This window comes from Pseudomonas sp. PGPPP4, from assembly GCF_002256045.1.
Classification (GTDB): domain Bacteria; phylum Pseudomonadota; class Gammaproteobacteria; order Pseudomonadales; family Pseudomonadaceae; genus Chryseomonas; species Chryseomonas oryzihabitans.
The window spans coordinates 568123-623732 of sequence record NZ_NKID01000001.1 but is presented as its reverse complement, the minus strand read 5'-3'; the positions used below and the strand labels follow the sequence as shown (position 1 = coordinate 623732).

Here is a 55610-nt window from a genome sequence, read left to right as displayed (position 1 = left end):
TCTGGTACGCCCAGCTCGAAGACATCTACCACCAGAAATTCATCAACCTGATCCACTACCAGCCGGTGGGCAGCTGGACCCTGGGCGCCAACCTCGGCTACTTCATCGGCGACGACGACGGCTCGGCCCGAGCCGGCGCCCTGGACAACCGCACCGCCTATGCGCTGCTCTCGGCCAAGCAGGGCGGCGGCACCTTCTATGTCGGCCTGCAGCGCGTCAGTGGCGACAGCGCCTGGATGAGGGTCAACGGCACCAGCGGCGGCACCCTGGCCAACGACAGCTACAACTCCAGCTACGACAACGCCCGGGAACGCTCCTGGCAGGTGCGCTACGACCACAACTTCGCCGCCTTCGGCCTCCCCGGCCTGACGCTGATGAACCGCTACCTCAGCGGTGACAACGTCCATACCGGTGCCATCACCGACGGCAAGGAATGGGGTCGCGAATCCGAGGTGCAATACGAGGTGCAGAGCGGGCCGCTGAAGAAACTGCTGATCCGCTGGCGCAACTCCAGCATGAGACGCGACTACAGCGCCAGCGGCTCCTTCGACGAAAACCGCATCATCCTCAACTACCCGATTTCGGTACTGTAGGACGCCGATTGGCGGCTGGGCGGGCGGCCGCTCCGCCCGCCCGCCCAGCCGACCGCCGCCGCTTGCCCGGATCGCCCAGGCCTTATACTGTACAAAGATACAGCAAGAGGCCCTGACATGACTCAGCCCCAGCGCCCGCCACGGGGTCGTGGCACCGCCAGCAATCCGCACAATCGCTTTGCCGCCACCCGCAGCGAGGTCGAGCACGATGGCTGGTACGAGGACGCCACCCCGCTGACCTTCACCACCGCCGTCCGCCAGGAAACGGCCAAGACGGTGATCAGCCGCAACCAGTCGCCGGACGTCGGCTTCGATCGCTCGGTGAATCCCTATCGCGGCTGCGAGCATGGCTGCATCTACTGTTTCGCCCGCCCCTCCCACGCCTACTGGGACCTCTCGCCCGGCATCGATTTCGAGACCCAGCTGATCGCCAAGACCAATCTGGCCGAGCGGCTGGAGGCGGAGCTGAGCAAGCCGGGCTACCAGCCGCAGCCCATCGCCCTGGGCATCAACACCGACGGCTACCAGCCCATCGAGCGGCAATACCAGCTGACGCGCCAGGCGCTGGAGATCCTGCTGCGCTATCGCCATCCGGTGACCCTCATCACCAAGAGCGCGCTGATCCTGCGCGACCTGGATCTGCTGGTGCAGCTGGCCGAGCGCAACCTGGTGCGCGTGGCCTTCAGTCTCACCACGCTGGATGATGACCTCAAGCGCATCCTCGAACCCCGCACCGCTGCGCCCCAGGCCCGGCTGCGGGCCATGCGCACCCTGGACGAGCACGGGGTGCCGGTGAGCGCCCTGCTGGCGCCGATGATTCCCATGATCAACGACCATGAGCTGGAAGCCCTACTGGAAGCGGCCCGCGATCATGGCGCCCGCTCGGCCGGCTATACGCTGCTGCGACTGCCGCTGGAGATCGTCGAGCTGTTCGAGGAATGGCTGCAGACGCACTTTCCCGAACGCGCCGCCCATGTGATGAGCCTGATCCGGCAGTCGCGCGGCGGGAAGAACTACGACAGTCGCTTCGGCATCCGCATGAAGGGCGAAGGTCAGTTCGCCGAGCTGCTGGCCCAGCGCTTTCGCCTGGCACGCCGCCGCTTCGGCCTGGAGCGCCGCGAGGGCGAAGGCCTGGACTGCAGCCAGTTCGCCCCGCCAGGGGAGCAGCTGGGGTTGTTTTAGCACGGGCGTCGAACGGGCTCCCCCTCACCCCAGCCCTCTCCCAGAGGGAGAGGGGGAAACGCGGCGCACGCCTCGTAGGTTGGGTTGAGCGCAGCGAAGCCCAACGGCCTGACACCCTCACCCCAGCCCTCTCCCAGAGGGAGAGGGGGAAAAGCGACGCAGCCTCGTAGGTTGGGTTGAGCGCAGCGAAGCCCAACGGCCTGACACCCTCACCCCAACCCTCTCCCAAGGGGAGAGGGGGAAAAGCGACGCAGCTTCGTAGGTTGGGTTGAGCGCAGCGAAGCCCAACAGCCTGACGCCCTCACCCAGCCCTCTCCCAGAGGGAGAGGGGGAATAGCGCCGCAGCCTCGTAGATTGGGTTGAGCGCAGCGAAGCCCAACGGCGTGGCCTCCCTCACCCAGCCCTCGCCACCCAGCTGCTAGGCTAAACGGCTGTGCCTATCTCTGGAGTCGCCATGACCGCCCCTACCCCGCTCACGCCGGCCCAGGCCGTTGCCGCCGGTATCGACTTCGCCGAACTCAAGGTCGATGCCAGCGGCCTCTACTGGAGCCAATACGATCCCACCGATGGCGCCACCCGCCTCTGGGTCCGCGAGGCCGGCGCCGGGCCGCGCTGCCTCACGCCGGCGGGGTTCAGCCTGCGCAGCAAGGTCTATGAATACGGCGGCGGCGCCCTCTGCCTGGGGGACCAGGGACCGCTGTTCGTCAATGAAGCCGACCAGGCGGTCTATCGCCAGCCGCGGGATGGCGGCGCGCCCGAATGGCTGGCCGGAGGCGAGGCCTGGCGCTACGGCGATCTGCACTGGGATGGTGTCCGGCAGCAGGTGCTGGCGGTCGAGGAGGATCGCCGCGAGCAGCCGCCGCGCCATCGCCTGGTCGCCCTGAGTGCCGGTGGCGCACGCCAGGTGCTGGCCGAGGGCGCGGATTTCTATGCCGCACCGCGCACCAGCGCCGACGGGAGCCGCCTGGCCTGGATCGAGTGGGACAGGCCCCACCAGCCCTGGACCCGCACCCGGCTGCTGACGGCGACGCTGGACGCCGAGGGATGTCCCGGTGCGCCCACCGTGGTGTCGGCCGATCCCGAGGAGTCGCTGCAACAGCCGCTGTTCGATAGCGAGCAGCGGCTCTGGGCGCTGAGCGATCGCCAGGGCTGGTGGCAGCCCTGGTGCGAGTCCGCGGCGGGCTTCGCGCCCCAGGAGGCGCCTGCGGCGGATCATGCCGCCGCGCCCTGGCAACTGGGTGGTGCCAGTTGGTTGCCGACGGCGGAAGGCTGGCTGGCGACCTGGCAGGAAGGCGGCTTCGGCGTGCTCGGCGAGCGCCGGGCAGCGGGAGAGACCCGCCGCCTGGCCGCGGACTTCAGCCGTTTCCGCGGGCTGGCCCTGGACGACAGCCATTGCTACTGCATCGCCGCGGCGCCCACGCGCCCCTCGGCGGTGCTGGCCATCGATCGCCAGAGCGGCGCGGTGGAGATCGTCACCGGCGGCGTCGCGCCCCTGGGCGACAGCGCCATCGTCGCCCCCCAGCCGCTGAGCTATCCCAGCGGCGACGGCCAAGCCCAGGGCTTTCTCTATCTGCCGGAGCGGCACGGCGAGGGCCCGCCGCCGCTGCTGGTCAGCATCCACGGCGGTCCCACCTCCTGCACCTATCCGGTGTTCGATGCGCGCATCCAGTTCTGGGTGCGCCAGGGCTTCGCCGTGGCCGATCTCAACTATCGCGGCAGCAGCGGCCACGGCCGGGCCTACCGCCAGGCGCTGCACCTGCGCTGGGGCGTGGTGGACGTCGAGGACGCCTGCGCGGTGGTCGACCACCTGGGTGTCCAAGGCCTGGTGGACCCGACGCGAGCCTTTATCCGTGGCGGCAGCGCCGGCGGCTACACAGTGCTCTGCGCCCTGGCCTTCCACGACGTCTTTCGCGCCGGCGCCAGCCTCTATGGCGTCAGCGATCCCCTGGCGCTGGCCAAGGTCACCCACAAGTTCGAGGCCGACTACCTGGACTGGCTGATCGGCGATCCCGAGGCCGATCGCGCGCGCTACGAGGCACGGACGCCGCTGCTGCATGCCGAGGGCATCCAGGCACCGGTGATCTTTCTGCAGGGCCTCAAGGACGCCGTGGTGGTCCCCGCCCAGACCGACGCCATGGCCGCGGCCCTGGAGGCGCGTGGCATACCGGTGGTGGTCAGGCGCTATCCCGACGAAGGCCATGGCTTTCGCCGAGCGGCCAACCAGGCGGATGCCCTGGAACAGGAAGCCGCCTTCTATCGCCGCTGGCTATAACGGCGGCGCACTGAGAAAGTCGGGCCAGGCCGACGCTGAGCGCGCCTGGCCCGTATAGAATGGCGCTTTAGCCGTCGAGTTCTTGCATGCCCTTCGTTCGCCGCGGTATCGAAAGCATCGTCTCCACCTGGCTGGCCGGCCTGCTGCTGCTCCTGCCACTGGTGCTGACCCTGGCGCTGATCGGCTGGATCGTCAGTTTCCTCAATGGCCTGATCGGCCCCAACACCACCCTGGGCCGGTTGTTCGTGGCGGTTGGTCATCCCTTCGTCGGCAATTCCATGGCGGCCTATGGCCTCGGCACCCTGCTGCTGCTGGTGCTGCTCTATCCGCTGGGGCTGGCGGTCAAGCTGGGCCTGCGTCGGCCGCTGGGCTGGTTCGCCGACATGACCTTTCGCCGCATTCCGGTGGTGGGCAAGCTCTATGGCCTGGCCGAGCGCTTCGTCGAGTTGCTCGATCGCAAGGAAGGCGGGGCGGACATCCGCGCCATGAGTCCGGTGTGGTGCTTCTTCGGGGGTCAGGGCGTGGCAGTGCTGGCGCTGCTGCCCAATCCAGCGGTGATCGACATCGAGGGTCGCCACTATCACGCCGTGCTGGTGCCTTCGGCGCCCGTCCCCGTGGGTGGCGGGCTGCTCTATGTGCCGGTGGACTGGGTGAAACCGGCGGACATGGGCATCGATATGTTCACCAGCATCTATGTCTCCATGGGCATCACCCTGCCGCCGGTGGTCAAGGATCGCCAGGTGGAATTCATTCCGCTGGAAGAAGCCGTGCGCCGCCAGCAGGAAAACGGGACGGCCGAAGAGCCGTCCCGCCAGCCTCGATAAGGATTTGCTAAAAAGTCGCCGAGCGAAGGTCAGGCAAGGCAAAAACCAGCGAGGAAGCGGAGTTTACAAATAGTAAATGAGCATTCCGAGCTGGTTTTTAACGCAGCATCACCGAGCGCAGGCACTTTTTAACCTTAGTTCTGCACCGCCTGGACCGAGCCACCATCGACGCGCAAGTTGCTGCCATTGATGAAGGAAGCGCGCTCGGACACCAGCAGAGCGATGGCCGCGGCCACCTCTTCCACCTTGCCGCGGCGCTTCTGCACGATGCCGGGCCGCTCTTCGTCGAGGAAGCTTTCGATGGCTTCCTCGAAGGAGACGCCCTTTTCCTCCGCGCGCTTTTCCATCATGCCATCGGTCATGCCGGTCTCGATGAAGGCGGGGGACACGGTGTTGCACAGCACGCCGTGGGCCGCTTCCTTGTACGACAGGTTCTTGATGAAGGCGGCCAGGGCGGCCTTGGCCACGTTGTAGACGGCTTCTTCCCAATAGGGCTGGACGGCGTTTTCCGAGGTGATGCAGACGAAGCGACCCCAGCCGCGCTTGCGCATGCGCGGAATGGCGGCGCGACCGACGCGCACGGCGGAAAAGAAGTCGGTGGCCCAGGCTTCCTCGTAGTCGGCATCGGCCAGTTCCAGGGGATCGCCCTTGGCGCCGGTGACGCCGGCGGTGTGCACCACGATGTCGATCTGGCCGAAGCGGGATTCACCCTGCTCCACCAGTTGGTCCACCGCAGCCTGGTCGGTCATGTCGGCGGCGATCAGCAGCGTATCGCCCGGCAGGCCCTTGGCCGCCTCTTCCAGCTTGCCCTGCTCCAGGTCGGAGAGCACCAGCTTGACGCCCTCTTCGGCCAGCAGCTTCGCCGTGGCCAGACCCATGCCACCGCTGGCCCCCGTGATAAGGGCGACGCGCCCCTTGATTCCCAGATCCATACCGACCTCGCTGATTAATTGCGTACAGTGCCGTCATCCGGCGTCTCTGATTCCGACTCGCCACGAGGCGCCGTTGCGCTTACCGTTCGGCGGAAAGCGCAACGGCAGCCCTGCCTGCCGGTCCAGATAGGCAAGACCCCTGGGAAGTTCACGATGCACGCACCCCGCCTGCCCCTGACCCTCTTTCACGACGGCGCCTGCCCGCTGTGCGCCCGCGAGATCGCCTGGCTGCGGCGCCATGCCGACCCCAGCCAACTGCAGCTGGTGGACCTGGCCGCGCCGGACTATCCGAGCCAGGCGCCGGTCGATGCGCCGCCGCGTCAGGCCATGCTCGATCTGCTGCACGCCCGGGATGCCGACGGCCGCTGGTTCAAGGGCCTGGAGGCCACCTACTGGAGCTGGCGCACCGCCGGCCTCGGCCACTGGGCGCGGCCGCTGGCCTGGCGACCGTTGCGGCCCCTGCTGGAGCTGGGCTATAGCCTGTTCCTCAAGCTGCGCCCGGGTCTGACCTGGCTACCCCATCCGGAGGGCAGTCGGCGCTGCCAGGATGATGTCTGCACCCTGGACGAATCGCGCGACCGCTCGCGCCGGGGCTGACGCCGCAACGCGCCCGCACCCGCTTCAGTCCCGCAGACGCGCGGGCCCACCCTGCTGGCATCCGGCCAGGGTTCGCCTGCAGGCGCGTCTCGGCTAAACTGCGCGGCTGCTCGCGTTACGGATCCTGACATGTCTGCTGCTCTACCCGCCCGCGCCCTGGGCCTCGACTTCGGTACCTCCAACTCCACCGCCGGCTGGTTCAGGCCCTCGGGCGAGGTCCTGCTGCCCCTCGAAGAGGGCAAGGCCACCCTGCCCTCGGTGATCTTCTTCAACGCCGAGGAGCGCCGTCCGGCCTATGGCCGCCAGGCGCTGCACGAATACCTGGAAGGCTACGAGGGGCGTCTGCTGCGCTCGCTCAAGAGTCTGCTCGGCTCCAACCTGCTCAAGGGCGAGACCAGCATCCTCGGCAGCGCCCTGCCCTTCACCGAGGTGCTCGGCCTGTTTCTCGGCACCCTCAAGCAGCGCGCCGAACAGCAGGCCGATCGCCCCTTCGACGCCGTAGTGCTGGGCCGTCCAGTGCACTTCGTCGATGACGATCCGGTCGCCGACCAGGAAGCCGAGGACACCCTGGCCGCCGTGGCGCGCCAGGTGGGCTTCAGCGACATCTCCTTCCAGTTCGAACCCCTCGCCGCCGCCTTCGACTACGAGCGCAGCATCGAGCGCGAGGAACTGGTGCTGATCGTCGACATCGGCGGCGGTACCTCGGACTTCTCCCTGGTGCGCCTGGCGCCGGAGCGTCGCGCCCTGGCCGACCGCGCCGGCGACATCCTCGCCACCGGCGGCGTGCACGTTGGCGGTACCGACTTCGACCGCCAGTTGAGCCTGGAAGGGGTGATGCCGTTGCTGGGCTACGGCAGCGCCATGAAGAGTGGTGCCACCATGCCCACCAGCCACTACATCAACCTGGCCACCTGGCACACCATCAACGCCGTCTACGCCAAGAAGAGCGTGCTGGGCCTGCGCGACATGAGATACGACGCCCAGGACACCCGCTGCATGGATCGCCTGTTCAAGCTCATCGAACAGCGTGCCGGCCACTGGCTGGCGATCCAGGTGGAAGACGCCAAGATCGCCCTGACCGACGACTGGCGCCGTACCCTGCGCCTGGATCGGATCGAGACCGGCCTGGCCGCGGATCTGGAACGGCCGCTGTTCGACGCCGCCATCGCCCTGCAACTGGAGCGCCTGAGCCGCGGCGTGGACGACCTGCTGGCCCGCGCCGATCTGGATCCGGCGCGGGTCGACAGCCTGTTCTTCACCGGCGGCTCCAGCGGCATCCCGGCGCTGCGCCAGGCCCTCGCCAAACGCTTCCCCGGCGCCCGCCTGGTGGACGGCGACCGCTTCGGCAACATCGGCAACGGCCTGGCCATCGAGGCGTTCAAGCGCTACGGCTAGGGTGGCCGCACTCGGCGCCGGTCGCGTGCTCGATCAGGCGCCGAAGGCGCCGTCGATGGTGTGCATGGCGCCGGTGACGAAGCCGGCTTCGGGGCCGGCCAGCCAGGCGACCATGCCGGCCACCTCGTCGGCGCTGCCGTGGCGCTTGATCGCCATGAAGCTGTGCATCAGCTCCTTCATGGGGCCATCGGCCGGATTCATCTCGGTATCGATGGGGCCCGGCTGCACCACGTTGACGGTGATGCCGCGTGGACCGAAGTCCCGCGCCAGACCGCGAGCGAGGCCCTGCAGGGCCGACTTGCTCACGGCATAGGCGGCCAGGCCGGGCACCGGCATGCGATCGCCATTCACCGAGCCGATGACGATGATCCGCCCGCCTGCCGGCATCTGCCGCGCCGCCTCGACCGCCGCGTGATAGGGCGCCTGGATGTTGATACTGAACAGGCGATCGATGGCGTCCGGGTCCTGTTCCAGGGCATCGCCGAACAGCGCCACGCCGGAATTCACCACCAGCACGTCCAGCGGACCACAGGCGCGCACTCGGGCGATCACCGCGTCGCGGTCGGCGCTGTCGGTCAGCTCGGCGATGCTACCGGTCTCCGCGGCCAACGCCTGGGCGGCGTCCCGGGAACTGGCATAGGTAAAGATCACCTGGGCGCCGGCGGCGGTGAAGCGTCGCACGATGGCGGCGCCTATGCCGCGACTGCCACCCAGCACCAACACCTTCTTGCCTGCGAAATCGCTCATGAGTCAGCCTCCTGATTAATGTAGTGGGTGCTACAATAAGCCTCTCGGATCCGCTGTCAAAGTATTTTTGTAATGATCACTACAAATAAAGCCGCACCTCGCGGGCGACCGCGCCGCTTCGATCCGGACGAGGCCATTGTCCAGGCGCAGCGTCTGTTCCATGAAAAGGGCTATGACGGGGTGAGCGTGGCCGATCTGACCCAGGCGCTCGGGATCAGGCCGCCAAGCTTCTATGCGGCCTTCGGCAGCAAGCTCGCGCTGTACCAACGGGTGCTGGAGCGCTACATCTCGAATGGCGCCCTGCTGCTAAGACAGATCCTGGAGGCCGAGCAGTCTCTGGCGGTGGCCCTGACGCAGGTGCTGGAAGAGGCGGCGCGCAGCTATGCGGTCGATCCCGGCGCGACCGGTTGCCTGGTGCTCGAGGGCACTCGTTCCGACGATCCCCAGGCCCGCGCGGCAGCCGACCGTTACCACCAGGCGGCCCAGGCGCTGATCAGGGCCCGGATCGCCGCCTGCCAGCCGCAGCGTGCTGAGGAGTTGGCCGACTTCGTCATCACCACCATGGCCGGACTCTCTGCCAGCGCGCGGCATGGCCAGAGCGTGAAGCGCTTGCTGGCAAGTGCACGCCTGGCGGGCCTGGCGCTGACCCAGGCGCTGTCGGCAGACATGTGAGCCGCCGCGATGGAACGCGGATCGCAACGGCCGGGCGTATAAGCCTTTCTCGCCAGGGCGAAGTGCAGCGCTAGGCTGGCGAGATCATCGCACCGCATCCAGCGCTGGTGCTTGGCCGAACACGGCTTTCACGGCCCTGAGTCAACATCTGGTGCGCGGGTCGCCCGTTCGCGCTCATCGAACAACACTTGGGTCACTGGCTAATAATCCAGGTGGAAGACATCAAGTAAATCCGCCACTTAGGAACGGCGTGGAAATCGGACACAGAACTTCAGGGAGTGAACTCGTTAGGCCAATCCTCCCCAGCCCCGGCTGTCGCCTTTCGATTTCGCCTACGCCTACCCCTGTAGCACATATCGTATACATATCTGATAGATAAAAATCTGCCGTTTGATCTGACTTAGGATTCGCCGATGCCGTATTGGATATCTTGCCCTGCCATACTGTACGGAAAAATAAAAGGTGCTAGACTCCAATTGGTGTCTAGCACCCTAATGCAGCACTACCACAGCCCTGACCAGTGGAGACTCGACCCTACGCTGGTTCAGGGCTTTTCGTTTTGAGGGCATCTAGATGGGTAGGCTTGCATCTGGATACCTATGACTCTTCTCCTCACGGCCCGCATGCGGCCTCCTTTCATAGTTCCTTACGTTAGCGTCGCACCATCACAGCTCTAATCAGACGAAAGCAAACATCAAATCTGTCTAAAGCTTTTAATTTCGAGGGCATCGAGGTGGATGGGCTAGCACTCGATGCCCCTTACTCTTCTCTTCGCGACATGCATATACAGCCTCCTTTCGAAATCTTTACTTCAGCATTGCAACAAAACAACATCGACCATAATAATATTCAAACCCAGCCAGTCTAAGACTGTCACCCTTAGGGAGCCTGGATATTTAACAACCTTCAACTCTCTATACGACCACCTTCGGCCTTATTATTCGTTTTTTCTTGGAAGCCGGAACTGAATTATTCGCTGTCTTTTTCATGTCTTCATCAGCCAATGTCGCAGCCTTCTCCTGCTCCTTGAGTTTCTTCAAATACTCTTGAAACGCCTCAATATCGCTATAGGCGCCAATCTCCGGCAAACGCTCGATGAAACGGCTATACAGACCACTTTGAACCTTGCCGTTCTCGTACATAAATTCAACCGCAGCGTTAGGATTAGTGAGCATCACATAGTGAAACTCACCGGATGCTCCTGGCTTTGAGATGATAAATTTCAATTCACGAAGCTTTTTCATCCTACGACGCCAAGTGTCTACAGCCCGCTCGCCGAGAAACCCTGCCTCAGCAGCAAAAGTACTAGGATTCTCTATTGTTATCACTGGATGATCGGGCATACGCGCCCATAAACAAAACAGCACGTGTCCAGCAGGCTGTCCCTTCGACTGAGCATCGATGATCTGCATCGCAATTGGCAGAGTTCGAGGAATCGTGCTAAAGCCATCGTGAGTTTTGCGCGTCCATATCCATGCTTCGGCAATATCGGGAAAGTGAACCAATATTAATTGCTGAGCACGCTCCGCCATTGTTAGACGTCGCTTTGCTGCTTGCTTTGCATTAGCCATTCTGCAAACCTCATTCGCTTTATCTTGAGCTCAGTTTCCCTTCATCCACTCAAGATGACAAACCGTCATTACGCGTTCATACCACGCATTTTCATGTGCGCTAATCAACGATACAGCCCTTCAAAATTCTCGTATCAAGCTATCTGAAACATTTGAATTGCGCCATATCGCGCGTAAAAAAATTATAAACCATTGATTTTATTAAATTTAATTAATAGATGCGGTGCTCGGCGTGCTCGAGTGTGCTCGGCGTGCTCAGTGTGCTCGCCGTGATCCAGGGTGTTGGGTGTGGGAAGAGGGGCGTGCCAGGGTTGGGTAGCCATCATTTTTTCTCATTTCCAAGCGCTCCCCATAGACGCTGAGTCGGTCCTAGTCCGATCTCTCGCAATGGAAAGAGATTGAAGCTGACGTCCTCTCTGCCAGAATGAAATCCATTTGCAGCCGCGAGGTCGTAGGCCAGGGCCTTGGTGTATAGGTAAAAAGCTCTTGTGCTGACTAGCTTCAACTAGACTTCTCGTAGGCGCGTCTTTTGTCGTCGCCCATGTCGTAGAAAAGACTGTTGTGCAAGCCATAGCCTTTTTAACAAAAGCAGCGAACGCTCTTCGCAGAATCAGAGATATGCCCTGGCAGCGGCTGCGACCTTTAGTCCGACGGCCGCCGTGGCTGACCGCGCGGCGCCGCTGGAGTAAGGTGGCGGCCTTCAAGCCATCTTCGAGAGAGTCTGTCCCATGTCGCTGGAAATCGTCGACCATCCCGCCCTGGAAGTGACCGGCCTGCTGTTCGAGCCCGGCCAGGGCGAAGACATCGCCGCCCTCTGGCGGCGCTTCGCCGACCGCGCCGGGGAAATCACCGGCCGCGAAGGCGAGGCCGAATGGTACGGCCTGAGCTGGCGCCAGGCCGGCACCATGCACTACCTGGCCGCGGTGGCCACCGCACCGGGCGCCCCGCTGCCCGCCGGCATGGTGCGCCAGGAACTGCCGGAAGGCCGCTACGCCCGCTACGTGCACCTGGGCACCGCGCCCAGCGTGGCCAAGAGCCTCGGCCGGCTGTTCGCCGAGCTGCTGCCGGCGCGCGGCCTGCAACCCCGTCCCGGCGCCTGCTTCGAGCACTACACCGAGGCCTTCACCGGGGTGGATGCCCAGGATTCGCAGATCTATATCTACGTGCCGGTCTTCTAAAGGCCACTCGCCGCAGCGCGGACAGGGCGTTCGTCAGCTGCGGCTTGCCTCGCGGCATAACCCTTTCCAAGCTGGGGATATCGCCCGCAATCCCAGGTGCACGATGTCCCTGCCCGAGCTCCAGTCCTTTATCGCCCGGCACGAGCGGATCTTCCTGCTCACCGGTGCCGGTTGCAGCACCGATTCCGGCATTCCCGACTACCGCGACCGCGACGGCGCCTGGAAGCGCCCGCAACCGGTCACCCTGCAGGCCTTCGTCGGCGACGAATTGTTGCGCCGCCGCTACTGGGCACGCAGCCTGATCGGCTGGCCGCGCTTCTGCCAGGCGCGGCCCAACACCACCCACCAGGCCCTGGCGGCCTTGGAGCGGCGCGGCCAGGTGGAGATGCTGCTGACCCAGAACGTCGATCGCCTGCACCAGGCCGCCGGCAGCGAGGCGGTGATCGACCTGCATGGGCGCCTCGACCAGATCCGCTGCCTGGGCTGCGAGCTGCGCCTGCCGCGCCAGGAATTCCAGCAGTGGCTAGGTGAACTCAATGGCGACTGGCTGCAACTGGACGCGGCTACCGCGCCGGATGGCGATGCCGATCTGGAAGGCGTGGATTTCATGAGTTTCCGCGTGCCCGACTGCCCGCGCTGCGGCGCCCTGCTCAAGCCGGACGTGGTGTTCTTTGGCGAACACGTGCCCGGTGCGCGGGTGGAGCGCGCCTTCGCCCACCTGAGCCGCGCCGATGCGCTGCTGGTGGTGGGCTCGTCGCTGATGGTCTATTCGGGCTTTCGCTTCGCCCAGGCCGCGGCCCACGCCAGCCTGCCCATCGCCGCCCTAGGCTATGGCCGCACCCGCGCGGACGACCTGCTGGCGCTCAAGGTGGAAGCCTCCTGCGCCCAGGGGCTGGCCTTTCTGCTGGAGTACCCCGGGGCGGCGCCGGCGCTTACGCCGGCACTTGCCGAGGCCGTGGCGCCCGGCCCAGGTGCATCAGCGGACGCTCGATCCAGCGGTAGCTGAGCATCGACAAGAGGCAGGCGAGCACCAGCACCGGTGGCAGCAGCGCCATGAAGCCGACCGTACCCAGGACCTCGACCGACCCCAGGTTGAGCAGGGTGAAGAGGCCATAGAGCAGCAGGCCGTGGGTGAGATAGAGGCTGTAGCTGATCTCGCCCAGCACCTTGAGGCCGCGACTGCGCAGGAGGCCGAAGAGGTCGTTGCCGGCGGCCATGGCGGCGAAGGGCAGCGCCAGCGCCAGCATCTGCCTGAGGTTGTAGTCCGGCTGGGTCATGGCATAGGCCACCAGCGCCAGCGACAGCGCCGCCACCAGGGGCGTGCGCAGCCAGGCCAGCAGCGCCGGCCGATGGACCTTGACGAACACCGGCAGGAAACCCAGCAGGAACAGCAGGCCGAAGCGCGCGCCCAGCACGTGATAGTGATAGCCGGCGGCGACCAGACCGCCCACCAGCAGCACCGAGATCAGCAGCGGCAGGCCGAAGCCGCGGCGATTGAACAGCGCGGCGATGAGCGGCAGGGCCAGATAGAACAGCGCCTCGTAGCGCAGCGTCCAGTGGGCGCCGGCGGTCATCCAGCCGCTCTCCTCCAGGCCATTGAGACTGAAGCCGGAAAACAGCTCCCAGCTGAACAGTTCGAGCATGAAGCGCTGGCCGTCGGCGATGACGAAGTGGGTGCGGATCAGGGTGAAGAGCACCACCACGGCCACCACGCAGAGATACAGCGGCATCACCCGCAGTACCCGCGACCTCAGCAGCTCGCCCCAGTCCGGCGTGCGCCGGTAGACCTTTCCGAAGAACAGGTAGCCAGTGATCATGAAGAACAGCGAGACCGGCACCACGCCCATGTTGTAGAGCAGGTCGCTGTCGGGTTCGCGCCACTGGCCCTCGGCCTTGAGGTGATAGGTCAGTACGAAATGCAGGCAGACCACGGCGGTGGCGAGGATGCCGCGCAGGGCATCCAGCGGCGAGGAGCGCACCAGGGTCTCCTCGGTCAGCAGCGGGCTGCGGCGCAGGGCGAAGGCCAGCAGCACCAGGGTGCCCAGGTAGAGGGCGATGGGGAGAGCGACGTCAGTCATATCCGTGACCTTTTCGACAGGAGCAGGCAAAGACCCGCCCCCAGACCGCCTGAGCGGTCGCCGGAGCGAGCGAGAGAAAAGCAAGACAGCCGGGCACGCTACCGCGCGGTACGCGACCGAGGGCAGAGAGACCGGAAAGAGAGGAGAACAACGGCGAACGGAAGGATCCGCCCGCCTCAGGAAAGCGCGAGAACGCCCATCAGACAAGTCTTGTTACAGGCGTTCCCTTGGGTTAGACGTTTCGTTGGCCTCCATCTGCGGCTCTGGCGCGCCGCTTCACGGCTGCATGCCGTTCGTCGGCGTCCGTGATCGAGAGCAGGCAATCCGATCTCGACGTCAGCCAATGCTGCCTTTTGGGCTGCACTCGTTGCCAAAAAGGCAGCATTGGCCACCTGGGTAGCTCTTGCGTCCAGGCCTGTCTCAGGGCGCCAGTGCCCGCGCCACCACCGGGTAGTGATCCCACACCTGTCCATCCGCCATCGAGCGCAGCAGCTTGACGTACTCGGCATGGGACCAGGCCAGGGGTGTCGCCGAATCGGTGCCCTGCCCCTTGGTGTAGCCGTGGCGCCGGTTGTCGCCCACCCCGTCCCAGACCTGCTCGGGCAGCATCAGGCCGGCGTTGGCGAACAGTTCCAGACCGCGGACGTAGGTGTCGCGCAGCTTGCCGAGCGCCGCCGCATCCGGCTTGCCCTGCAGGACCAGGCGGGCCAGCTCGTAGTGCCCGCGCTCACCGGTGAAGATCGGCCAGACCCGGCCGCGCAGTCCGGAGTTGGGCACCGGCTGCTCGGTGGCCGGGAAGTTGATGCCGGAGCTTTCGCTCTCGCCATAGCCGTCGTTGCCGTAGCGGCGCCAGCCGGGGAAGGTGCCCTGCACCCCTGGGTACTGGAAGCTGTACTTGACCCGCAGATTCTCCGGCAGGCCCTCGTCGTCCAGCACCGCCAGACTCTTCTGCACCAGGGGATCGCCGGCCGGCCGCACGCCGTAGCGCACCAGCTCGAGGAAACCGGCGTCCAGCACCTGGTCTTCCGGCAGACCCGGACGGCTGTTGTTGTCCACCAGCTTGCCCTTGTCGTTCGGGTCGGGATTCTGGGTGATGCGCAGGTAGTAGTTGCCAGCGCCCAGGCTGCCCTGGGTGGTGGCCATGGTCTTTTCCACCTGGCTCGAATAGCGCCGCGCGGTGTCGCGGTAGCGGCTGGCATTGGCCTCGTCGCCGGCATGGCGCGCCAGTTCGCTGGCCGTGGCCAGCCCGGCGATCACCGCCGCGGTGGTGGACGGCGAATAGCCCCACTGCTCTTCCCAGCGCTCCTGCTGGGTCTGCGGCGGCTTGACCTGCCAGGTGTTCCAGCCCAGGTTGACCTGGCTGTCGCGGGCGAGGAAATCCGCTGCGGGCCTGAGCATGTCGCGATACCAGCGATCGATCTCGGCGTCACCCAGCAGGCCGCCCTGCCAGAGGCGATAGCCGAGCATGATCGGCATGGCGGTCTGGTCCAGTTGCACGCCCACCCATTCGATGGTGCCGTCGACGTGGGTCTTCTGCAGGAACCAGCCGGTGGCACCGGGCGCGCGGATCTCGTCGCCCTGCTTCTGCTGGTGGATGAAGGCCGAACTGTCGGCCGGCTTGTGCGCGGTATTGGCGTCCACCTGCACCTGCTTGAGGTAGCTGAAGGCGACCTTGGGCGTCTGCCGATCGCCCAGCGCCAGCAGCGCCATGGCGCACTGGTAGAAGTCCCGCGGCCACACCGCCTTGTAGCCGGTGGTGCCCTTGGCTGCCGGCACCGTTTCGCCCCAGGGATTGGACAACGAGGCGATCAGGGCGCCGGCGTAGGTCTTGTCTTCCTGGGCCTTGAGCACCAGGGCGCTGGCGTTGACCAACTTGCCGCCGTCGCCGGCCTGGGCCTGCAGGCGCGGCAGCTGATCGAGACTGGCCAGGTAGTCCTGCCAGCCGATGGCATCGCCCTCGCCGTTGTAGTGGGCCAGCACCTTCTGATAGCCGCGGGCCAGGGTGGCATCCGCCGCCGCCTCGGCCTGGCGCGGATTGGCGCCAAAGCCCACCACCACGTCCAGGGTGGTCTCGGCGCCCTTGAGCGGCAGCTTGGCCAGCATGGCGACGTTGCCGGCCTGGTCGCCGGTGCTGCTGTAGAGCTGGGTCAGCTTGCCGTTGCGGCGCAGGTCGTCGAGGCCGTCGGAGCTGCCGACGAAACCCACGGTGGGCGTCTGCAGGGGCTGGCTGGCCTTGACCACCAGGGCGTGCTCGCCTTCGCTGGCGTAGAGCACCGCGCCCTTCACCGCCGCGCGATCATGGCTGCCGCTGTTGGCCAGCGCCGGATCGACATAGAGATAGGGCTGGATGCGCGGATCCTGGCTGCGAAAGATGACGCGCATGACCAGGGTGTCCTGGTCCGGGTCAGTGAAGACGTGCTTCTCGATCTCGTAGCGGCCCTGGCGGTCGCGATTGACGATCCGGTAGGCCAGGGAAGTCGGCCGGCCGGCGCTATCGGTGGCCAGGTATTCGATGCGGCTGTCGGTGTCGTCGCGCTCCAGGTGGGTGAAGTCGGGGCCGCGGATCACCAGTTGCATCTCGCGCAGCTGCGCCTCGTGGATGAGGCCCTGCATGGTCTCGGTGACCACCCCCTGGGCCAGGGAAAACCAGACCCGCGAGACACGCCCGGTGCTGGCCTGGTCGCTGTAGGCGCCATCGCGATAGGCCTCGTAGCTGGTGCCGATGCCGGTCTTGCCGGAATAGGACCAGAAGGGTGCGGCGCCGGGGGCGCCCGGGGCTTCCAGGGCAGACGCCAGGGGCGTCAGGAGAAAACTGGCGGAACAGAGCAGCGGACGGACGAAGCGGACGGGCATGGGCAGGCGGGCCTTGTTCTGGTTGTGCCGAAAGTCGCATGGCAGAGGGCCTGCTGGCCCTCCCCGTCCGTAAGCCTAGTCGGATTTTGGCGAGCTGCTGGCTAGCCTTCGTCGCGCGCCGGTGGCCGGGGCTGCGGCAGGTACCCGGCCAGGGGCGAATCCGGCGCCAGCAGCGAGGTGCGGATGACGTGCAGGTAGCTGGCGATGCGCCGCAGCGGCGAGCGGTCGAAGTCGCCCGGCGTGGGCTCCAGGTGGCGCTGGGCCTGATGCGCGAGCAGGATGGCCTGGTCCACGGCGCCCAGGGCGCGGGCCAGGTTGGCGGCATCGGGCTGGCGCGCCAGCCGCACCAGCGCCCGGCCCAGGGCGCGGATCGCCAGGCGCCAGGCGCGCTGTTCGCGATACCAGGGCAAGGGCGGCAGCGCGGCCTGTTCCAGACGCAACTCGATGATGGCGTGGCCCAGTTCCAGGCTGAGAAAGGTCCAGCGCAGCAACTGCCGCTGCACCAGCGGCTGGCCCACGGTGAGCACCTGCACCTGATTGAGCAGATCGCGCAGGCCGGAATCGAAGCGGCCACTCAGGCCGGCCAGGGGCGCGCCTATGGCGTGGACCAGGCGCTCACGCAGGGCAGCCTCCAACCGCCGCCAGACCCAGGGCTGGCTGGGCGGCAGCAGCACGCTGACGGCCACCGCCGCCACGCCGCAGGCCACGAGGTAGGCCAGGTAGGTGTTGCAGAAGAGCTCGGCGTCGTAGCGCGGCAGATTGCCCGGCAGCGCCGCCGAGCAGAACCAAACCATCAGCCCGGTGCCATAGCCGGCCAGGCGTGGCCGGGTGATCAGCCAGGCGCCGGCGGTGAACACCGGCGCCAGCACCAGCAGCAACAGCGCGAAGCCATCGATCCAGGGCAGCACCTGGAAGTGCAGCAGACCGCCGGCCAGGGCCCCGACCAGGGTGCCACCGGCCAGCTGCAGGCAATAGCGGCGCGGATCGGCCGAGGTGGAGGCCAGCGCCGAGATCAGCGCCGCCGCCAGGGTGCAGGCCGCGCCGCTCGGCCAGGCGGTCTCGATCCAGAACAGCCCCACGCCCAGCACCACCAGGGCGCTGCGCAACCCGGCCATCCAGGCCACCGCGCGACTGGCGAGCGGCGTGAAGGTCTCGCGCGTCCTGGGCGCGGTGCCGGTCGGCAGGTCCAGCTCCAGCTGGGTATTCAGCAGCAGGTGCAGATCCTCGGCGAAGCGATAGAGCAATTCGGCGGCGGTGTCGTAGTCGAGGCGATCGACTTCGACCGCAGGCGCCGTGCGAGCCAGTTGCTGGCGACCGGCGCGGATCGCCGCCATCAAGGTTTCGCGCTCTGCGGCCAGGCGCTCGTTGAGCCGACGCAGATCCCGCTCCTCCGGTAGCCGACCCAGGCCTGGCGCCAGGGCGGCGGCGATCAGTTCCAGGGCGGGCGCCAGGGCCTGACGCACCGCCGGCGGGCGCTCGGCCAGGCGCTCCAGCAACTGGTAGAGGGCATGAAAGCGGGTGTTGAGCAGCATGAGCCGATTGCCCAGGGCCGCCAGGCGCCCGCTACGGCGCCGCAGATAGGGCTCTTCGAAGACGCTGGCGCTGCGCAGGCTTTCGAAACCCACGGAATCGGCGGCGAAGCGGGCGCTGAGCGCGGCGAAGCGTTCGGCGTCGAGGCGGTCGAGCAGGCCGTCATGGGCCATGGCGAGAAAGTCGCGCAGGCGCTGCGCCAGGGTCCGGCGCAGCACGCCGCGGGTGGTCTGCGGCAGGATCGCCACGCTCACCATCCCGGCGCAGCAGATGCCCAGGGCGATCTCCAGCAGCCGCCAGATCGCCTGCAAGAAGGCGCCCTGGGGCTGGGCCACCGCCGGCAGCCCGACCAGGCAGGCGGTATAGCCGGCCAGCAGGAAGGCATAGCTGCGAAAGTCGCGATAGCGCGCCGCCCCGCGGGTGCAATAGCCGATCCACAGCACCAGGGCGCCGAGCAGCAGCACCCGCTCCTGGGCGAACAGGGCGATGGCGGCCACGGTAAAGCTCAGGCCGGCCAGGCTGCCGAGGATGCGATAGAAACTCTTGGCCAGCACCTGGCCGCTCTGCGGCTGCAGGACGATGAAGACGGTGACCAGCACGGTGCTCGGTTGCGGCAGTTCCAGGCGATAGGCCAGCCACAGGGCCAGGGCCGCGGCCAGCAGCGCCTTGGCGATGAAGGCCCAGGTCTGGCCATCGGTACGCGCCCATTCGCGAGCGGCGCGGCGCCAGGCATTCAGGCTGAGCCAGCGTTGGCGCGGAACGGAGCGGGAGGGCCGCAGGGGCAACGGCGAGGCGAGGGGCATGCTGGGCAACGACGGGATCGACGGGAGGGGGCGAGACGCGGCGCCTCGGCGGCCATTCTAGGAAGCCGGGTCCGTCCGGATTAAGCCGGGTGCGACAGCAAAGAGCGTTAACCAACGGGCGGGTAATGGCCCACAATGGCCCTTTCCACCGCCCTGCCCCGCCCATGGATCATCTCTTCAATCTGCGCGCCTTCGCTTGCGTGGCCCAGACCGGCAGCTTCACCGCCGCCGCGCGCCAGCTGGAACTCACTACCGCCTATGTGTCGCGAGCGGTCAGCCAGCTGGAGCAGCACCTGCAGACCCGGCTGCTGCACCGCACCACCCGCCAGTTGCGCCTGACCGAGGCCGGCGAACGCTACCTGGTGCGCTGCCAGCGCATCCTCGCCGACCTCGACGAAGCCGATGCCGAGGCCCGCCACGCCCTGGCCGTGCCGCGCGGGCGGCTGCGCATCCACACCATGACCGGCCTCGGCCAGCACTACCTGATCCAGAGTCTGGCCAGCTATGGCGAGCGCTATCCCGAGGTCGACCTGGATCTGCAACTGACCAACACCTTCACCGACATCCTCAAGGAAGGCTACGACCTGTCGCTGATCCTGGCCGACGGCCTGCCGGACTCGGCCTTCCATTCGGCGCGCCTGGGCAGCACCCACAGCGTGCTCTGCGCGGCGCCCGCCTACCTGGAACGCCAGGGCCGACCGACCACCCCGGCGGAGCTGACCGGGCACCGCTGCCTGCGGCTGGTCAATCGCGCCATGGCGCCGGATCGCTGGTTGCTGGAAGGGCCCGAGGGCCTAGCCGAGGTGGCGGTGGATCGACCGCCCTTCCAGGTCAACACCGCCGATGCCCTGGCCGAGGCCGTGGCCAGCAGCCTGGGCATCGGTGCCCTGCCGCTGTACGCCGCGGTCGAGGGTCTGGCCAGTGGCCGCCTGCAACGGGTGCTGCCCGGGCACCGGCTCTATGCCCTGGACATCCATGCGCTCTATCCCTCGCGGCGCTTTCTCGACGCCAAGATCCGCACCCTGGTGGACCATCTGCGCGATACCCTCCCTGCTCTGCTGGAGCGTGACCGGCAGCGGGTGGAAGGCAGCGCCTAGGTTCTGTACGAAAAGTCGCCGAACGAAGGTCAGGCGAGGCGAAAAACGCTGAGGAAGCGGAATTTACGTGTGGTAAATGAGCATTCCGAAGCGGTTTTCAACGACGCATCACCGAGTGCAGGCAGTTTTCGTACAGAACCTAGAGGCGTTGCTCGGGCAGCATCCGCTCCAGCGTCCCGTCCCGGCGGATCGCCACGTGCCAGACCACCGCCGCCACGTGCAGCAGCACCAGGCCATAGACGGCGAACTGACCGGCCACATGGATGCGATTGGCGAGGATGCCGAGGGCTTCGCGACGGGGAAAACCCGGCAGGGAAAACAGCCCGAACACCGGCACCGGCTGGCCCTGCCCGGCCATCAGGTAGCCGGTCACCGGCATCACCAGCAGCACGGCATAGAGCAGGCCGTGATTGAGACCGGCGAGCAGCCGCAGCAGGCGCCCGTCGCGGGGATTGGCCGGCGGCGCCGGATGCCGCCAGCGCCAGGTCAGGCGGATCAGGATCAGCAGGAACACCGAGATCCCGGTGGATTCGTGCAGCAGGTACCAGAGGGTTCGCACCGGCCCGGGCGGAAAGTTCTCCGCCACCCAAACAAAGGGCAACAGCAGACACAGCAGGGCGACGGTCAGCCAGTGCAGGGCCTGGGCGAAGCCGGTGTAGCGGGCGATGGCCATGAATAGCGCTCCTTGGCAGAGGTATCCCGATAGTGCCCCAGGCGCAGCGGCAAAGCCGCTACGCCCGGAAACCGTCCGTCAGAGCCCTACAGATGGATCAAGGCAGCCAGCGCCAGCAACAGCGCCGGGATCATCACCACGGCGCCCAGCTTGAGGAATTGCCAGAAGCTCACCGACAGCCCTTCGCGGCGCAGCGCGGCCAGCCACAGCAGGGTCGCCAGGGAGCCGGTGATGGACAGGTTGGGGCCGAGGTCGATGCCGATCAGCACGGCGCCGGCGATCTTTTCCGAGACATGGGCGGCCTGCACCGCCGCCCCGGCCAGCAGCCCGGCCGGCAGGTTGTTGACCAGGTTGCTGCCAAAGGCCACCAGCAGCCCGGCGCCCCAGGCGGCGCGCTCCGGGGTCGCCTGGGCGGCGGCCTGCAGCTGATTGGCCAGCGCCTGCAGCACTCCGGTGGTCTCCAGGGCTTCCACCAGCACGAACAGCCCGGCCACCAGCGGCAGCACGCCCCAGGAGATGTGCTTGAGCAACTCCAGACCGCCGCCGCGCTTGCAGGCCACCACCACCAGGAAGGTGGCGAAGCCGGCCAGGAAGGTCGGCAGACCCAGCTCCAGATCCAGCGCCGAGGCACCGAGCAGTACCAGGATGGTCAGGATCAGGCCGCAGCCGGCGATGCGTCCGGTGGTGGGCAGCGCGTCCACCGCGCCCCCTGCGGACAGCTGCTCGGCACGCAGGACCTTGGCCTGGGTCGCCCAGAGGGTGAGGAAGGTCGCGGCGATGGCCAGGATCGACGGCACCGTGAACAGCGCCAACCAGCGGCTCAGCTCGGGCATGTGTTCGGCGAAGACCACCAGGTTGGCCGGGTTGGAGATCGGCAGCACGAAGCTCGCCGCGTTGGCGATGAAGGCGCAGGAGAACAGATAGGGCAGCGGATTCTTCACCTTCGCCGCGCGGGTGGCGTAGTAGACCGCCGGGGTCAGCACCACGGCGCAGGCGTCGTTGGAAAGAAACACCGTGACCAGGATGCCGACGCCATAGACCAGCGCGAACAGCCGCAACGCCGAGCCCTTGGCCGCGCGCACCGCGTGGCCGGCGACCCAGTCGAACAGCCCTTCCTTGCGGGCGATCTCGGCCAGCAGCATCATGCCGATCAGAAACAGATAGACGTCGGTGCCCTTGGCGATGCCGTGCCAGACGCCGTCCAGCGGCAACAGGCCGAACAGCGCCAGCAGCACGGCACCGGCCACGGCGAACAGCGCCTCCGGCAGACCGAAGGGCCGCGAGACCACCCCGAGGGTGGCCAGGGCGGCGATGACCCACGTCAGGACGTGGGGAGTGGTGACGATGGACCCCATGAAAGCGCTGTTCCTTCTACTCGAGTCGCGAGGTCGGCGCTGCCGACCTCACCATTTGCGGCCATTGCGATTGGGTCCCAGCTGGGTCCCCAGCACGCCCTTGGCCTGCCATTCACCCAGCTGGGTGCGATCCGAACCCCAGTCGGCCGGCGCTGCCAGCGGCCGGTGACCGCCGTCCAGCTCGAGCCGGTCGACATCTTCGCCACCGCGGGCGTCCCTGACCCGCACCTGCAATCGCCGCGTCCCTTCCGGCACCGGCCGATCGCCCTGGTAGCGACCCTTGCCCAACGGTTGCAGCGGCCACCAGGGGCCGTCGTCGCACTGCCATTCGCAGGCGGTGAGGTCGGCGTCGCCCAGCACCAGCACCCGGCACTCGCGACCCTCGGCCACGCCAGCGCCATTCAGGCGGGGATCGCCAGGCGCGGTGATCTGCACCCAGGGCCAGCCGTCGGGCAATTCGCGAAAGCGCCAGCTCACCGCCGGACCATCCAGGGTGACCAGCGCGAATCCTACACCGCCTTCCTCGATCTGACCGGTGGATCTGCAGGCGGCATAGAGCACGCCGCCGTCGTGGGCCAGTTCGTTGTAGTGGGTGTGACCGATCTCCACCAGGCGCACCGGGCCCTCGTGCAGCAGCCGGGCCACCCGCTCGGCCTCGCCGGGCTCCTGCAGATCCGCCGGATAGCTGTGCATGAAGACCACGCAGCGCTGCTCCAGCCGGGTCGCCTGGTGCAACTCCTGCTCCAGCCACTGCAGCTGCTCGCCGCCAAGGCGGAAATCCGGCCCGCCGGTGCCCGGTCCGCACATGTCGAGGAACAGGCAACGCACCCCGCCCACCTCCCTGGAATACGGCAGTTGCGGCACCTGCAACTCGGTATAGAAGGGGCCGAGATCGCCGCCTTCCATGTCGTGATCGCCGGTGATAACCGTTACCGGCAGCGGAAAGCCGTCCAGCAGCCGCTTGAGCAGCCGGTACTGCTCCGCGGTGCCGTTGTCGGCGTTGTCCCCGGGCAGATAGACGAAATCCAGTTCGGTGCGCCCGCGCAGGCGCTGCAGGAGGGTCTGCAGGTCCCGGGCGTTGTCGGCCTCGGCGGTGGTCAAGTGCAGATCGCCGATATGGGCGAAGGCGAGAAAGTCATCCTGGCGTGCCATCTCAGCCTCCCACCACAGTACCGGTCGAACGCGCCGCCTTCCCGGCGACGTGCTCGTCGCGGGTCTCCGGCATCAGCAGCAGATAGAGCACGAAGCCCACCGCGGCGATGGCCGCCAGGGTGGTGAAGGCCGCCGCATAGCCGAAGCGGACGATGATGATCCCGGCGATGGTGGCACTGATCGCCGCGCCCAGCCCCTGGGCGGTGGCGATGGCACCCTGGCTGACGTTGAAGCGTCCGCTGCCGCGGGTCAGGTCGGCGACGATCACTGGCATCAGGGCGCCATAGATCCCCGCGCCAATGCCATCGAGCAGTTGCACCGCCACCAGGTAGTAGGGGCTGTCGGAAAAGGTGTAGAGCACGCCGCGGATCGCCAGCACGGCGAAGGCGAAGAGAAAGATCGGCTTGCGCCCGAAGACATCGGCCTTGCGCCCCACCAGGATGGCCACCGGCACCATCACGCACTGGGCGGCGACGATGCAGACGGCCACCAGCGAGGTGGCGCTGTCCTTGCCGACGATATGGGTCAGCTGCTGGCCGACCGAGGTCAGCATGGCGGCATTGGCCAGGTGGAAGATGGCGGCCAGCAACGCCAGCAGTTGCAGCTTGCGATTGGCCAGCACCGCCTGCCAGGCCGACACCGGCTGGGAATCGCGGGCACCGTTTTCCTCGCCCAGCCCCTGGGCCAGGTCATCGTCGATCTCGTCCTGGGGTACCCGGACGATGGCGACGATGGAGGCCGCGGCGAGCAGCGCCATCAGCCAGAACACCACGGTGGGACCGAAGAAATAGGCCAGGCCACCGGCCAGCGCCGCCGAGACGGCGTTGCCGGCATGGTTGAAGCCCTCGTTGCGGCCGATGTGCTTGGTGAAGGCCTTGGGGCCGACGATGCCCAGGGTAATGGCCGCCAGCGCCGGGGCGAAGATGGCCGCCGCGGCGTGGGCCAGCGACTGGGTGGCCGCCACCACATAGAAGTTGGAGACGAAGGGCAGCAGCACGCTGCAGAGGGTCACCACCAGGGCGGCGACGCCGACCATGAGGCGCTTGTGGCGGGTACGGTCGATCAGGGCGCCGGCCGGGGTCTGGGCGATCAGCCCGGCGATGCCGGCGAGGGTCATGATGAAACCGGCGGTGGCCTCGTTCCAGCCCTCCCCCGGACCGCGCACGGCGATCAGGTAGATGGCGAGATAGGGACCCAGGCCGTCGCGGACGTCGGCCAGGGTGAAGTTCAGGGCATCCAGGGCATGGCGCGCGCGGCGAGAGGGTTCGGCGCTGGCCCCGGCGGTCGGGAGACGGGTTTCGGACATGAGCGGGCATCCGTAGCGAGATATAGGTCGCGGGACGCAGGTCCCACGGCACCTCTCGCCCCGGCCCGCCAGCGACCCATGGCAGGCGCCGCTGGGCCCCAGCCAACCACCGCTGCCAGGGGAGATTGCAAAATGTGACCGGAGCGAAGCGGCGCTAGTGCCGTGCCCTCAAGAAAGAAATGCCTCTGGCGCGGGACTTTCCGCACGTTTTCCACCCTGGCGGCCCGGCGTCCCCTGAGTGACGCCGCCGATCAGGCCACCCGTCGGCTCGGCGCGGCGTCGGCCTCGGGCTGGGCCAGGGCCACGGCGCTGCCCTCTTCGCTGCGCGGCCGCAGCATCGACAGCAGGTTGGCCTCGATGGTGGCGCACAGCTTGTCCATGGTGATCTGGTGCTGGCTGTCGGCGAAGGGCGCCTGCAGATCGCTGCCGATGCGCTCCAGGGCCAACAGCATGAAGCCGACCACGGTGGACACCAGCGGGGTGAACCAGCCGAGGGTGGAGACCAGGCCCAGTGGCATGGCGATGCAGAACAGGAAACTGAACAGCTGCGGAAAGCAGACATAGGGATAGGGCAAGGGGGTATTGGCGATGCGCTCCATGCCGCCCTGCCAGTTGGACATGTCCACCAGGGTCTCTTCCAGCCGCGCCAGGCGGATGCTGTCCAGCCGGCCCTGGCGGTATTCGCTGGCGATCAGCTCGGCGGTGCCGGCGAGGATGTCGTTGGCGAAGTTGAGGCTGCCTTCGGCCAGCGCCAGTTCGTGGCGGGCCAGATAGGGCGCGGCCGCCTGGGCCGGATCCTGGCGCTTGAGCTGGGCGCGCAGGGCATGCAGATAGCCCATGTGCCGACGCAGGAGCACCGCCTTGACCCGGTTCTGCGCCTTGCCCTGGTCGTCGATCAGGGTCAATACCTGGCGGCCGAAGCTGCGCGAGCTGTTGACCATGGCGCCCCACAGGGTGCGGGCCTCCCACCAGCGGGCATAGGCGCTGCTGTTGCGAAAGCTGATCAGCACCACCAGCGCCGAGCACAGCAGGGTCAGGGGCGTCAGCGGCAGGTCGAAGCGATCGTCGACGAACAGCATGGCGTCCACCGTCACCGCCACATCCCACAGCAGCAGACCGAACAGCGACCAGCCGACATAGCTGAAGGTGGTGCGCAGGAACTGGATCTTCTTCTGGATGGAATGGAGCTGGATCGGACTGGACATCTGCTACTCCCGGCGACGCGGATTCTCGATTCGCGGTTGCCCTGGCCGTCCTGTCGTCACGCCGCGAGCCGTCGAGCCCGTCACCGCCTCCCCTCCCTGAGAATGCAACCTGTTCGCGAGACTAGTCGGCGGTCCTTAAGTCAAACTTAATCTGGAGCGACGGGCGGATCATGGCAAAGTGCCGTGTTAGAGCCTTCGGCAAAGGCCCCGACGCCTCTACCAGAAGCCTTCCCATCCACCTGACCACTGATCGGTCGTGCGTCCGCGCCACTCGTCCGGATTGGCGAAAATGTGAGCGATCCTGCAACCGCTCCTGTAATCGTGTCCCTGATGGCTCGCATAGCCAGCAGTGCTTTTGGGACGGCCACCGCCCTCGTCGCCGGGGGTGCCGTGCCATAATCCGGGCACCTTCGCCGTCCCAGATGCCTGCATGTCCAGAATTGTGAAAGCGAGCCTCGTGCTGCTCGTGCTCTTGGCCCTCTACAGTCTGCTCGGATTCCTGGTCGGACCGCGCCTCGCCCTGCACTACCTCAACCAGACGCTGACCGAGCGCCTCACCCAGCCGGCCAGTCTGCAGGCGCTGAGGTTCAATCCCTTCACCCTGCAACTGCACGCCGAAAAGCTGCTGATCGGCCCGGCGGAGCATCCTCTAATCGCCGCCGAAGGCTTCTCGGCCGACCTGCAGTGGGACAGCCTCTGGCGGCGCACCCTGCACCTGACCGAGGTGCGCCTCGACCAGCCCCAGGTCGATCTGCGCATCGCCAAGGGCGGCCAGGTCAATCTGGCTCAGCTCTGGCGCAGCGAGCCCGCTACCCCCGTCACGCCGACGCCGGCCGCCACGGAGCCGGGCCAGCCCTTTCCGGTGCACATCGAGCGCATCGCCCTGGTCGGGGGCCGCCTGCATTTCCTCGATGCCCAGGGCGCCCAGCCGGTGGAAGCCACCTTCACCCCCCTGGATGCCACCCTGCAGGAGTTCCGCACCCGCAGCGGCGACACTCCCGGCCAGCTGGCACTGACCGCCACCACCGCCCAAGGCGGCCAGCTCACCTGGAAAGGCAGCCTGGATCTCCTGCCGCTGCGCAGCGAAGGCGACCTGACGCTGAAGGGCGTCAGCCTCGCGCCCTGGTGGCCCTATGTGCGCAACCAGTTACCCCTGGCGCTGGGCAAGGGCCGCCTGGAAGCCAGCGCCCACTACCGCCTGGACCTAAGCAAGACCCTGCAACTGCAGGTCAGCCAGGGCCGCCTGGCGCTCGACGACGTCGCCGTGCAGGCGGTGAACGCCGAACCCAAGGCCAGCTTCAAGCGCCTGGCCGCCGAGGGCATCGCCCTGGATCTGCAGCAGCGCGAGGTCTCCATCGCTCGCCTGCGCGGCAATGGCCTGGATGCCTGGGGCAATCGCGAGCAGGACGGCACCCTCGACTGGCAGAAGCTATTTCCCGCCAGCGACGCCCCGAGCAGCGGCGGCCCCGGCTGGCGCGTGCGCCTCGACGACGCCCAGCTTAGCGACAACCAGCTGCACCTGGTGGACCGCGTACCCCAGGAGCCGGCCAGTCTCTATTTCAGCGGCCTGGACCTGGCCGTAAAAGGCTTCGACAGCGCTGGCAGCAAGCCCTTCGACCTGGCGCTCAAGACCACCCTGGGTGATCGCGGGCGCATCACCGCCAACGGCCAGCTGGCGCTGACGCCCCTGCAGGGCAGCTTCGACATCGGCATCGACGAACTCAACCTGCGCCAGGCCCAACCCTATCTCAGCCCCTATGTGCGCCTGGAGATCCGCAGCGGCCAGTTGGCCAGCCGGCTCAAGGTGGCCCTGGCTCCGGGCGAACCCCTGGGCCTCACCGTCAGCGGCACGGCCCAGGTCACCCAGGTGCACGTGCTCGATACCCTGCACCAGCAGGACTTCATGCGCTGGCAATTGCTGGACCTGCAGGGCATCGCCTTCGAACTGGGCAAGCGGCTGGTGATCGACCAGATCGACCTGGAAAAGCCCTATGGCACCCTGGTGATCAACGAAGACCTCAGCAACAACTTCAGCGCCCTGCTGGTCCCCCAGCCGAAGAGCGAGTCGAAGGACAGCTCGCCACCGCTGCAGATCCGCATCGGCGGGGTGAGCATCAAGGACGGCAGCGCCGACTTCGCCGACAACAGCCTCAAGCCGGGCTTCGCCACCAACATCCAGTCCCTGGAAGGCGGCATCGGCACCCTGGACACCGCCGCCTCCAAGCCGGCCGACATCCACCTCGCCGGCAAGGTCGACCGCTTCGCCCCGGTGGAGATCAAGGGCCGCCTCGATCCCCTCGATCCCCTGCAGCAGCTGGACGTGACCGCCTATTTCCGCCAGGTCGAACTCACCACCCTGTCGCCCTATACCGGCAAGTTCGCCGGCTACGCGGTGCGCAAGGGGCGCCTCGACCTGGACCTGCAATACCGCATCGACGACGGCAAGCTGCAGGCGCAGAACCACGTGGTGCTCGACCAGCTGGAACTGGGCGAGCGGGTGGACAGCAAGGACGCCGTGGACCTGCCGGTGCGCCTGGCGGTGGCCCTGCTCAAGGACAGCCACGGTCGCATCGACCTGCGCCTGCCGGTGGCGGGCAATCTCGCCGACCCCAACTTCAGCGTCATGCCGGTGGTCTGGCAGACCCTGCGCAATGTGCTCAGCCGCGCCATCCAGGCACCCTTCCGCATGCTGGCGGGACTGGTCGGCGGGCACGAGGCGGATCTCAGCGCCATCGATTTCGCCCCCGGCAGCACCAGCCTCTCGGCCCAGGCCCGCGGCGAGCTGGACAAGCTGGCCGCGGCCCTGCGCCAGCGCCCGCAGCTGACGGTGGAGGTCAAGGGCCATGCCGGCGCCGCCAGCGATGGGCGCGCCCTGGCCGCCAGCCAGCTGGAAAAGGACTTCCAGACCCAGTACTTCAACCTGCTGCAGCGTCGCGGCGACAAGGTCCCGGCCGATCCCAGCCAGTTGCAGGTGCCCGCCGACATGCGCGCGCCCCTGCTGGAAGGCCTGTACCGCCTGCGACTGCAGGCGCAACCGCCGCAGGAATGGGATAGTCTTGACGATGCCACCCGCACGGCGCGCCTACGCCAGGCGGTGCTCGAAGCCTGGAGCGGCAACGACGGCCTCCTGCGCAGCCTGGCCCAGCAGCGCGCGGGTGCCATCAAGACCTACCTGGTGGACACGGCGAAACTGGATGCCCAGCGGGTCTACCTGCTGGACGTCAGCACTCAAGCCCAATCCGGTGAATCGCCCACGGCCGCGCAGTTGCAGCTCGGGGTGCTCTGACCGGTCAGGAGACCCCCATGCGTTGCCTGCTCGCCGCCCTCACCCTGCTGGTCGCCACCGGCGCCGCCGCTGATTCCATGAGGTGCGGCAACGCCCTGGTCAGCCGGGGCGATCGCGCCTTCGAAGTGCTGCAGAAATGCGGCGAACCCGCTCATCGCGATCTGGTGGGCTACGAACTGGGCCGCAACGAACGCCGCGAGGCGGTGATCGAAGAATGGGTGTACGGCCCGAAGAACGGCGCCAACTACATCCTCACCTTCGAAGCCAATCGCCTCTCTCGCATCGAGTTCCAGCGCCAATGAACCTGCGCCCCCTGCTGTTGCTGCTCCTGCTCGCCACCGGCACCAACCAGGCCGCGTCGCTGCGCTGCGGCAGCGCCCTGGTCTCCACCGGCTCCACCACCCACGAGGTCCGCGGCAAGTGCGGCGACCCGCTGAGCGTCACGCCGCTGGGCGAACGCCAGGTCACCGACGGCTACGGCTATCGCCAGGTGGAATTCGTCGAGGAATGGGCCTACGGCCCCTGGAACGGCATGCTGTACTTCCTCACCTTCCGCGGCGGTCGCCTGGACCAGGTGGACAGCAAGAGAGCCAACTGAGGCGACTTGCCTTGAACGATTCGCGTGGACGAGGCGGCGCCGTCGTCTACCCTACAGTCCGTAGCGTGGAAAACCGCGCAGCCTTTTCCACTGAAGCGTCGTAGTCACGTAGGTTGGGTTGAGACGGCTCCATCGTCGAAGCCCAACGAGGCTGTTCAATCCTGGGCGCCGTTGGGCTTCGCTACGCTCAGCGCCAACCTACGGCGTCTGGCACGGTTCTCGTAGGTTGGGTTGAGCGCAGCGAAGCCCAACACCACCCAAGGCCCAGCCCCGCTGTTGGGCTTCGCTACGCTCAGCGCCAACCTACGGCGTCTGGCACGGTTCTCGTAGGTTGGGTTGAGCGCCAGCGAAGCCCAACACCACCCAAGGCCCAACTCCGCCGTTGGGCTTCGCCACGCTCAGCGCCAACCGACGGTAAGAGCTCCGAGCCACGGAAACCAGGCCGCGCCAGCCCTCACGCCTCCCGCAGATGAATCCCCAACCCCGTCCGCCCCGGCGCCAGCTCGGGCTTAAGGGTCAGCGCCGGAATCTCGTAGTCCCCGCCGTTCTGCCGGCGGAACGCCAGGGGCTCATCCGTGGCCAGTCCGTCCAGCCGTGCCCCATAGGCCTGGCACAGCCGCTCGAAGGCGGCCGCTTCGACCTTGCTCGTGCGATAGACCGGAAACGGCGGCAGCACACTGAAACCGGGATAGAAGAGGATGCCGTGCTGGATGGGAAAGAGGATGTCATCCAGGCCGCCGTTGATCCCACGCGCGCTGTAGTGCGATTCCCAGCCGCCACAGGTCACCACCAGCATGGCGCGCTTGCCGGCCAGGGTGCCTTCGCCGTAGCGATCGCCCCAGTGGCTATCGCTGTGCTCGCCCACCCCATAGGCGAAGCCGCAGGCATAGACCCGCTCCACCCAACCCTTGAGGATGGCCGGTAGGGAAAACCACCACAGCGGAAATTGCAGGATCACGGCGTCGGCCCATAGCAGCTTGGCCTGCTCGCCGGCGATGTCTGCCGGTTGTCCACCACTGGCATAGGCGCGCTGGGAATCGACGACCGCATCGAAGGGCTCGCCGGGTGCCAGGTGCGGGGCGTCCGCGGCATCCAGGGCAGCCTTCCAACCCATGGCATAGAGATCGGAGACCTGGACCTCGTGCCCGGCCGCCTGCAGATGGGCCACGGCGAAGTCGCGCAGCGCGCCATTGAGGGAGCGGGGTTCGGGATGGGCGTAGACCAGCAGGACCTTCATGGGGATCACCTCGTGAGGAAGAGGTGCCCAGACTAGAAGCGCTCGCGCTATGCTGAAAATGAATTACCGAAACAGCAGCCATTGCCATGCACAATAGCCTAAGACGTCTCGACCTCAATCTGTTGGTCACCCTCGACGCCCTGCTCGCCGAACTCAACGTCACCCGCGCCGCACGCCGACTCAACCTGGCGCAGCCCACCGTCAGCCTGCAACTCGGCCGTCTACGCCAGTTGCTCGACGATCCCCTGCTACTGCCTGGACCGCGGGGCATGCGCCCCACGGCACGTGCCGAGGCCCTGCGCGAACCGCTGCGCCAGGCCCTGGCCGCGCTGGAAGACGCCCTGGCACCGGCCGCGCCCTTCGAACCGGCCCGCGCCGAGCGCACCTGGCGCATCGCCGCCAGCGACCACAGTGCGACCACCCTGCTCACCCCGCTGCTGGCTGACCTGCGTCAGCAGGCGCCCGGTATCCGTCTGGCGCTGCTGGACAAGAAGCCCGCCTTGCTCGCCGAACAGCTGGAGGGGGATCACCTGGACCTGGCGCTGGACGTGGCCGATACCGCCGCAGCGGGTCTGCGCCAGCGCCTGCTGTTCACCGAACACTATCTGCTGGCGGGCCGGCGCGGCCATCCGGCCCTGCAGCAACCCGTGTCCCTGGACACCTTCTGCCAACTGGATCAGGCGCTGGTCTCGCCGAGCGGTGGCGGCTTCGCCAGCGTCACCGACCGCTTGCTGGGGGAGCAGGGCCGCGCGCGGCGGGTGGTGCTGTCGGTGCCCCACTTCGCCACCCTGGCCAGTGTCCTGCTGGTCAGCGATCTGGTGGCCCTGCTGCCCGCCCAGATCGCCCTGAATCATCCCGGCCTGCAGGTCCAGCCGTCACCCCTGGCCATCCCGGGCTTCGACATGCTGCTGCTCTGGCCCGAACGCCTGCACCGCGATCCCGCCCATGCCTGGCTGCGCGAACGGATCGTCGCCAGCCTCGTGAGCCGAATGCCGGCCTGACCAATCAACTCTTTGCATGGAGGGCATACAGCGAGTTGGCTGTTGCTCCCCCGCCCTGGCCCGGTACTCTTGGTCACCTCAGACGAACACGGCACGGCTGCCCGCAGTCGCATGCTTCGTCACCGTCCCTTCCGGAGCCCGCCATGGCCAAGCTACGCCTCTTCACCTCGCCGTCCGCCTTTCCCAACCCGCAACGGCTGCGGCTGTTCATCCATGAAAAGGGCATCGCCGAGCAATTCGAGGAGGTCATCCTGAAGATGGCGCCCGAAGGCGAGCAACGCCAGTGGCAGCACCTCAAGCGCAATCCCTGGGGTGAGACCCCGACCCTGGAACTGGCCGAAGGCGGCTACCTGGCCGAGAGCGCGGCCATCGCCCGCTACCTGGACAACAGCCATCCCGGGCGCAAGGTGCTGGGCGAGACGCCACTTGAGCAGGGCCAGGACGCCATGTGGGATGACCGCATCTTCGTCCATGTGCTCTATCGCATCGTGACCATGTTCCATGTGCAGCACGAAGGCCTCGGCCACAAGCTGGAGCTGACCCATAATCCGCAATGGGGCGAGCATTGCCGCAAGGAAGCGCTGATGCACGCGGCGCTGGTGGATCGGCACCTGGCCGACGGCCGCGAGTGGCTGCTGGGCGGCGCGGCGCCAACCTTCGCCGACATCACCCTGTGCACCGCCATCGCCTTTTCCAAGTTCCCTACCAACCAGACGCCCCTGGACGAGCGCTTCGAGCACCTGGCGGCCTTCTGGGCGCGCTGGCAGCAGCGCGACAGCTTCCGCGCGGCCTATGCCGACGGCCACAGCGGCCTGGACGAACTGGCACCCCTGGCGCGCGGCTGATTCCGTTCAGACCGCGTTCCCCCTACGGGGCGAAACTCCGTAGCGTGGAAAACGGCGCAGCCTTTTCCACTGGACTGACCGCCACCCCCTCTCCCTCTTGGAGAGGGCCAGGTGAGGGTCGCACGCCCCCGTCTACTAGCCCAGCCGCTCGCGCAATACCGCCAGAGCCTCCTCCGCCCCCCCGACGACGATGCTGGCCGGCACCGCCAGCATCAGATTGAGCGGCAGGCCGAATTCCTCCAGCGTCCAGCCGTCACGGTCCAGCAGCCCCTTGCCCACCCACTCGGGATGGCGGGCGCGAATCCGCTCGGCCAGACTGCCCGCTTCCGGCACATGGCCGACCACCGGCTTGCCCAGGGCGACGGCGTAGCCCACTTCGAAACAGGTGCCGCTGTCAGGCTCGGCGCCGCGAAAGAAATCCAGGCTGGCCAGGACGCCATCCGCCTGCCTGATCAGCGCCAGGTTCGCCCGATAGATCCAGGCGGCCTGCGCCCCGGGCTCGGTCAGCTCCGGGGGAATGGCATTGTCCAGCGGAAACAGCCCCGTGCAGCCATGACGAGTGCACAGCGCCTTGAGCGCCTCGCCCTGGGCGACGGCGTCGGGACGAAAGACCTCGGGGCCGGCAAGATAGATACGGGGTGGCATGGCAGGACCTCGCGAAAAGGGCCAGTGTAGAGGGTGAGTACCACCTCGTCTGCCTGACAAGGTTTCGTGATCGCCATGCCACTCATGCTGCCGGCATGACCGTTGGCGCAATAACCAATCCGCCCGACCCCGGCTGTATACGTTTTGAAAGCCAGACCTTTTAAGATCGGCGTACCTTGAGAGCCTGACTCCCCCGCTGTCCGGAATCGGCTCGCCTCCTGGGCATGCTCGCTTCGGTGTCGCCTGATGTCTGGCCGTTTCCTGCTGACCGCTCACCTCAATCGACTGATCAATGCCTTGCTGGTGGTGACCTCGCTCGCCACCGCCTGCGGCATGGCCCTGCTCGTGCAGCAAGCCCATGAGAATTCGACGAGCATGCGCCTGACCCGGGATCAGTTGCCGGTCTACGAAGAGGCGCTGCGGCTGGTGGAAGCCATCTCCGCCGAGCGTGGCCCGACCAATGCTCTGCTCGGCGGTCGCGATGGCGATCCCCGCCTGCTGACGCGGGCCCGATCCCTGAGCGATGAGCGCTTCGCCCAGCTACAGGCATTGTTGCAGGACTGCCAGCAATGCAGCATGACCGCCGAGCAGGCGGAAAAAGGCTATCAAACGCTCCTGCAGGCCCGCGCCCGGGTCGACCAGCGCCTCCGGGCGACGCCGGACGATCCCGCGCGCCAGGATATCGCCACCGTGGTCCAGGGCATGTTCCGCGCCCTCGACAGCAACTTCATCACCGCCGATCTCACCCTGCACGACCTCATCCAGCGCAGCCCGGCCGTGGCCATCTACCTGGTCAATGCCAAGCTGGCCGCGCGCCTGCGCGACACTGCCGGACGCCTGGGCTCGCTGCTGACCCCAGCGCTGCAGGCGGAGCGTCTGCCCACGGGTGCGGAGCACGTTCAGCTGCTACAGACCCAGGGCCGCATCAACCAGCTGATGGACCTCCTGCGCAGCAATCTCAATCTGGCACCCGGCCGCCCCGAGCGCGATCGTTTCATGCAGGTGCAGGAGCGCTACCTGGGTGAAGGCCTGGACTGGTACCACCAGACCCTCGCCGCTCTGACGACCGGCACGGCGCCCAGTGCGGCCAGCTTCGCCCAGGGCTATGTCCCGACCATGGTCAGCATCCTGGAGTTGCGCGACGAGGCCCTGAGCCTGGCCCGCGAGGAAGCGGACACCCTGGCGCGCGAAGCCCAAGTGCGGCTGTGGCTGACCATCGCCGCGGCGGTGGGCATCCTGCTGGCGCTGGGCACCGGCCTGCTGTTGCTCAAGCAGCGCCTGCTGACGCCGCTGCTGGCCCATACCCAGCGGCTGCTCAGCCTCAGCCGGCGCGCCCGACCGCTCGGGACAGTGGCCGAAGACGACCCGCGCAGCCTGTTCGCCGCCTTCGCCCAGCTGGAGGACGAACTGCTGCAGGCCGACCGGCTGCGTGAGGAGCGCGACGCCCTGATCGCCGAACTGGGCATTCGCGCGGAGACCGACTACCTCACCGGTCTGGCCAATCGACGCGCCTTCGAACGCGAGTTGGCACAGGGGGTTACCAGCACTGCCGGGCAGCTGGCGGCGATCGCCTTCGATATCGATCACTTCAAGCGCATCAACGACACCTACGGTCATGCCGCCGGCGATCTGCTGCTGCAGCAACTGGCGCAGCGTTGCCGCGAGCTGCTACGCCCCGGCGATCACATCGCCCGGATCGGTGGCGAGGAGTTCGCCGTGCTCGCCGACGTGGCCCAGCCGGCCGACGCCCTGGCGCTGGCCGAGCGCTTGCGCTGCGGCATCGCCGAGAGGCCCTTCGCCGTCGGCCCGACCGAGGCGCTGCCGGTCACCGCCAGCTTCGGCGTGGCGGTCACGCCGCGCTTGGCGGAAGGCGTCCCGGTTCGCCTGCTGGCGCAAGCCGATGCTGCCCTCTACCGGGCCAAGCATCGCGGGCGCAATTGCAGCGAGCTCGCCGAACTCGGCTAGACCGGCGCCGCCAGCGCCCGCGGTAGCGCCTCGTCGAGCAGCCGGCAGGCGGCCTCGCCCACGCGCCGCACGCCCTCCTCGATCCCCGGACGCTGGGCCTGGGCATAGTTCAGGCGCAGACAGTTACGGTACTTGCCCGAGGCGGAAAAGATGCTGCCGCAGGCGATCTGCACGCTCTGGGCGAGCAACTCGCGATTGAGTCGATGGCTGTCGCAGGCCGCGGGCAACTCCACCCACAGCAGAAAACTGCCCTGGGGCTGGCTGACCCGGGTTCCGGCGGGAAAGTAGCGCTGCACCCAGGCGCTCATGAGGTCGCGATTGCGCTGGTACTGGGCGCGCATGCGCCGGACGTGCACGGTGTAGTGGCCGGCGGCGATGAATTCGGCGATGGCCAGTTGCGGCTGGGGCGCGGTGCAGCCGGTGCCTATGTACTTGAGGTGCAGGATGCGCTCGGCATAGCGCCCGGGCGCCACCCAACCGACCCTCAGGCCCGGTGCCAGGGTCTTGGAAAAGGAGCTGCAGAGTATCACCCGGTCGTCTTCGTCGAAGGCCTTGAGCGCCCGGCCCCGGGGATAGCTGTAGAGCAGGTCGCCATAGACGTCGTCCTCGATCACCGCCAGGTCGTGCTTGCGCGCCAGGGCCACCAGCTGGCGCTTGTTGGCCTCGGGCATGCAATAGCCCAGGGGATTGTTGCAGCTGGGGGTGAGCTGGATGGCGCGCACCGGCCATTGCTCCAGGGCCAGTTCCAGCGCCGGCAGGCTGATACCGGTACGCGGATCGGTGGGAATTTCCAGCGCCTTGAGCCCCTGGCCCTTGAGGGTCTGCATCACCCCGTGGAAGGTCGGCGAGTCCACCGCGACGATGTCACCCTCCTGGCAGGTGGCGCGCAGGGCGATGGCCAGCGCCTCGTGGGCGCCGCTGGTGATGACGATGTCATCGGCGGTGAGCACGCAGCCGGCGTCCAGTTGCAGCCGCGCCACCTGTTCGCGCAGCGCCACGACGCCCTGGATGCTGTCGTAGGACAGTCCGGCATTGCCCGGCCGCCGCGCCAGTCGCGCCATGCCGGCGAGCAAGGGGGCCAGGGTCGGCGCCTCGGTGTCCGGCAGGCCGCGGCCGAGTTGCACCCGCACCGAATCCGGGGTGGAGGTCATCAACTCCCGCACCGGTTCCCAACCGGACACCTCCACCGGCCAGCGCGCCGGCCGGGTCACCCGCGGCAATTCGATGGCGCGTCTTTCCAGGCGGACGAAATAGCCGGACTTGGGCCGGGGCTCCACCAGGCCACGGTCTTCCAGCAGCCGATAGGCCTGCTGCACCGTGGCCAGACTGACCCCGTGTTCCTGGGCCAGGGCGCGCACCGACGGCAGGCGTTCGCCCGGTCGATAGAGGCCCTGTTCGATACGGCGGCCGAGGGCATCGGCCAACAGCTGATAGCGATTCATGCCCGGACTATAGCGGCGCGGACAGGCATCGCGCGCCATACAGATGGCCATGCCGTGCACCATACAGCTGAGCGCTGTAAGGCAGCTGTATGGCGGACAACCCATCGGCCTGGGTCTGCCCCTGAAGCGGCTGGCGGCGGAGCATGGAGACAACCCAGGAGAGACGCCATGCCCAGAGACCCCAGCCTTCACGACCAGACGCGCGCCAGCGGTTGCTGGCTGCTGTTCCAGCGCCAGCTGACCACCCGCCGCAGCCTGCCGGACCTTACCGACCGGGAACTGGCCGATATCGGCCTGGACCGCCATACCGCCCTGCGTGAGGCCCGGCGCCCCTGGTGGCGACTGCTGCTGGAGGCCTGGCGTCAGTCCGGCATTCGCGACAGTCGCGCGGCCCAGTCCGCCACCGGCGCCGGCAGCTCCGGATGCCAGAGTCTGCGCCAGACCACTGCCAGCTGTTCGCGTCCTCCTCGCTCGCGCGGCCACAGTGAGGGTTCGGCGACCAGTCGCCAACCGCTTGCCTCCCGCTGAGCCAGGACGAAACGGAAACTGTGGTAGCCGGTGGCGCCCAGGCGCAGATCGGTCACCACCAGGTCGTTGCCCAGGCGGTCGTAGCGCAGCCAGTCATCGGTAAACCAGCGCAGCCGCTGCTCGGCCGGCGAATCGGCCAGGATCGGCGCCAGTTCGCCACCGCGCGGTAGCGGGATCAAGGCGGGTGGGCGATCGTCGAACAGCCCCACCCAGGTCTCCCGGTAGCGCTCGGGTCCGTCATCCACCATTACCCGCCAGAGCAGGCTGGTGAACGGCAGCGGCGCGCTGAACAGGCGGGCATCTGCCTGCCCCTGGGCCGCCAGCACCTGGCGTACCTCGCGCTCGGCGGCGTACTTGGCCACCAGGGTCCAGCCCAGATAGACGGTGGACAGTGCCAGCGCCGCCACGGCCAGCCGCGGCCGGCGTCCGCGCGGGCCGACCAGCAGCCCGGCCAGCACCGCCACCAGCAGCGGCAGGGTATAGAGCGGATCGATGATGAAGACGCTGGACCAGGCCACCGGGGTCGTCGGCAGCGGCCAGAACAATTGGGTGCCATAGGTGGTGAAGGCATCCAGCAAGGGATGGGTGACCAGCACCAGCCAGAGCGTCAGGAACAGGCGCCCCCGGCTGTAGCCGGGATCGCGCCAGCGACCGCAGATCCCGGTCAGCAACAGGGCCAGTCCGGTCAGCACGAACAGCGAATGGCTGAAGCCGCGGTGATAGGTCATTTCCTTGACCGCATCGCCGTAATCGATGATCACATCGAGATCCGGCAGGGTGGCCAGGGCGGCGCCATAGAGGATGGCGCGCCGCCCCTGCCAGCGACCTAGCAGGGCGGTCTGGACGGTGGCGCCGAGCACGGCCTGGGTCAGCGAATCCACCGGTCAGAGCGCCTGGGCGAAATCGAGCATCAGCCGCGCCAGGGCCTGGGGCGTCTGCAGCGGCATCAGGTGACCGGCGCCGGGAATGACCTCCAGGCGGCTGTTGGGAAAGGCCGCCAGGGTAGTGCGACGCTGCTCGTCCGGACCCGGCACCTGCTGGTCGTCGGCGCCGCAGACCAGCAGCACCGGATAGTCCAGGGTGTCGATCCGCTCGCTCCAGTCCTCGCGACTGCCGTGATCGACCCAGGCGCGCCAGGCCTGCAGATTCAACCGTTGGGCATCGGCGATCACCACTTCGCGGATGGCATCGGGCAGGCGGTGGGCACTAGATTCGTCGACGAAGGCCTCGGCCTCCGCCCGGCTCTTGCCATAGGCGCGCTGGGCATCGCGATCCGCCTCGCTCATGGGCTGCGGTCCGGGCGGCGAAGGCGCCACCAGGATCAGCCCGACCAGGTATTCCGGTCGCCGCGCCGCCAGCACCACGGCCACCTTGCCGGTCATCGAATGGCCGACCAGGATGCAACGATCCAGGCCCAGGGCGCGGATGCTGGCATCCACCTGATCGGCCATCTCGGCCACGCTGTAGCCCTCGACCGCGGCGGCATCGCCGAAGCCCGGCGTATTGAGCGCCACGCAGCGGTGTTCGCCGTCCAGGTAGGGGGCGGTGGGAAACCAGGTGCGGTGCGAGCCACCGAGAAAGTGCATGAGCACGAAGGTGGGCGAACCGCTGCCCTGCTGGCTGTGGGGGAGCATGGGAAGTCCTCGGTGCGGGGCTGAAGGCACTCCTCAGATGGAGAGGTAGGCATCGCGCTAAGTTCCGCTTCGCTGAAGAGCTGGCAACCCGGGCCGCGCCGACCGGTCTCACCCAGAACCGTCCCCTTGCCAGGAGTCCACCATGGCCGATCTGTCGCGTTTTCCCATCACCCACCGCTGGCCGGCCCGGCATCCCGAGCGCCTGCAACTCTATTCGCTGCCCACGCCCAACGGCGTCAAGGTCGCCATCCTCCTGGAAGAACTCGGCCTGCCCTACGAGGTGCATCGCATCGACTTCGGCCAGGACGACCAGCACACCGCGGAATTCCTCTCCCTGAGCCCCAACAACAAGATCCCCGCCCTCCTCGACCCCGACGGCCCCGGTGGCGAACCCCTGGGGCTGTTCGAATCCGGCGCCATCCTGCTTTATCTCGCGGAAAAGACCGGGCGCCTGCTGCCCGAGGACCCGGCGCGGCGCTACCAGGCCATCCAGTGGCTGATGTTCCAGATGGGCGGCATCGGCCCCATGTTCGGCCAGCTCGGTTTCTTCACCACCTTCGCCGGCAAGGACATCGAGGACCCGCGTCCCCGCGAGCGGTATGTCGCCGAAGCCCGGCGCCTGCTCGGCGTGCTGGAGGGCCAGCTCAAGGGCCGCGACTGGATCCTGGGCGCGGACTACAGCCTCGTCGACATCGCCACCTTCCCCTGGATCCGCGCCCTGCTGGAGGTCTACCAGGCGGCCGACCTGGTCGGCTTCCAGGACTTCCCCGAGGTCCGTCGCGCCCTCGACGCCTTCCTCGCCCGCCCGGCGGTGCAACGCGGCCTGCAGATCCCGGCAGCGCCCTGATGCCGGGCGACGTCGAGCTGGGGCTGCAAATCGGCCCGGCGTTCACGCGCTCGGTCCTAGCGCAACTGACTGTCCTTGCTCGCCCGCCGGTTGTAGCCGCCGGCGCGCTGGTCTTCGGCATCCTGCTCGGATTGGCAGCGGATGCACAGGCGCACGCCCGGCACCACCTGGCGGCGGGCTTCGGGGATGGCGTCGCCGCATTCCTCGCAATGGGTGAGGCTCGCGCCCCGATGCAGACGGCTGCGGGCGCGCTGCACCGCATCGTCCACCGTGCTGTCGATCTGTTCCTGAACCGCGCCGTCTCCGGCCCAACCATTGGCCATGACTGATCTCCCAGTGCGTTGCCCTGATAGCCATTGGAAGCGCCGCGCGCGCAGTTGTTCGCTGCCGAGCCGCATCCGCTCGTCGTGGCGGCGCCTGTTGCCGCTGCTGATGCTGGGCTTGGCGCTGACGGGCTGTGCCAGCCGCGACCTGCTGCGCCAGGTCACGACCGGGCTGTGCGTGCCCAATGCCCGGCTCACCGGTTTGGCGGCGCCCTGTCGCCAGGTGGTGGAGGATCCCGGCTTTGCCGTGCTGCGCGCGCCCGGTGAGCGACAGCATTTCATCCTGGTACCGCTGCGGCCCCTGCGCGGGCTGGAAAGCCCGGCGCTGTGGCAGCCCGGCCAACCCAACTGGTTCGCTCTGGCCTGGCGCCAGCGCTGGTACCTGAGCGCCTGGGGTCGGGCGCCGGTGGCGGACGATCGGATCGCCCTGGCCCTCAATGCCCCCAGCGGGCGCAGCCAGGATCAGCTGCATGTGCACCTGGCCTGTCTGCGGCCCGAAGTGCGCGCGCAGCTCTGGCGGCTGGCACCCGCTCTGGACGAACACTGGCGCGCGCTGCCAAAGGCGCTGGCGGGCAGTCGCTATCAGGCGCGGCGGCTGAGCGAGGCCCAGTTGCTAGCCGCGGATTTCTTCCAAGCCCTGGCCAGCCAGCCGCCCTATCCGCTGCCGGATCCACGGTTGTCACTGGCGGTGGTGGCCTTGCCGAGCCGGGACGCCAGCCGCCAGTTCCTGCTGCTGGCCGGCCGCGCGGGCAGCCAGCCGGGCGACCAGGGTTCGGCGGAACGGTTGCTGGCGGCGGACTGCCAGGGAACGACCGCGGCCCCGGCGACTCAATAGCGCCAGCGCGCCAGGAGGCCCCATGCCGCAGGAATTCCAAGACCTCTTCGACTTCATCGATCAGCTGCTCGCCTGGTCCGACTTCTATCTCAAGTCCGGCCTGTTGCTCTGCGGGGTGGGCATGGTGGCCGGCGCGATCGCCTGGAAACGCTGGTGGGGCAAGGCACTGGCCTTCGGCTGCGCCGGCCTGGGCGCGCTCGCGGCCCTGAGTCTGGATCTGCTCCATCGGCTCTGAACCGCCGCTGCAAGATCCTGAACGGCTTTGCCGCTTTTACCGCCTACCGCATGGCGGCAAGATGACACTGACCGTCGCTTTCCGCCGCCAAAGCTTGAACTGCTTCACCGTCTCGAACAGAGGGCGCTACGGGTTGGCGGATAGATCGCGGCGGCTTGCTAGGGTACTGCCCCACAATAATCCGGCTTGTTCATCACGGCCTTCATCTTTTCAGCTCATGCATACAGACCCGATCATGCCCATGTCCCCAACTCGCCTGCTGTCCCGCCTACCGCATCTCGGCCTCTGCCTGGCTGCCTCCCTCGCTTCCCTGGCCGGCACCGCCGTGGCCCAGGAAGGCACTGCCCGCTGGGTCAGCGACAGCCTGACCACCTATGTCCGCAGTGGTCCCACCGATGGCTATCGCATCGTCGGCACCCTCAAGTCCGGGCAGAAGGTCGAGCTGATCAGCACCCAGGGCGACTACAGCCAGGTGCGCGGCGAAGGCGGCAGCACCGTCTGGATCCCCAATGCCGACCTGCAGGCCAAGCCCGGCCAGGCCGAGCGCCTGCCGCAGCTGGAACAGCAGGTGGCCGAATTGAGCGGCCAGCTCAAGACCATCGACGACAGCTGGAAGAATCGCGTCCAGGGCATGCAGGAGACCCTGGATTCGCGCAAGAAGCAGATCGACGAACTGGAGAGCCGCCGCAAGGACCTCGACGCCCAGCTTACCCAGGCCCAGTCGGAACTGCGCAGCACCCAGGCCAAGCTCGGCAACGAGAACAAGCAGGCGCTGATGCAGTACATGGTCTATGGCGGCAGCATCGCCGGCGCCGGCCTGCTGGCCGGTCTGATCCTGCCGTCCATGACCCGGGGTCGCAAGAAGAACGACCGCTGGTTCTAGACGTCGGAGGCCAGCCGCCCTCACGACTGGGTGGAACCCGGGGCTGCGGGGCATGCCTTAGAAAGGCAGCGCTTCTGCTACCGTGGCCCGACGCCTCCTGTCCAGACGAGCCCCCATGCCCGACACCTCCCGCATTCGCATCCAGCAGGTCGAGACCCTTTCCGCCGACTGGGGCCTGCTGAAGAAGACCACCTTCGACTACCTGCGCCGCGACGGCAGCTGGCAATGTCAGACCCGCGAGACCTACGACCGCGGCAACGGCGCCACCATCCTGCTGTACGACCGCGAGCGACGCACCGTGCTGCTGATCCGCCAGTTCCGCCTGCCGACCCTGGGCAACGGACTGGACGACGGCCTGCTGGTGGAGACCCCCGCCGGCCTGCTCGACGCGGCCGCCCCCGAAGCGCGCATCAAGGCCGAGGTCGAGGAAGAGACCGGCTACCGCCTGGACAACGTCCAGCACCTGTTCGACGCCTTCATGAGTCCCGGCTCGGTGACCGAGTTGCTGCACTTCTTCGCCGGGGAATACCGCGCCGACCAGCGCATCGCCGACGGCGGTGGACTGCACGAGGAAGGCGAGGACATCGAGCTGCTGGAACTGCCCTTCGACGAGGCCCTGGCCATGGCCCGCGACGGCCGGCTGCGGGATGGCAAGACCATCATGCTGCTGCAGTACGCGGCGCTCTACCTGCTGCCGCGCTAGTCCATGGAGCGGATCCGCAGCCGTATCGAGCAGCAGGTGATGAGCCTTACCGGACTGGCCCTGGGCGAGGTCGACTACGAGCAGCCGCCGGGCGATCCCGGGCTGTTCGGACCCGGCAGCGTGCCTTGGCGGGTGCACAGCGACTTCACCTGCATGCTGATCGGTGGCATCGCCGCCCTGCTGATGCAGACCCTGCACCCGCTGGCCCTGGCCGGGGTCTGGGACCACTCGAAATTTCGCGAAGACATGCTCGGCCGCCTGCGGCGTACCGGTCAGTTCATCGCTGCCACCACCTTTGGCAGCCGCGGCGATGCCGAGCGACTGATCGCCCGGGTCAAGGCCATCCACCGGCATATCCAGGGCCAGGCCGCCGACGGCCGCCCCTACAGCGCCGAAGACCCGGCGCTGCTGACCTGGGTCCATGTGGCCGAGGTCAGTCACTTCCTGGCGGCCTATCTGCGCTATTTCGATCCCCAGCTGCCGAGCGCCGAACAGGATCGCTACTACGCCGAGATCGCCCTGGTCGCCGAACGCCTGGGCGCAACGGAGGTGCCTCGCTCCCGGGCGGAGATAGCCGCCTACTACCAGGCGATCCGCCCGCAGCTGGTGTGCGACGAACGCAGCCGCGAGGTCTGCCAGGTGCTGCTGCAGGCGCCCGCGCCCAGCGCCCTGGCCAAGCCCTTCGGCGCCCTGATGATGCAGGCCGGCATCGACCTCTTGCCCGACTGGGCCAGCGCGGAGCTGGGTTTCCACCAGGGTCCGCTGCAACGGCAGCTGATTCGCACGGGCATAGGCGCCACCGCCCCGGTGCTGCGCTGGGCCGTGCGTAACGGCTCCTCGCATCGCGCCCGGCGGCGGATGGGGATAGAGACGTGAACTGATCGCGGCCATGGGCCGCTCCTACAGGAGTGTCCGTACCTGTAGGAGCGGCCCATGGCCGCGATAAAGCCCCTGCCGAAGGATGTACCAGGATGCGAAGGGGCCAACTCGCCCCTACAACATCCGCACCTTGATCGACCGCCCCTTGATCTTGCCCTCGCTCAGCCGCTGCAGCGCCTGGCGGGCGATGTCTCTTTCCACGGCGACATAGGCCTGGTTGTCGAACAGGGTGATCTTGCCGATCTTGGCGCCGGGCAGGCCGGCGTCGCCGGTCAGGGCGCCGAGGATGTCGCCGGGGCGCAGCTTGTCCTTCTTGCCGGCCGCCAGGGCCAGGGTGTGCATCGCCGGTACCAGCGGCTCCGGGGTGTCGCGCAGGGCGCCGAGGGGCTGCCAGTCCAGCGGCGAGCCCTGCTGCACCTCGATGGCCTGGGCGCGGCTGGCCTCGGCCGGCGCCACCAGCGACAGCGCCAGGCCCTGCTCACCTGCCCGACCGCTGCGGCCGATGCGGTGCACGTGCACCGCCGGATCGCGGGACAGCTCCACGTTGATCACGGCCTCCAGGCCGGCGACGTCGATGCCGCGGGCCGCCACGTCGGTGGCCACCAGCACGCAGAGACTGCGGTTGGCGAACATCGCCAGCACCTGGTCGCGCTCGCGCTGCTCCAGGTCGCCATGCAGGGCGGCCGCGGAGATGCGCTGGGCATGCAGCGCCTCGACCACCTCCTGGCACTGCTGGCGGGTCTGGCAGAAGGCCACGGCGCTGGCCGGGCGATGGTGCCGGAGCAGGCGCACCACGGCGGCCAGGCGATCCTGGGCGGCGATCTCGTAGAAGCGCTGGCGGATCTGGGTCTCGCTGTGCTGACTCTCGACGCTGATGCGCAGCGGCGCCCGCAGATAGTCCTGGGCCAGGCGCTCGATGCCTTCCGGATAGGTCGCCGAGAACAGCAGCGTCTGCCGCCGTGCCGGCGTCTGGCTGAGGATGTCGGCGATGGCGTCGATGAAGCCCATGTCGAGCATGCGATCGGCTTCGTCGAGCACCGCGACGTTGAGGCCGTCCAGCACCAGGGTGCCCTTGCGCAGGTGCTCCTGCACCCGCCCCGGGGTGCCGACGATCACCTGGGCGCCATGCTCCAGGGAAGCGATCTGCGGCCCCAGCGGCATGCCGCCACAGAGGGTCAGGATCTTCATGTTGGGCGTGGTGCGCGCCAGGCGACGCAGTTCGCGGGCCACCTGGTCCGCCAGTTCGCGGGTCGGACAGAGCACCAGCGCCTGACAGCCGAAATAGCGCGGATTGAGTCCCGTCAGCAAGCCGATGCCAAAGGCGGCCGTCTTGCCCGAACCGGTCTTGGCCTGGGCGATGAGGTCCTGGCCCTTGAGGATGATGGGCAGGCTGGCCGCCTGGATGGGCGTCATGCTCAGGTAGCCGAGTTCGGCCAGATTGGCCTGCATGGCCTCGGCCAGCGGCAGGGAATCGAAGGATGAGGGCACGGGAGTCCTGTGAAACGGCTGGTAAAGGTTTACCAGTTTAGCAGATGGGTACCGGCTCTCCTGCGAATGGACGCTGGATGAGGGCCTACCTATGCTAAGGGGTACGACAACTCAAGGAAGCTTCACCATGTTCGACCGGCCTGTGCTCTATACCCACCCCATGTCGCGCGGACGCATCGTGCGCTGGCTGCTGGAGGAGCTCGGACAACCCTACGAGGTGCAACGGGTCGACTACGGGCCGGCGATGAAATCCCCGGCCTATCGCGCCATCAACCCCATGGGCAAGGTGCCGGCGCTGCGCCATGGCGCCGCCGTGGTGACCGAGACCGCCGCCATCTGCGCCTATCTCGCCGACGCCTTTCCCGCTGCGGGGCTCGCCCCACCGCTGAGCGATCCGGCGCGCGGTGCCTACTACCGCTGGCTGTTCTTCGCTGCCGGTCCGCTGGAGGCGGCCACCACCAACCAGGCGCTGGGCGTCGTCCTGCCCGAAGACCCGCAAAAGCGCGGCGCGGTGGGCTATGGCAGTCTGGCCGAGGTGCTCGACACCCTCGACGCCGCCCTGGCCCCCGGTGAATACCTGGTGGACGACCGCTTCACCGCCGCCGACGTCTATGTCGGCGCCCATCTTGCCTGGGGCATGGCCTTTGGCACCATCGATAAACGTCCGCACTTCGAGCGCTATGTCGCCGGGCTGGTGTCCCGCCCGGCGGCGATACGCGCCCGCGAACTCGACGACGCCGAGCTCGCCACGCTCAACTGAGCCGCGTTACAGCTCCACCGGTCCGCGCGGATGGTGCAACGGGCAGCCGTTGCGCTCGCTGCGAAACTGCGACGACATCTCGTAGGCCGGTTGCCGCGATCTCATGATGCCGCCCAGCGGGCGGTGCGCAGCCAGGCCATGCCAGGGACTGAACACCATGCCATCGTCCACTTCGCGCGAGCGCGCCTCGTTCCAGGCCGGCTGCGGCTGCACCTCCAGGCGCGCCACGGTCACATAGGGACTGAGGTCTTCCGGCCAGACCACCGAGGCGTCCTCGATGGGTGTCTGCTCGATATCGACGCCCAGCTGCACGCGGATCTCCCAGACGCCGCCGTGCCGGGCGAAATGGGCATTGACCGCCTCGCGCAGGCCGTCGGGCTTGCCGTTGACCTCGACCGGGGCATCGGTCAGGGCGGTCAGCTCGGGCGCCACCGGGACCACGCTGAGCTTGGCGAAATAGGGACCGTAGAGAAAGGGCACCATGGTGTAGAAGGTTTCGCCGAGCGGATGGGTCTCCGGGTGGCCCCCCAGACTCTTCAGCGTCGGACTCTCGCCGCCAAAGGCTTCCACTATCTTCTCGGTACCGCGCAGCACTGCCGAGGCGACCTTCTTCAGGCCCTCGCCGCGATCGGTGGTCTTGGCCAGCAGCTTGAGCGTCTTGAGAAAGGTCTTGGGATCCGGCGCGGTGAAGGCCGGGGCGTTCTGCATGACGAAATCCTGGGTCACCTGGCCTTCGCTGCCGGGCAGGCGCTCGCCCGGCACGTCGATCAGCTTGAGCGCCAGCCCCCGCGGGGTGGAGACGCTATCGGCCAGGATGTCGCCCGGATTGGTCGAGAATCTCAGCACCGCGGCATAGTTGCCCGGCACGGCGAAGGCGCCCTGGGCATAGGCCGGCAGCAGGCCGTCCAGCACCTCCACCCGGCCGGTAAGCAGACCGTGACTCTTGGCGTGCACGCTGCGGATGGCATGGCCGCCATTGGCGTAGGTGGTCTCGGTGATGTCTCTCATGGCCGCGACCATCTCGCGAACGGTTTCGGCTTCATCATCCGGCACCTGTTCGAAGGCGGGCTGGAACGGCAGCGGATGGACAGCGGTGGGCGTGGTCATCACGGGAATCCTCGGGCGCCGTCATTCGGATGAGACGGTTGATCGTTAGACCGCTATCGCGCTAACGACGTTCGAGCGCTGGCCACCCGGCCGACACGAGGTCGCTGTCGACAGCCGCTCGGGAACGGCCCCGCCCAGAGGGGTTCGATATCTCCACACCCACCCCGGAGAGCCACCATGAGCGACGCCGACCAGAAGACCTACGACAACCCCAGCAACACCCCGCCGCCCGAAGAGCTGCCCTATGCGGACATGGAACCCGAGGAGTTTCCGGACGATCCGGACGTGGCCGGTGCGACCGAATCGGGCACTCCTGGCTAGCCACGGCCCTGCCCCGCGGACGACAGCCTGAGTGGCGTCCGCGACACTTTGTGACCGGCCGGTTTGACGGGCGCTCAAGGCGCCGCGAAGATGGGCAGGCGTCTGCCGTGTCGAGTCCCCCATGCTTTCCACCAAGGTACCCTTGCTTCTGCGTAGCCTGATCGGTCGGCTGGTGCGTATCGCCATCGCCTCCGGCGTGACCTACCAGACCTTCGATCGCCTGCTGCGCCAGACCTACTTCGAGGTCGCCCAGGATTTCGAACCGCTGCGCGACAAGCCCAATTCCGACAGCCGCATCTCGGTGCTGACCGGCCTGCCGCGCCGCGAGGTCCGAGCCCTGCGCGAGGCCAGCCCGGAACGTACGCCCTGCACGCCAAGCCTGGAATGGCAGGTGCTCAGCGCCTGGACCTCACGGCTGGATCTGCTCGATGCCGAGGGCAATCTGCGCCCCCTCCCCCGCACCCAGCGCCGTGGCGGCGAACAGAGTTTCGACGCCCTGGTCGCCAGCGTCGGTAGCGACGTGCGCGCCCGTACCGTGCTGGATGAATGGCTGCGCAAGGGCTATGCCCGCCTCGACGAGGAAGACCGGGTGGTGCTCACCCCCCGCTCGCTGCTGCGCGGCACCGAGAGCCAGGAAGGCGCAGGGCGGCTGCTGGCCCATTTCACCGGCGACCTGCTGGCCGGCTTCGAGCGCCTCTACCTGCAGGACCGCGCCGCGCCGGACTTCACCTTTCACGTGGTCTACGGCCACAACCTGACCGAGGATTCCACGCTCAGCCTCTATCGCACCGCCTACGACGAATCCATGCACCTGCTCAACCGCCTCAACCGCCTGGTGGTCGAACACGAAGCCCGCGACGCCGGCAAGGCCGACGCCACCCAGCGGGTCACCCTGGGCTTCGGCGGCTATCGCGTGGAACAGGACCGGGATGCCGGCCTGGTGCTGGGACGGGAGGATTAGCGCCAGCAGTCAGTGGGATCACCCCTCGATACCTTTTTGACGCCTTGAGCGTTAAGTATCAGATTGCCACAGGAATCTTTTTCCTGACTGCCCTTGGGCAGTGCGGTCAGCACATAGGGACCATCACTGCTATAGCCAGCACTACCAGCAGCGCTGGTTAAAATCGTCAGTTCGTAGTACCCGCTGCTGGAGAACACTCTGTCACTGCCGGGGTTGGTCTTTGTATTGACAATGTTTAGGTCTTTTACCTTCGCCGGATAGGCATTGTTCTGCGCATAGAAGCGCTCCATCCGTGCCGCCGCCTCGTTGAGCAGTGCCTGCCCCTCGCTGCGGTTGGAGCGCAGCACAGAGGTCTGATAAGTCGGATAGGCAATGGCTGCCAGGATGCCAACAATCGCCACGACGACCATCAGTTCGATCAGGGTAAAGCCTCGTGCTCGCATCGCTACCTCAGAGATCGGGAATCTGATTGAAGAAGGTACGCCAGGTCTGACGTGCGGGTGTTATGCCTGACACCCATACTCAAACTGCCAGGCCAAGTTGCTGCGCTTTAGGCAAACGCTTTGCCTAGCAGCATGCTGGGCCTCACGCTCGATTGGACCACTACCACACACCAGATTCTCAGCTTGCGCAAAGCTCGGCGACCGGCAGCCAAGCCAACACAAAAAGCCGTAGGAATAAGGACCTAGCCTTTCGTGCCCATAGCCTAACGATAGGTAATGGCGTTCGAATCGCAAGGATTCTTGCTGGAGAGAAACCTGCACGCCGACAAGCCCGATCTTGAGACCTGCTGAGACTCAAGGACATGGATGAGTCGGTGTGGGGATGCAGCACGGACAATCCGTACGAACGGCATCCGCCCTCTTTGCCCCACACGCTTGATTCTTCCACGCCTGCAATATCCTCTGCGATTTGCTTCTCTCGTCCTTACCTGACCCTATCCCATCACCAAGGTCTTACTACTACGCCACAGAAGCGTAAAAACGGCCTCACTTTCAGCCCACAACTGATTTGATTGAACAAACAAACAATAAACTGATTTTTAAATTGAAAGAACGAACAATCAAAAACAATTAGAACTACCAACTTCTCATCCAGGCGAGATAACGCCCGACACAACTAGCCAAACACCGTGCGATTGTTCTAAAACAGTAACGATCCTATCTGGAGCTACCGTCACGCCTGACCTGCAGCTCCTGGACACAAAAACGAAAGAGCCACTTCCAATCCGCTCGACGAAATAGCGAAGCGCCTGTTCCCATCAACGGGCCGCAACTTTCCACCATTGCACACCGCTCAGAGTTAGCTCCGTAACGCCTCTGCTTTCATCTACCGACAATGACAAGGCCGCTATGCACGACTCGAAGAAAATCGATTATTCGCTGAATACCGCCGACACGTCCGCACCGCACTCCGCGCTGGACAATGCCGCCATCATTTCCGCCTACCGGCGCTGGGCCAATGTCTATGATCGGGTGTTCGGCGGCGTTTCCGCCCCCGGTCGCAAGCGCGCGGTGGCGGCGGTCAATGCCCTGACGGGTACCCGGGTACTGGAAGTGGGTGTCGGGACAGGGCTGGCCCTGCCCCACTATGGCGCCGACAAGCGCGTCACCGGGATCGATCTCTCGCCCGACATGCTGGCCAAGGCCCGGGAGCGGGTCATTCGCGACGACATCACCACGGTGGATGCCCTGCTCGAAGCCAATGCCGAGGAGACCGGCCTGCCCACCGGCTCCTTCGATATCGCCGTGGCCATGTTCGTGGCCTCGGTGGTGCCCAATCCGCGCAAGCTGATGCAGGAGATGCGCCGGGTGGTGAAGCCGGGGGGTCACCTCTTGCTGGTCAATCACTTCCAGGCCGAGAGCGGCTTGCGACTGCTGGCGGAAAAGGCCCTGGCACCGGCCTCGCGCAAGCTCGGTTGGCACCCGGACTTCGCCATGGACTCCATCCTCTCCCGCGAAGACCTGCGCCGCGCCCGTCGCAGCAGCGTGCCGCCCTGCGGGCTGTTCACCCTGGTGCAGCTGACCAACGACTAATGGCTACTCCACCTGACAGCTACTCCACGCGATAGCCACGCCCCGCCAGACAGGCCGCCAGCGCCTGGCGAAAGCGCGGGGTGAGATAGGGATCGCCGACCGCGCCGGGTCGTTCGGGATCGAAGCCCGACTCCCCGGCGGCGTAGCGCCGGCAGTCGTAGCGATCCGTGGCGTAGCGTTGCGGCGACTGCCCCTGCAGGGGATAGGCGGTGACGTCATAGGCGTCGTAGTCCGTTCCCGCAGGCGCTGCCGTCGTGGCCGGCACGGCCGCCACGGTGGGATCGGCGACGGTGACGAAGCCGCCGCCCGGATCGGTGCGGTAATAGCTGCCCGCGGCGAAGTAGTAGGTGGTGCCGCCCATCCACAGGGTCTCGGCGAAGGCCGGCAGGACGCTGACCCGCACCCCGGTCGGTGGCAGGGTCACCACATAACGCGGCCCCTGGGGGCGATACCAGTAGCCGTCGGCATAGTAGTACTGGCTGTCGCGGTACCAGACACGGGTGAAGCCGGCCGGCACGCCCGGCACCTCGAAGCCCGGTCGCCACTGGGGATTGGCGCCCCAGCCCGGACGCGGACCGGCCCACTGGGGATCCCGCTCCGGACGCGGTGGCGGGGGCGGGGGCGGCGGGTAGTTCCGCCCCGGTTGGTCGGGCGCCGGCAGCATATAGCCGGGGCGCGGTAAGGGAACGGGGCGATCCTGCCAGGCCGGCTGATAGCCCGGCCGCGGTGGCGGGGGGTCGTTGCGCTCCCAGCGCTCCAGCGCCGGACCATTGCCGCGCCCAGGACCGTCGCCACGCCCGGGCGGACCTCCATTCCAGTCACCCTGGCCACCGCCCTGCCAACGCCCGGCGTTGCCGGCGGGAGCGATCGGCGGCGGCTGGGCCCCGGGTGGCGGGGTCACGTAGCCGCCGCCGAGGCGATAGTTGTTGTCGGCCCAGGCGGGCGCGGCGTTCCACAGGGAAACGCCGAAAAGGACGAGCGCACACAGCACGGCAGGCGATTTCATCGCACGGCTCCACGAGGGGATGACCCAGAGTACCCCAAGGCTTGGACACTGCCCCAGCCTGGCCGTTAGCCGCGCGCCCCTCTGCCATCGAACGGCCGCCACAGACTGCCGAGGGCGAGCCGGGAAACGCGGAGGCCGCAAGGGCGGAGCGGCCGCCCGAGCCTGGAATCTCCCAGGGCCGTGCAGGCATTCCCGGGTCGATCCCTGGAAGCGACGGGGAAGTTTCTGCCCCTCTGTCATCGCACTTCTAGCGGTCCGCTCGGGTCTATGGCCCCACGCAAGGAGGAAAACACATGTCGAAACACCATCATCACGTTGGCTGGTTCAAGCGCCGCCATGAGGTAAAACCGGACGACCTCACCATCGTCGACAATTCTCTGGTCAAGCGGGCCGTCGGCGCCGCCGCCCTCGGCAACGCCATGGAATGGTTCGACTTCGGCGTCTATGGCTACCTGGCCGTGACCCTGGGCAAGGTCTTCTTTCCCGATGGCGATGCCGCCGCCCAGCTGATCGCCACCTTCGCCACCTTTACCGTGGCCTTCCTGGTCCGCCCCATCGGCGGCATGGTCTTTGGCCCCCTGGGCGACAAGTACGGTCGCCAGAAGGTGCTGGCCCTGACCATGATCATGATGGCCCTGGGCACCTTCAGCATTGGCCTGATCCCCAGCTACGAGAGCATCGGCATCTGGGCACCGGCCCTGCTGTTGCTGGCGCGCGTGGTGCAGGGCTTCTCCACCGGGGGTGAATACGGCGGCGCGGCGACCTTCATCGCCGAATACGCCACCGACAAGACCCGCGGACGCATGGGCAGCTGGCTGGAATTCGGCACCCTGGCCGGCTATATCGCCGGCGCGGGAACGGTCACGGCGCTCACCGCGGCCCTGACCCAGGAACAGCTGCTCGACTGGGGTTGGCGCGTGCCCTTCTTTATCGCCGGCCCGCTCGGCCTGCTCGGCCTCTATATGCGCCTCAAGCTGGAAGAGACCCCGGCGTTCAAGGCCCATACCGAAGCCAACGAAGGCAAGGCCGCGGACGGTCCGGCGCACAGCCTGCGCGAGCTGTTCACCCTGCATCGCGTCGCCCTGCTCAAGTGCATCGGCCTGGTGCTGGTGTTCAACGTCACCGACTACATGCTGCTGACATACATGCCCAGCTACCTGGCCGTGACCATGGGTTACGCCGAGACCAAGGGACTGCTGCTGATCCTCATCGTCATGGTGGTGATGATGCCGCTCAACATCCTCGGCGGCTTCTTCAGCGACCGCCTGGGCCGCAAGCCGATGATCATCGGCGCCTGCCTGGCGATCCTGGTCCTGGCGATTCCCTGCCTCAAGCTGATCGGCAGCGGCCACGACTGGCTGATCTTCCTTGGCCTGATGCTCTTGGGCGTGGCCCTGGCCTGCTTTACCAGCACCATGCCGTCCACCCTGCCGGCGCTGTTCTACACCCCGATCCGCTACAGCGCCCTGTCCATCGCCTTCAACATCTCGGTGTCGCTGTTTGGCGGCACCACCCCGCTGGTCACCGCCTGGCTGGTGGAAAAGACCGGCGACCCCCTGGTGCCGGCCTACTACCTGATGGCGGCGGCCGTGATCGGCATCCTGACCATGCTCACCGTGCGCGAAACCGCCGGCAAACCCCTGCGCGGCTCGCCGCCCTCGGTGGCCAGCGAAGAGGAAGCCAAGGAATACCTCGCCAGCGACGCGCCCCTGACCGTGGATAAGCAGCCGCCCGGGCAGGCGTAAGCCTGAAGGTCTGCTCGCGGCCATGGCGGTCCGCCGAGGCGGCCGCTCCTACAAGCCTGGACTTTTGTAGGAGCGGCCCATGGCCGCGATGCTCTTCCCACCCAACCTCCCCCAACGCCCCCTCTCCCCCTGGGAGAGGGCCGGGGTGAGGGTAAGCCCAACGCCAAAACTTCCACCCAAAAGAAAAGGGGAGACCTTACGGCCTCCCCTTGAATTCGTTGTCCTCTCGCACCGCTCGTGACGGTGGCTGCGATCGACCAGGAATGGTGACCTGGGCGGGCCCGGGCGCGGCGGACGGGATACCGTCGTTGGCGATGCGAAAGGCCCTCCTGGGGCGCCTTCGGTGGACAGCTCTACCGGGCTATCGAAGTTGAGTTCAGCTTACGCCCCTGCTGCCAGCAGCGGGTTGCGTTGTACAGCTTCTTTCCCACCTCTTGCGCAATCCCTGGCCATAAACCTAGCATTAGGCGCAATCGGCTAGCGCAAGGCATGCAAAATGGACAAACTCGATCGCTTCGATCTGAAAATCTTGGCAGAACTGCAGCGCGACGCGCGCCTCTCCAACCAGGAACTGGCCGAACGCATCGGCCTGTCGCCCTCGCCCTGCTCGCGACGGGTCAAGCAGCTGGAAGACAGTGGCTACATCACCCGCCAGGTCGCTCTGCTGGATCGCAAGAAGCTCGGGCTGTCGCTGACCGCCTTCGTGCTGATCGGCATGGACAGGCACACCCCCGAGCGCTTCGAGAACTTCCAGGGGATCATCGCCCAGTGTCCCGAGGTGCTGGAGTGCTGCCTGGTCACCGGCATGGATGCGGATTATCAGCTCAAGGTGGTGGTGCCCGACATGGAGCACTATCAGCAACTGCTGCTGGGTACCCTGACGCGCATCGAGGGGGTCTCCAGCGTGCGCTCGAGTTTCGTGCTCAACCAGATCCTGGCCAGCACCGAGCTACCGCTCAACCATCTGCGGCCCTGAGCGCGGTGCGGCCTCGGCACCCGGGGCGAGAAAGCGCGGCAGCACCAGCATGTGGGGTACAGCAAAGGCCGCCAGCACGGCGAACAGCGCCCGGATGCCGGTGCGCTCCTGCAGCACGAAGACCAGGCCACCTGCCAGGGTGAAGACGGCCGCGCCCAGCAGGATCGGCCAGGTCAGCTGCAGATAGGCCGTGAAGGTAGGGGCTCCCAGCAGCCGCTGGCGTACCCCGGTCTGGGGCGCTGCATGCAGCAGATAGAAGCCCAGGGCGAAACCGACCAGAGGCGGCGCCAGCACCACTGCCAGCAGCGTGGCCGCCAGCCAGGGACAGCGACGCTGCCAGGCGGCCAGCAGCAGCACCGGCAACGCCAGGGCTCCAGCCAGCACCAGCAGCCTGGCCAGCCACTCGGCCAACGCCGGAGCGGCATCCGCCCCCATGGCCAGCGCCAATAGCCGGGCCGCGGCCGTCTCGTGCAGCACCGCCGGACCACCCACGATGAACAGTCCCAGCGCCAGCGCACTCAGCCGATCGGCGAGGAGTTCGTCTTCATGGGCGAAATGCCAGATCGACAGCAGCAGGAAGAGTGGCAGCGCCAGTGTCCCCGCCAGTTGCCAGCAGAGCAGGCAGGCCAGGGCCGTCGCCAGGTAGCTGCCAAGAAAGGCGAGGCGCCGCGCGGGAGCGACCAGGCGCAGATCGCTGGCGCCATGCAGGAGCCCAAGCCCCAGGCCCACCAGCAGTGCGAAGGCCAGCTGCCCTGCCCCACCCGCCAGGCTGGCGAGCCCGGCGGCCGGCAGCAACAGCCATCCGCCGCGCCCGATGGCCGTCATGCTCAGACGCCAGACCGCGCCAGGGCCGTCTTGAGATTGCGCTCCGAGGTGAAGGCGTAGACCACCTTGGCCAGCACATCGAGAATCAGGAAGACCCAGACCGTGGCCGCATCACTCACCGCCCAGACGCCCTCGGGGCCCACGGCGAAGACCACCGGATAGATCAGCCAGAGCACACTGAGAAAGCCGACGTTCTTGCGATAGGCCGCGCCGATGGCGGCATGCTGCCCGGCCAGGGTCGCCAGCGGCTTCCACAGCAGATAGAGCACCCCGACGAAGGCCGCACAGGACCAGGCGAAGAACACCCACTTGATGGTGCCGTAAGGCGCCAGAGAGGCGACCAGACCGGTCACGATCATCACCACATCGAGAGTCACGATGGAGGCCACGAAACCGGCCTGGCCTTCCTGCTCGCGGGCGCCCAGATAGGCCGAACTCACCACCCCGGCCAGCAGCAGCGGCGTGGTGAAGGTCCAGTCCAGGT

At 67.2% G+C, this 55610-nt stretch carries 51 protein-coding genes and 1 pseudogene (2 of these 52 only partly in view); 29 read left to right on the top strand and 23 right to left on the bottom strand.

Going from position 1 to position 55610, the window contains the following annotated elements; all coding sequences use genetic code 11:
• From CFE50_RS02835 to CFE50_RS02820, 4 genes are all read left to right on the top strand, one after another.
• A protein-coding gene (locus CFE50_RS02835) for an OprD family porin (RefSeq protein WP_286730826.1) crosses the window boundary here: on the top strand, positions 1–593 show its end. Its footprint begins 673 nt before the window's first position; 593 of the gene's 1266 nt are visible here — the last part of the coding sequence; its start codon lies beyond the left edge, outside the window; its stop codon occupies positions 591–593.
• 117 nt (positions 594–710) lie between these two features.
• Entirely contained in the window at positions 711–1775 is a 1065-nt protein-coding gene (locus CFE50_RS02830; protein ID WP_286730824.1) for a PA0069 family radical SAM protein, read from the top strand.
• Positions 1776–2229: 454 nt separating this feature from the next.
• Entirely contained in the window at positions 2230–4047 is a 1818-nt protein-coding gene (locus tag CFE50_RS02825) for an alpha/beta hydrolase family protein (protein ID WP_286730823.1), read from the top strand.
• An 86-nt stretch (positions 4048–4133) separates the two neighbouring features.
• On the top strand, positions 4134–4871 hold the full coding sequence (locus CFE50_RS02820) for a DUF502 domain-containing protein (RefSeq protein WP_286730821.1): 738 nt from the start codon (positions 4134–4136) through the stop codon (positions 4869–4871).
• A 134-nt stretch (positions 4872–5005) separates the two neighbouring features.
• On the opposite strand, the gene CFE50_RS02815 is transcribed toward CFE50_RS02820, so the two are convergent.
• Complete coding sequence (locus CFE50_RS02815; RefSeq protein ID WP_241808133.1) at positions 5006–5803, bottom strand: SDR family NAD(P)-dependent oxidoreductase; 798 nt, start codon at positions 5801–5803, stop codon at positions 5006–5008.
• A 153-nt stretch (positions 5804–5956) separates the two neighbouring features.
• On the opposite strand from CFE50_RS02815, the gene CFE50_RS02810 reads away from it, so the two are divergent.
• Complete coding sequence (locus CFE50_RS02810; RefSeq protein WP_286730818.1) at positions 5957–6400, top strand: thiol-disulfide oxidoreductase DCC family protein; 444 nt, start codon at positions 5957–5959, stop codon at positions 6398–6400.
• 129 nt (positions 6401–6529) lie between these two features.
• Entirely contained in the window at positions 6530–7795 is a 1266-nt protein-coding gene (locus tag CFE50_RS02805; protein ID WP_241808135.1) for an Hsp70 family protein, read from the top strand.
• 33 nt (positions 7796–7828) lie between these two features.
• Here CFE50_RS02805 and bdcA read toward each other — a convergent pair whose 3' ends face one another.
• Complete coding sequence (gene bdcA / locus CFE50_RS02800; RefSeq protein WP_286730814.1) at positions 7829–8542, bottom strand: SDR family oxidoreductase; 714 nt, start codon at positions 8540–8542, stop codon at positions 7829–7831.
• Positions 8543–8614: 72 nt separating this feature from the next.
• Between bdcA and CFE50_RS02795 the strand changes: the two genes are divergently transcribed.
• Entirely contained in the window at positions 8615–9214 is a 600-nt protein-coding gene (locus CFE50_RS02795; protein WP_286730811.1) for a TetR/AcrR family transcriptional regulator, read from the top strand.
• 914 nt (positions 9215–10128) lie between these two features.
• Here the strand turns inward: CFE50_RS02795 and CFE50_RS02790 are convergent.
• Complete coding sequence (locus CFE50_RS02790) at positions 10129–10785, bottom strand: hypothetical protein (protein ID WP_286730808.1); 657 nt, start codon at positions 10783–10785, stop codon at positions 10129–10131.
• 728 nt (positions 10786–11513) lie between these two features.
• On the opposite strand from CFE50_RS02790, the gene CFE50_RS02785 reads away from it, so the two are divergent.
• Both CFE50_RS02785 and CFE50_RS02780 read left to right on the top strand, forming a co-directional pair.
• Positions 11514–11963 (top strand): GyrI-like domain-containing protein, encoded by a 450-nt coding sequence (locus tag CFE50_RS02785; protein ID WP_286730806.1) that lies wholly within the window; start codon positions 11514–11516, stop codon positions 11961–11963.
• Positions 11964–12066: 103 nt separating this feature from the next.
• Positions 12067–12969, top strand: a complete 903-nt coding sequence (locus CFE50_RS02780) for an NAD-dependent protein deacetylase (protein ID WP_241808139.1) — start codon at positions 12067–12069, stop codon at positions 12967–12969.
• Here CFE50_RS02780 and CFE50_RS02775 read toward each other — a convergent pair.
• The 3 genes from CFE50_RS02775 to CFE50_RS02765 all read right to left on the bottom strand — a co-directional run bounded on the left by CFE50_RS02775 (position 12896) and on the right by CFE50_RS02765 (position 19227).
• The gene (locus CFE50_RS02775) at positions 12896–14041 is read right to left on the bottom strand and encodes an acyltransferase family protein (protein ID WP_286730802.1); all 1146 of its coding nucleotides are present in this window, start codon (positions 14039–14041) and stop codon (positions 12896–12898) included. The genes CFE50_RS02780 and CFE50_RS02775 overlap by 74 nt on opposite strands.
• 420 nt (positions 14042–14461) lie before the next feature.
• On the bottom strand, positions 14462–16894 hold the full coding sequence (locus CFE50_RS02770; RefSeq protein ID WP_286730801.1) for a glucan 1,4-alpha-glucosidase: 2433 nt from the start codon (positions 16892–16894) through the stop codon (positions 14462–14464).
• Positions 16895–16995: 101 nt separating this feature from the next.
• Positions 16996–19227, bottom strand: a complete 2232-nt coding sequence (locus CFE50_RS02765) for an FUSC family protein (RefSeq protein ID WP_286730800.1) — start codon at positions 19225–19227, stop codon at positions 16996–16998.
• 164 nt (positions 19228–19391) lie between these two features.
• On the opposite strand from CFE50_RS02765, the gene CFE50_RS02760 reads away from it, so the two are divergent.
• A complete protein-coding gene (locus CFE50_RS02760) occupies positions 19392–20324 on the top strand; it encodes a LysR family transcriptional regulator (RefSeq protein WP_286730798.1) in 933 nt (310 codons plus the stop codon).
• A 139-nt stretch (positions 20325–20463) separates the two neighbouring features.
• Here the strand turns inward: CFE50_RS02760 and CFE50_RS02755 are convergent, their stop codons facing one another.
• The 5 genes from CFE50_RS02755 to CFE50_RS02735 form a co-directional block, all read right to left on the bottom strand.
• Positions 20464–20997 (bottom strand): cytochrome b, encoded by a 534-nt coding sequence (locus tag CFE50_RS02755; protein WP_286730796.1) that lies wholly within the window; start codon positions 20995–20997, stop codon positions 20464–20466.
• A gap of 86 nt (positions 20998–21083) precedes the next feature.
• Positions 21084–22352 (bottom strand): arsenic transporter, encoded by a 1269-nt coding sequence (locus CFE50_RS02750; protein ID WP_241808147.1) that lies wholly within the window; start codon positions 22350–22352, stop codon positions 21084–21086.
• Between the two features lie 48 nt (positions 22353–22400).
• Positions 22401–23504, bottom strand: a complete 1104-nt coding sequence (locus CFE50_RS02745) for a metallophosphoesterase family protein (protein WP_286730794.1) — start codon at positions 23502–23504, stop codon at positions 22401–22403.
• A 1-nt stretch (position 23505) separates the two neighbouring features.
• Complete coding sequence (locus CFE50_RS02740; RefSeq protein WP_286730791.1) at positions 23506–24810, bottom strand: MFS transporter; 1305 nt, start codon at positions 24808–24810, stop codon at positions 23506–23508.
• A gap of 251 nt (positions 24811–25061) precedes the next feature.
• Positions 25062–26015, bottom strand: coding sequence for a bestrophin family protein (locus CFE50_RS02735; RefSeq protein ID WP_027600005.1), 954 nt, complete (start codon positions 26013–26015; stop codon positions 25062–25064).
• 430 nt (positions 26016–26445) lie between these two features.
• On the opposite strand from CFE50_RS02735, the gene CFE50_RS02730 reads away from it, so the two are divergent.
• From CFE50_RS02730 to CFE50_RS02720, 3 genes are read left to right on the top strand one after another with little or no spacing between them, the layout of a single operon-like run.
• The gene (locus tag CFE50_RS02730; protein WP_353743996.1) at positions 26446–29301 is read left to right on the top strand and encodes a DUF748 domain-containing protein; all 2856 of its coding nucleotides are present in this window, start codon (positions 26446–26448) and stop codon (positions 29299–29301) included.
• A 17-nt stretch (positions 29302–29318) separates the two neighbouring features.
• Complete coding sequence (locus tag CFE50_RS02725) at positions 29319–29603, top strand: DUF2845 domain-containing protein (RefSeq protein ID WP_017642680.1); 285 nt, start codon at positions 29319–29321, stop codon at positions 29601–29603.
• Entirely contained in the window at positions 29600–29899 is a 300-nt protein-coding gene (locus CFE50_RS02720; protein WP_286730788.1) for a DUF2845 domain-containing protein, read from the top strand. Before CFE50_RS02725 ends, CFE50_RS02720 begins: the two co-directional genes overlap by 4 nt.
• A gap of 454 nt (positions 29900–30353) precedes the next feature.
• Here CFE50_RS02720 and CFE50_RS02715 read toward each other — a convergent pair whose 3' ends face one another.
• Positions 30354–31136 carry an NAD(P)H-dependent oxidoreductase gene (locus CFE50_RS02715; protein WP_286730787.1) on the bottom strand — a complete coding sequence of 261 codons (783 nt, stop codon included), beginning with the start codon at positions 31134–31136 and terminating at the stop codon, positions 30354–30356.
• Positions 31137–31222: 86 nt separating this feature from the next.
• Here CFE50_RS02715 and CFE50_RS02710 point away from each other — a divergent pair, with 86 nt between their 5' ends.
• A complete protein-coding gene (locus CFE50_RS02710) occupies positions 31223–32137 on the top strand; it encodes a LysR family transcriptional regulator (protein ID WP_241808152.1) in 915 nt (304 codons plus the stop codon).
• 143 nt (positions 32138–32280) lie between these two features.
• Positions 32281–32982, top strand: a complete 702-nt coding sequence (locus CFE50_RS02705; RefSeq protein WP_241808153.1) for a glutathione S-transferase family protein — start codon at positions 32281–32283, stop codon at positions 32980–32982.
• Between the two features lie 135 nt (positions 32983–33117).
• Here CFE50_RS02705 and CFE50_RS02700 read toward each other — a convergent pair whose 3' ends face one another.
• Positions 33118–33627: a nucleoside 2-deoxyribosyltransferase gene (locus CFE50_RS02700; RefSeq protein ID WP_286730785.1), complete on the bottom strand. Its 510-nt coding sequence runs from the start codon at positions 33625–33627 to the stop codon at positions 33118–33120.
• Between the two features lie 246 nt (positions 33628–33873).
• On the opposite strand from CFE50_RS02700, the gene CFE50_RS02695 reads away from it, so the two are divergent.
• Positions 33874–35592, top strand: coding sequence for a GGDEF domain-containing protein (locus CFE50_RS02695; protein ID WP_241808154.1), 1719 nt, complete (start codon positions 33874–33876; stop codon positions 35590–35592).
• On the opposite strand, the gene CFE50_RS02690 is transcribed toward CFE50_RS02695, so the two are convergent.
• Positions 35589–37034 carry an aminotransferase-like domain-containing protein gene (locus tag CFE50_RS02690; protein ID WP_286730987.1) on the bottom strand — a complete coding sequence of 482 codons (1446 nt, stop codon included), beginning with the start codon at positions 37032–37034 and terminating at the stop codon, positions 35589–35591. The genes CFE50_RS02695 and CFE50_RS02690 overlap by 4 nt on opposite strands.
• Before the next feature lie 168 nt (positions 37035–37202).
• Between CFE50_RS02690 and CFE50_RS22640 the strand changes: the two are divergent.
• Positions 37203–37310 (top strand): annotated as a pseudogene (locus CFE50_RS22640) (hypothetical protein); the annotation flags it as partial.
• 86 nt (positions 37311–37396) lie between these two features.
• On the opposite strand, the gene CFE50_RS02685 reads toward CFE50_RS22640, so the two are convergent.
• Positions 37397–38443, bottom strand: a complete 1047-nt coding sequence (locus CFE50_RS02685; RefSeq protein WP_286730783.1) for a metal-dependent hydrolase — start codon at positions 38441–38443, stop codon at positions 37397–37399.
• A gap of 3 nt (positions 38444–38446) precedes the next feature.
• Positions 38447–39196, bottom strand: coding sequence for an alpha/beta fold hydrolase (locus tag CFE50_RS02680; protein WP_286730781.1), 750 nt, complete (start codon positions 39194–39196; stop codon positions 38447–38449).
• Positions 39197–39338: 142 nt separating this feature from the next.
• Here CFE50_RS02680 and CFE50_RS02675 point away from each other — a divergent pair, with 142 nt between their 5' ends.
• Positions 39339–40043: a glutathione S-transferase N-terminal domain-containing protein gene (locus CFE50_RS02675; protein WP_286730779.1), complete on the top strand. Its 705-nt coding sequence runs from the start codon at positions 39339–39341 to the stop codon at positions 40041–40043.
• Positions 40044–40099: 56 nt separating this feature from the next.
• Here CFE50_RS02675 and CFE50_RS02670 read toward each other — a convergent pair whose 3' ends face one another.
• The gene (locus CFE50_RS02670; protein WP_027599993.1) at positions 40100–40366 is read right to left on the bottom strand and encodes a DksA/TraR family C4-type zinc finger protein; all 267 of its coding nucleotides are present in this window, start codon (positions 40364–40366) and stop codon (positions 40100–40102) included.
• Here CFE50_RS02670 and CFE50_RS02665 point away from each other — a divergent pair.
• The 5 genes from CFE50_RS02665 to CFE50_RS02645 all read left to right on the top strand — a co-directional run bounded on the left by CFE50_RS02665 (position 40365) and on the right by CFE50_RS02645 (position 43898).
• On the top strand, positions 40365–41201 hold the full coding sequence (locus CFE50_RS02665; RefSeq protein WP_286730776.1) for a CDP-diacylglycerol diphosphatase: 837 nt from the start codon (positions 40365–40367) through the stop codon (positions 41199–41201). The genes CFE50_RS02670 and CFE50_RS02665 overlap by 2 nt on opposite strands.
• A gap of 22 nt (positions 41202–41223) precedes the next feature.
• Positions 41224–41436: a hypothetical protein gene (locus tag CFE50_RS02660; protein ID WP_007161022.1), complete on the top strand. Its 213-nt coding sequence runs from the start codon at positions 41224–41226 to the stop codon at positions 41434–41436.
• A 241-nt stretch (positions 41437–41677) separates the two neighbouring features.
• Positions 41678–42319 carry a TIGR04211 family SH3 domain-containing protein gene (locus tag CFE50_RS02655; protein WP_371099603.1) on the top strand — a complete coding sequence of 214 codons (642 nt, stop codon included), beginning with the start codon at positions 41678–41680 and terminating at the stop codon, positions 42317–42319.
• Positions 42320–42434: 115 nt separating this feature from the next.
• Complete coding sequence (locus tag CFE50_RS02650) at positions 42435–43022, top strand: NUDIX domain-containing protein (protein ID WP_241808161.1); 588 nt, start codon at positions 42435–42437, stop codon at positions 43020–43022.
• Positions 43023–43025: 3 nt separating this feature from the next.
• Positions 43026–43898 (top strand): oxygenase MpaB family protein, encoded by an 873-nt coding sequence (locus CFE50_RS02645; RefSeq protein ID WP_241808162.1) that lies wholly within the window; start codon positions 43026–43028, stop codon positions 43896–43898.
• A gap of 117 nt (positions 43899–44015) precedes the next feature.
• On the opposite strand, the gene dbpA is transcribed toward CFE50_RS02645, so the two are convergent.
• Entirely contained in the window at positions 44016–45389 is a 1374-nt protein-coding gene (dbpA, locus tag CFE50_RS02640) for an ATP-dependent RNA helicase DbpA (protein WP_007161026.1), read from the bottom strand.
• Positions 45390–45516: 127 nt separating this feature from the next.
• Here dbpA and CFE50_RS02635 point away from each other — a divergent pair, with 127 nt between their 5' ends.
• On the top strand, positions 45517–46149 hold the full coding sequence (locus CFE50_RS02635) for a glutathione S-transferase family protein (RefSeq protein WP_286730771.1): 633 nt from the start codon (positions 45517–45519) through the stop codon (positions 46147–46149).
• A 6-nt stretch (positions 46150–46155) separates the two neighbouring features.
• Here the strand turns inward: CFE50_RS02635 and CFE50_RS02630 are convergent, their stop codons facing one another.
• Positions 46156–47256 carry a catalase family protein gene (locus CFE50_RS02630; RefSeq protein ID WP_286730769.1) on the bottom strand — a complete coding sequence of 367 codons (1101 nt, stop codon included), beginning with the start codon at positions 47254–47256 and terminating at the stop codon, positions 46156–46158.
• Between the two features lie 177 nt (positions 47257–47433).
• On the opposite strand from CFE50_RS02630, the gene CFE50_RS02625 reads away from it, so the two are divergent.
• Together CFE50_RS02625 and CFE50_RS02620 are read left to right on the top strand one after the other, a co-directional pair.
• Positions 47434–47577, top strand: coding sequence for a hypothetical protein (locus tag CFE50_RS02625; RefSeq protein WP_007161029.1), 144 nt, complete (start codon positions 47434–47436; stop codon positions 47575–47577).
• Between the two features lie 121 nt (positions 47578–47698).
• On the top strand, positions 47699–48538 hold the full coding sequence (locus tag CFE50_RS02620) for a DUF6502 family protein (RefSeq protein WP_044342885.1): 840 nt from the start codon (positions 47699–47701) through the stop codon (positions 48536–48538).
• On the opposite strand, the gene CFE50_RS02615 is transcribed toward CFE50_RS02620, so the two are convergent.
• Positions 48535–48981 (bottom strand): type IV pilin protein, encoded by a 447-nt coding sequence (locus tag CFE50_RS02615; RefSeq protein ID WP_027601000.1) that lies wholly within the window; start codon positions 48979–48981, stop codon positions 48535–48537. The two genes, CFE50_RS02620 and CFE50_RS02615, sit on opposite strands and share 4 nt — an antisense overlap.
• Before the next feature lie 909 nt (positions 48982–49890).
• On the opposite strand from CFE50_RS02615, the gene CFE50_RS02610 reads away from it, so the two are divergent.
• Entirely contained in the window at positions 49891–50574 is a 684-nt protein-coding gene (locus tag CFE50_RS02610; RefSeq protein ID WP_286730763.1) for a class I SAM-dependent methyltransferase, read from the top strand.
• 19 nt (positions 50575–50593) lie between these two features.
• On the opposite strand, the gene CFE50_RS02605 is transcribed toward CFE50_RS02610, so the two are convergent.
• A complete protein-coding gene (locus CFE50_RS02605) occupies positions 50594–51580 on the bottom strand; it encodes a DUF6515 family protein (RefSeq protein ID WP_286730760.1) in 987 nt (328 codons plus the stop codon).
• Positions 51581–51873: 293 nt separating this feature from the next.
• Here CFE50_RS02605 and proP point away from each other — a divergent pair, with 293 nt between their 5' ends.
• Entirely contained in the window at positions 51874–53325 is a 1452-nt protein-coding gene (gene proP / locus CFE50_RS02600) for a glycine betaine/L-proline transporter ProP (RefSeq protein WP_027599979.1), read from the top strand.
• A gap of 496 nt (positions 53326–53821) precedes the next feature.
• Positions 53822–54301 (top strand): Lrp/AsnC family transcriptional regulator, encoded by a 480-nt coding sequence (locus tag CFE50_RS02595; RefSeq protein WP_007161040.1) that lies wholly within the window; start codon positions 53822–53824, stop codon positions 54299–54301.
• Here the strand turns inward: CFE50_RS02595 and CFE50_RS02590 are convergent.
• Together CFE50_RS02590 and CFE50_RS02585 are read right to left on the bottom strand one after the other, a co-directional pair.
• A complete protein-coding gene (locus CFE50_RS02590) occupies positions 54275–55126 on the bottom strand; it encodes a Brp/Blh family beta-carotene 15,15'-dioxygenase (protein ID WP_286730755.1) in 852 nt (283 codons plus the stop codon). The two genes, CFE50_RS02595 and CFE50_RS02590, sit on opposite strands and share 27 nt — an antisense overlap.
• 2 nt (positions 55127–55128) lie before the next feature.
• Positions 55129–55610: the 3' portion of a bacteriorhodopsin gene (locus tag CFE50_RS02585; RefSeq protein ID WP_027599977.1), read on the bottom strand. It continues 211 nt past the right edge of the window; the window shows 482 of its 693 coding nt (coding positions 212–693); its start codon lies beyond the right edge, outside the window; it ends in the stop codon at positions 55129–55131.

Bases quoted from the DNA above. Each gene is read 5' to 3' on its own strand.
- CFE50_RS02830 (WP_286730824.1), top strand. From the start codon at position 711: ATGACTCAGCCCCAGCGCCCGCCACGGGGTCGTGGCACCGCCAGCAAT.
- CFE50_RS02825 (WP_286730823.1), top strand. From the start codon at position 2,230: ATGACCGCCCCTACCCCGCTCACGCCGGCCCAGGCCGTTGCCGCCGGT.
- CFE50_RS02820 (WP_286730821.1), top strand. From the start codon at position 4,134: ATGCCCTTCGTTCGCCGCGGTATCGAAAGCATCGTCTCCACCTGGCTG.
- CFE50_RS02815 (WP_241808133.1), bottom strand. From the start codon at position 5,803: ATGGATCTGGGAATCAAGGGGCGCGTCGCCCTTATCACGGGGGCCAGC.
- CFE50_RS02810 (WP_286730818.1), top strand. From the start codon at position 5,957: ATGCACGCACCCCGCCTGCCCCTGACCCTCTTTCACGACGGCGCCTGC.
- CFE50_RS02805 (WP_241808135.1), top strand. From the start codon at position 6,530: ATGTCTGCTGCTCTACCCGCCCGCGCCCTGGGCCTCGACTTCGGTACC.
- bdcA (WP_286730814.1), bottom strand. From the start codon at position 8,542: ATGAGCGATTTCGCAGGCAAGAAGGTGTTGGTGCTGGGTGGCAGTCGC.
- CFE50_RS02795 (WP_286730811.1), top strand. From the start codon at position 8,615: ATGATCACTACAAATAAAGCCGCACCTCGCGGGCGACCGCGCCGCTTC.
- CFE50_RS02790 (WP_286730808.1), bottom strand. From the start codon at position 10,785: ATGGCTAATGCAAAGCAAGCAGCAAAGCGACGTCTAACAATGGCGGAG.
- CFE50_RS02785 (WP_286730806.1), top strand. From the start codon at position 11,514: ATGTCGCTGGAAATCGTCGACCATCCCGCCCTGGAAGTGACCGGCCTG.
- CFE50_RS02780 (WP_241808139.1), top strand. From the start codon at position 12,067: ATGTCCCTGCCCGAGCTCCAGTCCTTTATCGCCCGGCACGAGCGGATC.
- CFE50_RS02775 (WP_286730802.1), bottom strand. From the start codon at position 14,041: ATGACTGACGTCGCTCTCCCCATCGCCCTCTACCTGGGCACCCTGGTG.
- CFE50_RS02770 (WP_286730801.1), bottom strand. From the start codon at position 16,894: ATGCCCGTCCGCTTCGTCCGTCCGCTGCTCTGTTCCGCCAGTTTTCTC.
- CFE50_RS02765 (WP_286730800.1), bottom strand. From the start codon at position 19,227: ATGCCCCTCGCCTCGCCGTTGCCCCTGCGGCCCTCCCGCTCCGTTCCG.
- CFE50_RS02760 (WP_286730798.1), top strand. From the start codon at position 19,392: ATGGATCATCTCTTCAATCTGCGCGCCTTCGCTTGCGTGGCCCAGACC.
- CFE50_RS02755 (WP_286730796.1), bottom strand. From the start codon at position 20,997: ATGGCCATCGCCCGCTACACCGGCTTCGCCCAGGCCCTGCACTGGCTG.
- CFE50_RS02750 (WP_241808147.1), bottom strand. From the start codon at position 22,352: ATGGGGTCCATCGTCACCACTCCCCACGTCCTGACGTGGGTCATCGCC.
- CFE50_RS02745 (WP_286730794.1), bottom strand. From the start codon at position 23,504: ATGGCACGCCAGGATGACTTTCTCGCCTTCGCCCATATCGGCGATCTG.
- CFE50_RS02740 (WP_286730791.1), bottom strand. From the start codon at position 24,810: ATGTCCGAAACCCGTCTCCCGACCGCCGGGGCCAGCGCCGAACCCTCT.
- CFE50_RS02735 (WP_027600005.1), bottom strand. From the start codon at position 26,015: ATGTCCAGTCCGATCCAGCTCCATTCCATCCAGAAGAAGATCCAGTTC.
- CFE50_RS02730 (WP_353743996.1), top strand. From the start codon at position 26,446: ATGTCCAGAATTGTGAAAGCGAGCCTCGTGCTGCTCGTGCTCTTGGCC.
- CFE50_RS02725 (WP_017642680.1), top strand. From the start codon at position 29,319: ATGCGTTGCCTGCTCGCCGCCCTCACCCTGCTGGTCGCCACCGGCGCC.
- CFE50_RS02720 (WP_286730788.1), top strand. From the start codon at position 29,600: ATGAACCTGCGCCCCCTGCTGTTGCTGCTCCTGCTCGCCACCGGCACC.
- CFE50_RS02715 (WP_286730787.1), bottom strand. From the start codon at position 31,136: ATGAAGGTCCTGCTGGTCTACGCCCATCCCGAACCCCGCTCCCTCAAT.
- CFE50_RS02710 (WP_241808152.1), top strand. From the start codon at position 31,223: ATGCACAATAGCCTAAGACGTCTCGACCTCAATCTGTTGGTCACCCTC.
- CFE50_RS02705 (WP_241808153.1), top strand. From the start codon at position 32,281: ATGGCCAAGCTACGCCTCTTCACCTCGCCGTCCGCCTTTCCCAACCCG.
- CFE50_RS02700 (WP_286730785.1), bottom strand. From the start codon at position 33,627: ATGCCACCCCGTATCTATCTTGCCGGCCCCGAGGTCTTTCGTCCCGAC.
- CFE50_RS02695 (WP_241808154.1), top strand. From the start codon at position 33,874: ATGTCTGGCCGTTTCCTGCTGACCGCTCACCTCAATCGACTGATCAAT.
- CFE50_RS02690 (WP_286730987.1), bottom strand. From the start codon at position 37,034: ATGAATCGCTATCAGCTGTTGGCCGATGCCCTCGGCCGCCGTATCGAA.
- CFE50_RS02680 (WP_286730781.1), bottom strand. From the start codon at position 39,196: ATGCTCCCCCACAGCCAGCAGGGCAGCGGTTCGCCCACCTTCGTGCTC.
- CFE50_RS02675 (WP_286730779.1), top strand. From the start codon at position 39,339: ATGGCCGATCTGTCGCGTTTTCCCATCACCCACCGCTGGCCGGCCCGG.
- CFE50_RS02665 (WP_286730776.1), top strand. From the start codon at position 40,365: ATGACTGATCTCCCAGTGCGTTGCCCTGATAGCCATTGGAAGCGCCGC.
- CFE50_RS02670 (WP_027599993.1), bottom strand. From the start codon at position 40,366: ATGGCCAATGGTTGGGCCGGAGACGGCGCGGTTCAGGAACAGATCGAC.
- CFE50_RS02660 (WP_007161022.1), top strand. From the start codon at position 41,224: ATGCCGCAGGAATTCCAAGACCTCTTCGACTTCATCGATCAGCTGCTC.
- CFE50_RS02655 (WP_371099603.1), top strand. From the start codon at position 41,678: ATGTCCCCAACTCGCCTGCTGTCCCGCCTACCGCATCTCGGCCTCTGC.
- CFE50_RS02650 (WP_241808161.1), top strand. From the start codon at position 42,435: ATGCCCGACACCTCCCGCATTCGCATCCAGCAGGTCGAGACCCTTTCC.
- CFE50_RS02645 (WP_241808162.1), top strand. From the start codon at position 43,026: ATGGAGCGGATCCGCAGCCGTATCGAGCAGCAGGTGATGAGCCTTACC.
- CFE50_RS02635 (WP_286730771.1), top strand. From the start codon at position 45,517: ATGTTCGACCGGCCTGTGCTCTATACCCACCCCATGTCGCGCGGACGC.
- CFE50_RS02630 (WP_286730769.1), bottom strand. From the start codon at position 47,256: ATGACCACGCCCACCGCTGTCCATCCGCTGCCGTTCCAGCCCGCCTTC.
- CFE50_RS02625 (WP_007161029.1), top strand. From the start codon at position 47,434: ATGAGCGACGCCGACCAGAAGACCTACGACAACCCCAGCAACACCCCG.
- CFE50_RS02620 (WP_044342885.1), top strand. From the start codon at position 47,699: ATGCTTTCCACCAAGGTACCCTTGCTTCTGCGTAGCCTGATCGGTCGG.
- CFE50_RS02615 (WP_027601000.1), bottom strand. From the start codon at position 48,981: ATGCGAGCACGAGGCTTTACCCTGATCGAACTGATGGTCGTCGTGGCG.
- CFE50_RS02610 (WP_286730763.1), top strand. From the start codon at position 49,891: ATGCACGACTCGAAGAAAATCGATTATTCGCTGAATACCGCCGACACG.
- CFE50_RS02605 (WP_286730760.1), bottom strand. From the start codon at position 51,580: ATGAAATCGCCTGCCGTGCTGTGTGCGCTCGTCCTTTTCGGCGTTTCC.
- proP (WP_027599979.1), top strand. From the start codon at position 51,874: ATGTCGAAACACCATCATCACGTTGGCTGGTTCAAGCGCCGCCATGAG.
- CFE50_RS02595 (WP_007161040.1), top strand. From the start codon at position 53,822: ATGGACAAACTCGATCGCTTCGATCTGAAAATCTTGGCAGAACTGCAG.
- CFE50_RS02590 (WP_286730755.1), bottom strand. From the start codon at position 55,126: ATGACGGCCATCGGGCGCGGCGGATGGCTGTTGCTGCCGGCCGCCGGG.